The organism is Azospirillum sp., assembly GCF_035628975.1.
In the GTDB taxonomy this organism is placed as follows: Bacteria; Pseudomonadota; Alphaproteobacteria; order Azospirillales; family Azospirillaceae; genus Azospirillum.
The window spans coordinates 111539-167697 of record NZ_DASPIS010000122.1; the positions used below are offsets into that span (position 1 = coordinate 111539).

Genomic DNA, 56159 nt, shown 5'->3' on the forward strand with positions numbered 1-56159 from the left:
ACATCTTCATCACCGGTGGCGTCGTTTCTTCGCTGGGCAAAGGTCTGGCGTCGGCGGCGCTTGGGGCGCTTCTCCAGGCGCGCGGCTACAAGGTGCGTCTGCGCAAGCTGGACCCGTACCTGAACGTCGACCCCGGAACGATGAGCCCCTACCAGCACGGCGAGGTCTTCGTGACCGACGACGGGGCTGAGACGGACCTGGACCTCGGCCATTACGAGCGCTTCACCGGCGTGTCGGCCCGCAAGGGCGACAACATCACCACCGGCCGCATCTATTCCACCGTGATCGCGAAGGAACGTCGCGGCGATTACCTGGGCGGCACCGTCCAGGTCATTCCGCACATCACCGACGAGATCAAGGAATTCATCCGCGCCGACGCCACCGATGAGGACTTCGTCCTGATCGAGATCGGCGGCACGGTGGGCGACATCGAATCGCTGCCCTTCCTGGAGGCGATCCGCCAGTTCGGCAACGAGGTCGGCCAGGAGAATGTCCTCTACATCCACCTGACCCTGCTGCCCTACATCCCCACCGCCGGCGAGCTGAAGACCAAGCCGACCCAGCATTCGGTGAAGGAGCTGCTGAGCGTCGGCATCCAGGCCAACATCCTGCTGTGCCGCGCCGACCGTCCGATTCCGGAGAACGAGCGCAAGAAGATCGCGCTGTTCTGCAACATCCGTCCGGAGCGGGTGATCGCGGCGCTGGACGTCGATTCGATCTATCAGGTGCCGATCAGCTACCACGAGGAAGGCTTCGACACCCAGGTCCTGAGCTACTTCGGTCTGCCGACCGACAAGGAGCCGGACCTGTCGCGCTGGACCCGCATCATGGACCGGGTGCGCAAGCCGCAGGGCGAGGTCACCATCGCGGTGGTCGGCAAGTACATCAGCCTGCTCGACAGCTACAAGTCGCTGGCTGAGGCGCTGACCCACGGCGGCATCGCCAACAACGTCAAGGTCAACCTCGACTGGATCGATTCGGAGATCTTCGAGGATGACGACGCGGCGGTGAAGCGGCTGGAGAACGTCCACGGCATCCTGGTGCCGGGCGGCTTCGGCTCCCGCGGGACGGAAGGCAAGATCCGGGCGGCCCAATTCGCGCGTGAGCGCAAAGTGCCGTATTTCGGCATCTGCTTCGGCATGCAGATGGCGGTGATCGAAGCCGCCCGCAACATGGCGAAGATCGAGGATGCCGGCTCCACCGAGTTGGGCAAGCCGGGCAACCCGGTCGTCGGCCTGATGACGGAGTGGATGCGTGGCAACACGCTGGAGCGTCGTGCCGAGGTCGGCGACCTGGGCGGCACCATGCGGCTCGGCGCCTATCCCGCCAAGCTGCTGGAAGGCAGCAAGGTCGCCGAGGTCTACGGCACCACCGACATCTCCGAACGGCACCGTCACCGCTACGAGGTGAACGTGTACTACAAGGAGCGTCTGGAGCGCTGCGGCATGAAGTTCAGCGGCCTGTCGCCGGACGGGGAACTGCCGGAGATCGTCGAGATCCCCGACCATCCCTGGTTCATCGGCGTGCAGTTCCACCCCGAACTGAAGTCCAAGCCGTTCGAGCCGCACCCGCTGTTCACCGCCTTCATCAAGGCGGCGATCGATCAGAGCCGGTTGGTTTGAGGGCGCATCCGCCCCCTCCCTAACCCTCCCCCGCCCTCGGCCCGCAGAAGGCCGATCCGATCACGGGAGAGGGAACTCCGCCGCTTCCGCGCTTATCTCCCTCTCCCGCGAAGCGGGGGAGGGTCGGGGAGGGGGCAAGCCGCATTCGAGCTTCTGTACTGAAAACGCCCCGCCCTCAAAAGCGGGGCATTTCCATGTCCGCCACCTTCCCTATACGTCACCTTCCTTGCACCCCCGACTCCCCTGTGCGACGATCCTCTGAAAATTGCGCAAGCGAACAATCGGATCGGGGGAAGGACCATGAACCGCGCCAGGATCGCCGCACTCGCCACCTGCCTGACCGCACTCACCGCAGTCCCGACTTCGGCGGCGGACTACTCCTCCACCATCTTTTTCGGCGACAGCCTGACCGACAGCGGCGCGTTCCAGCCGCTGCTGCCGTTCGGCGGCAAGTTCACCACCAATCCCGGCCCGGTGTGGGCGGAGAGCCTCGCCGGTGCGCTCGGCACCTCAGCCGTCACGGCGGCGCGGGGCGGCACCGACTATGCGGTCGGCGGGGCGCGGGTGAACACGTCTGTCGGCGTGCCCGCGACCGGTCCGACGGCGCTGGCGCCCAGCGTGGCGACGCAGATCTCGGGATATCTCGCTTCCACCGGCGGGCGGGCCGATCCGAATGCGCTCTACACCGTCTGGGGCGGTGCCAACGACATCCTCGCCTCGCTGAGCAGCCCGGCAACCGCCCAGGCGACGGTGACGCAGGCGGCCACCGATCTGGTGACGCAGGTGGCCCGGCTGCGGGCCGCCGGTGCGCGCACCATCCTGGTGCCGACGGTGCCGGACATCGGCTCGACTCCGTTCGGACAGGCGCAGGGCTCGACCGCGGCGGCGCAGATTTCGCAGCTGGTCGGCGGCTATAACCAGCTGGTCACGCTGGGGCTGGCGAATGCCGGCGTCTCGGTCATCCCGATCGACACCTATTCGCTGCTGCGGGCGGCGGTGGCGAATCCGGCATCCTTCGGCTTCACCAACGTGACGGGGACCGCCTGCACCACCAGCAGTTCGCTGCTCTGCACCTCCGCCACCCTGGTTGCGCCGAACGCGGCGGAAAGCTATCTGTTCGCCGATGGCGTCCATCCGACGACCGCCGGACATCGCGCGGTGTCCGACTTCGTGCTGAACGCGCTGACGGCACCCGGCAACGTCGCGCAGCTTGCCGAATCGCCCTTGCGGACGCGCGACCGGGTGACCGCGACGATCCTCGCCCAGGCGGCGACCAGCCTGTGGAGCCGCAAGCCCGGCGAGACCGGCGCCTGGATCAGCGGCGGAGCAGGGCGTCTCACCAGCGACCGCACGGGCGATCCCGGCGCGGCTGGGCAGGCGGAAGTGCGCGGCACACCGCTGTCGGTCAGCGTCGGCATCGACAGGCGATTCAGTGAAAACCTGCTGCTGGGCGTGGCCGGCACGGTGTCCCACTACCGCGGCAGCTTCTCCACCGGCGGCGATTACAAGCAGCGCGACTATGTGCTGAGCGGGTACGGCGTCTACCGCATGGGAGGCGCCTTCGTGAATGGTGTCGGGTCCTTCGGCTTCACCGATTACGACCTGCGCCGCGGTGTCACCATCAACGGGACCGACCATTCGACCGGCGGCAACACCGATGGCATCAACGCCTCCTTCGGTGTCGAGGGCGGGTACGACTTCACCATGGGCGGCCTGACCCATGGTCCGGTGCTGGGGCTGCGCTATCAGCATGTGGAGGTGGAGGGCTTCAGCGAGGACAGCAGCCTGTTCGGCTTCACCTACCGCTCGCAGACCCGCAACTCGCTGGTCGGCAGCGTCGGCTATCAGGCGGCCTATGATTTCGGCGGAGTCCTGCCCTATGCCAAGGTGACGTTGAACCGCGAGTTCAAGGACGACCAGCGCAACATCACGGTGGAAAGCCGCAGCATCTCCACGCTCGCCTACGACGTGGCGGTGGCGAAGCCGGACCGCAGCTATGTCGACCTGATCGCCGGTGCGTCCTTCCGGCTGGCGGAGTCGGTGACCGGCACGCTCGGCCTGAATGCCCGGCTGGGCGACGAGGACCGCCGCGACTATGGTGGTTTCGTCGGCCTCAGCGTCGGTTTCTGACCAACGGCGGGGTGACCGGGGCCAAGTCCGCTCCATATCAGGGGCGGATTTGCCAACGGGAGGATAAGAACGCCATGTCCGAGGTGATGATCGATACCGCCGACGGCGGTCGCTTTTCGGCTTACGTCGCCGAACCCACGGTTACCTCGGCCGGAAGGCTGGCCGGCGGGCTGTTGGTGATCCAGGAGATCTTCGGCGTCAACGCTGTGATGCGCGAGCTGTGCGACTGGTACGCCTCTCAGGGCTTTCTGGCGGTGTGCCCCGACCTGTTCTGGCGCCAGCAGCCGGGCGTGCAACTGACCGACAAGACGCAGGAAGAGTGGAACCAAGCCTTCGCCCTGATGAACGGCATGGACCAGGACAAGGCGGTGGATGACCTGAAGGCGGCGCTCGCCTGGGTGCGGGGCCGGGAGGGCTGCACCGGCAAGGCCGGCAGCGTCGGCTACTGCCTGGGCGGCCGGCTGGCCTTCATGATGGCGACGCGGTCGGACGCCGACGCCAATGTCGGCTATTACGGCGTCGGGCTGGAAGGGCTGCTGGGCGAGGCCGGCAAGATCGGCAAGCCGCTGCTTCTGCATGTCGCGGAGAACGACAAGTTCTCCAGCCCCGACAAGCGCGACGCCCTGCTGGCCGGGGTGAAGGACAACAAGTGGGTGACCGCCAAGGTCTATCCCGGCATGGACCACGCCTTCGCCCGGCCGGGCGGCGAGCATTACGACCCGGACGCGGCCGACGAGGCGAACCGGCTGACGGTGGAGTTCTTCCGGACGCATCTGGGGTGAGCCTTCTTCCCCTCTCCCCCCTGGGGAGAGGGTCAGGGTGAGGGGGATGCGTGACGAGGATTCCCGTGAAGGCACGCGGTGCATCCCCCTCACCCTCCCCACGCCTTCGGCGCGGGTCCCCTCCCTCTCCCCGGGGGAGAGAGGGTGATCACTGCGATTGACCATCCCCCCATTTAATGGGATGCAAAGGCCCACGGGCGCCGTTTCGCCCGTTTTCGTTTTGGAGCACTCCGATGACCACGCCGCGTGCCGTCCAGGTCGGCGACCTGACCATTGCCAACGACCGCCCCTTCGTTCTGATCGCCGGCCCCTGCCAGATGGAAAGCCGCGACCATGCGCTGGAGACCGCGTCCGCGCTGGTGGAGATGACCAAGGCGTTGGGCATGGGGCTGATCTACAAGTCCAGCTTCGACAAGGCCAACCGCACCTCCATCACCACCGCGCGCGGTCTGGGCATGGACAAGGCGCTGCCGATCTTCGCGGAGATCCGCGAGCGCTTCGGCTGCCCGGTCATCACCGACGTGCACGAATCCACCCAGTGCGCGCCGGTCGCCGAGACGGTGGACGTGCTGCAGATCCCGGCCTTCCTCTGCCGGCAGACCGACCTGCTGATCGCCGCCGCGGAGACCGGCCGGGCGGTGAACGTCAAGAAGGGCCAGTTCCTGGCGCCGTGGGACATGAAGAACGTCGCCGCCAAGCTGGTCGCCTCGGGCAACGAGCGCGTGCTGCTGTGCGAGCGCGGCGCCAGCTTCGGCTACAACACGCTGGTGTCGGACATGCGCTCCCTGCCGATTATGGCGGAGACCGGATTTCCAGTGGTGTTCGACGCCACCCACTCCGTCCAGCAGCCCGGCGGGCAGGGCACCACCTCCGGCGGGCAGCGGGAATTCGTGCCGGTGCTGGCGCGTGCGGCCATCGCGGTCGGCGTCGCCGCCGTCTTCATGGAGACGCACGAGAACCCGGACTGCGCGCCCAGCGACGGCCCCAACATGGTCCCGCTGAAGGACATGCCGGCCCTGCTGGCGAAGCTGCAGGCCTTCGACCGTCTGGCGAAGTCCTGAAAACGCTTAATTTGGCAGGGATGAGGCGCTGTGGTTGACTGGCGCCTCTTCCGCTTCAGCCGTTCGGGGGCGAGCATGATGTTCGGTCGGGGGTTTCGGGGTGCCGTCATGGCGCTTCTGCTGCTGGTGGTCGCCTTTCCGGCGGTGGCGCTGGAGAGCTTCCAGAAGTCCAAGCTGACCGTGGAAACGGCGGGCGGCGGCAAGTTCCGCTTCAACGTCGAACTGGCCCTGACCCCGGGCCAGCAGGCGCAGGGACTGATGTACCGCCAGTCGATGCCGGCCGACGCCGGAATGCTGTTCGTCTACGACCGGGTGCAGCCGGCCAGCTTCTGGATGAAGAACACCCTGATCCCGCTGGATATGCTGTTCATCGCCGCCGATGGCCGCATCGTGAACATCCACGAGCGCGCGGTACCGGAATCGCTGGATTCCGTCAGTTCCGACGGCCCGGTGAAGGCGATCCTAGAATTGAACGGCGGCATGGCGGCGCGGCTGGGCATCCGCCCCGGCGACCGCGTGGTGTCGCCCGACATCACGAAGCCGTAAGCGGAAAGTCGATCCCCCGCCCATGACTTTCGCTTAAACTCCCCCAGATTGATCGCGCGGGGTACGGCGCGGAGGGCAGGCATGGCGAGGGGAGCAGGCAGGCGGGCGGCGATCATGATCGGGGTGGCGCTCAGCGCCGCGGCCGGCCTGTCCGCCTATGTCGTGCTGGCACGCGCCGAGCCTGGACCGTCCTACCGGCTGGCGAGAGTCGACCAGGGTCCCCTGGTCAGCGCGATCACCGCCACCGGAACCATGAGTGCCCTGGTGACGGTGGAGGTCAGCTCCCAACTCTCCGGCCAGATCGCGGAGCTCTACGCCGATTTCAACAGCCGCGTCACCAGCGGCCAGATCCTCGCCCGCCTGAATGGAGATCAGCTGGCCGCCCGGCTGGCCCAGGCCGGCGCCGACGTCGATTCCGCCAAGGCGGCACTGATCCAACAGCAGGCCTTGCACGACAAGGCGCGCGCCGACCTCGCCAGCGCCAAGGCCAGCGTCGCCAATGCCGACGCCCAGATCCTGCGTGCCGACCTTGCCCAGCGCGATGCGGAGCGGGACTTGCGGCGCCGACGCGACCTGCAGGGCCGCGGGGTGGTGGCCGCCGCAGACCTGGAGAAGGCGGAGACGGCGGCCCACAGCGCCCAGGCTCAGCTGGTCGCCGCCCGCGCCCAGAAACGGCAGGCGGAAGCGGCTGAGGCCTCGGCCCAGGCCTCGCTTGCCGTCGCCGCCGCGCAGGTGGAGGTCGCCCGCGCCCAGGTGGCGCAGCGCGAGGCCGCCCTGCAGTTGGTCCGCGTCGACCTGAACCGCTCCGTCATCCGCTCCCCCATCGACGGGGTGGTGGTGAACCGTGCGGTCAGCACCGGCCAGACGGTGGCGGCCAGCCTGTCCGCTCCCACCTTGTTCACCATCGCCCAGGATCTGCGGCAGATGGAGGTGCTGGCCAACATCGACGAGGCAGACATCGGCCGGGTGCGCGAAGGCATGCCGGTGCGTTTCACCGTGAATGCCTTCCCCGGTGACAGCTTCACCGGCCGGGTGGCCCAGGTGCGGCTGGCGCCGAAGGAGGACCTGACCGTCGTCACCTACATCGTCGTCATCACGGTCGAGAATCCCGACCTCCGCCTGCTGCCGGGCATGACCGCCAACCTGCGCATCACGGTGGACGAGCGTCCGTCGGCGGTGAAGCTGCCAAACGCCGCCCTGCGGTTCCGCCCACCGGGGGTCGAGTTGGCGGGCGATGCGCCGGCCCCCACCACCGGCGGTCCGAACGGAGGCCGCGGCGCCGCGGCGCTGGAGGCCGCAGCCAAGCGGGTGATGGATGGGCTGAAGCTGGACGAGGGCAAGCGCCGCGACATCGCCGCCCTGGTCGACGAGGCGCGCGAACGCTTCACCGCGCTGGACGCCGAAGGCGGTGATCCGGAGCGCCGCCGGATCGAGGCCAACACCATCCGCACAGCGACCCTGGAAAGGATGGCCGCTCTGCTGGAGCCTGCGCAGCGCGACCGTTTCGATGCGCTGGTGGAGCCCGGCCGGGCGGCTGAGGCCGCGCGCACCGTCTGGGTTCCCGGACCCGCCAACGGCAGCCCCGTCGGCGTGCCGGTCCGGCTCGGCATCGGCGACGGCAGCTTTACCGAAGTGGTGTCCGGCGATCTGCGCGCCGGGCAGGAGGTCATCACCGGCATCCTGTCCCCCGACCGCGACACCCGCCGGGGTCCGCGCCTTGGGTTTTGATCTGAATTCACTGAATTCCCCCTCTCCCCCCCGGGGAGAGGGACGGGGTGAGGGGGAAACACCACATGAATCCCTCAAAACTCCTGCCACGCCACCCCCTCACCCCAACCCTCTCCCCGGGGGGGAGAGGGAGCATCGGGGGCCCCTGATCGCCGTCGAGAACCTTTCCCGCCACTACCGGATGGGACCGCAGACCGTCCATGCGCTGGACGACGTCACCGTCGCCATCGACCGGGGAGAATTCGTGGCGGTCATGGGGCCGTCCGGATCCGGCAAATCCACCTTCATGAACCTGCTGGGCTGTCTGGACCGTCCCGATGCCGGCCATTACCGCCTGGACGGCCGGGAGGTCGCCGGGCTCTCCTCCGACGCGCTGGCGGCGGTGCGGAACCGCAGCATCGGCTTCGTCTTCCAGTCCTTCAACCTGCTGCCGCGGCAGACGGCGCTCGCCAACGTGATGCTGCCGATGGTCTATGCCGGAATCGGCCATGCCGAGCGGGTGGAACGGGCGCTGGCCGCACTCGACGCAGTGGGCTTGAGGGAGCGGGCAGGGCACCGGCCGACCCAGCTCTCCGGCGGTCAGCAGCAGCGGGTCGCCATCGCCCGCGCCCTGGTCAACGACCCGCTCCTGCTTCTGGCCGACGAGCCGACGGGGGCGCTCGACACCGCCACCAGCCTGGAGATCATCGCGCTGTTCCAGCGGCTGAACCGACGCGGCATCACCGTGGTGCTGGTCACCCACGAGCCGGAGGTGGCGCGCTTCGCCGCCCGCGTCCTGCAGTTCCGCGACGGTCGGCTGATCGACGACCTGCGCCAGGATGCGGAGGTGGCGGCATGACGGCGTGGGATGCCCTGCGCGCGGCGCTCGATTCGCTTCGGGCCAATCCGCTGCGCAGCGCGCTGACCATGCTGGGCATCGTCATCGGCGTTGCCGCGGTGATCGCCATGGTCGCGGTCGGGGCCGGTGCCCGTGATCAGGTTCTGCGCCAGATTGCCAGCCTTGGCACCAACCTGATCATGGTGGGGCAGGGCAGCATCGTCCGCAGCGGGGTGAAGCTGGGCGCCGGCACCGCATCGACCCTGACGGAGGACGACGCGCTGGCGGTGCTTACCGAGATCCCCGGCGTGGTGGTGACGGCGCCGTCGGTGCGCTGGGGGCTGCAGATCGTCGCCGGCAACCAGAATTGGGGCACGGTGCTGTTCGGCATCACGCCCGACTACATGGACGCCCGCGACTGGACAGTGGCGACCGGCCGGGGTTTGTCGGACGAGGATGTGGCCCAGGCCAACAAGGTGGTCGTGCTGGGCCAGACGGTCGTGCGCAACTTGTTCGGCGGCGGCGATCCTATCGGCGAGCCCGTCCGCGTGTTTTCCACGCCCTTGACCGTCGTCGGCGTGCTGGCGGAAAAGGGCCAGAACACCCAGGGGCAGGATCAGGACGACGTTATCTTCGTTCCGCTGTCGACCGCCAAGCGCAACATTCCGGGAATGGCAAAGAGCAACCCGCGCTTCATCCACACCATGGTGGTGAAGATGCGGGACGGCGCCGACATGGCGGAGGCGCAGGCCCAGATCCGCGATCTGCTGCGCCAGCGCCACCGGCTGATCCCCGGCCAGGACGATGATTTCTGGATGCGCGACCTGTCGGAGGTGTCGGCGACCCGCGATGCCTCGTCGCGCGCGCTGTCCTTTCTGCTGGCGGCGGTGGCGGCCGTGTCGCTGCTGGTCGGTGGCATCGGGATCATGAACATCATGCTGGTGTCGGTGACCGAGCGGACGCGGGAGATCGGGCTGCGGCTTGCCATCGGTGCACGGCGGCGCGACATCCTGGTGCAGTTCCTGATCGAATCGACCACCCTGTCCCTGATCGGCGCCGCGGTGGGGGTGGCTCTCGGCATCGCGACCGCCATGGGGGTGGCCACCCTTGCCGGCTGGCCGACGCTGATCCGGATCGACTCGGTGGTGCTGGCCGTGGTGGTCAGCGGGCTGATCGGCGTCTTCTTCGGCCTCTACCCGGCGCGGCGGGCGGCGCTGCTCAACCCCATCGAGGCGCTGCGGCACGAATAGCCGCGATGTCGGCCTCAGCATCGCCGGCCAGGGCCACCATCCGCGCATCGCTGCGCGCCAGCCACAGCGCCGCGCGGGCTATCCAGGCCGCCTCCTTTGGCGCGGCGAGCAGCCCGTGCTGCCGTTCCGCCACCACCCGTGCCAGCGCCAGGACCGAGGTCGCGGCATGCCGCTTGGCAAGGTCGATCTGGCCGATGGCGGGATCGAGGGCCGCGCGCAAGGGACCGCCGCCCATCGGCGCCACGACATCCACCGCCGCGCCGATGCACAGCAGGCGGTTGGCGAGGTCGACCGCCGCGCGCCGGTCCGGCCTGTCGCCCAGATCGGGCAGGAAGAGGGCGACGACGAGCGGGGCAGGGGTGAGCGACGGCAACGAACGGACCCAATAATCTGTTGAAGGGATGGAGTTTAGCGACCGAACGCCGCACCGGATGCCCTGTGTGGCAGGCGGAATGGAGAAAGACCGTGAAAGCGATGCGCCGTCCGCTTGCCGTGGGCGTGGCGTTCGTGTATCTCACATCGCGGCGACGGGGCGTAGCGCAGTCTGGTCAGCGCGCCAGTTTTGGGTACTGGAGGCCCCCGGTTCGAATCCGGGCGCCCCGACCATCGCCGAAGGACAAAACCGCGTCCAAGCCATGTGCGCCAGGACGCTACTGCAGCATTTGGGGAGACGAGCAAGCCATGAACGTCCGGATCTATCAGCCGAGCAAGACGGCCATGCAGTCCGGCCGGGCCAAGACTCACCGTTGGATGCTGGATTACGAGATCGAGACTCCGCGCCGTCCGGAGCCGCTGATGGGCTGGACCAGCTCCGGCGACACGCTGAACCAGGTGCGCCTGTCCTTCGAGACGAAGGAAGAGGCGATTGCGTTCGCGGAGCGCGAGGGCTGGAACTACACCGTTCAGGAAGCGCCGGTCCGCCGCGTCCGTCCGCGCAACTACGCCGACAATTTCCGCACCGACCGCCCGCGCTTCTGATCGCGGCAGAGACTCGTATCCGGGACAAGGCCCCATAGCTCAGTTGGATAGAGCAGCCGCCTTCTAAGCGGCAGGTCGCTGGTTCGAATCCAGCTGGGGTCGCCATCTCGGAAAGCAAAACCAGAACAGGAAAAAGCCCCGCTCCGGCGGGGCTTTTTCTTTGCATGCATCGGCAAGGGATGGGGGCGTCGCCACCCCCGGTCCTGTCAGGCAGCCTTGATGTCGCTCAGGAAGGTTTCGACGTCTTCGCGCATCAGTTCGGCTTGACGCGACAGCTCTCCGGCAGCGGTCAGAACCTGGCCGGCGGCGTTGCCGGCTTCGCCTGCGGCCTGGGTGACCTGGAAGATGTTGCCCGTGACTTCCTGCGTGCCGGCGGCGGCCTGCTGGACATTGCGGGAGATCTCGTTGGTCGCGGCACTCTGCTCTTCGATCGCGGCGGCGATGGCCGTCGTAATGTCGTTGATGCTGCCGATGGTGCCGCCGATGCCGGAGATTGCCGTCACCACGCCTTGCGTCGTCTGCTGAATGGCGCCGATCTGGCTGGCGATGTCCTCCGTCGCCTTGGCGGTCTGGCCGGCCAGGCTCTTCACCTCGCTGGCGACGACGGCGAAGCCCTTGCCGGCCTCCCCGGCGCGTGCCGCCTCGATGGTGGCGTTCAGAGCCAGCAGGTTGGTCTGGCTGGCGATGTCGGTGATCAGGCCGACCACCTCGCCGATCTTCTGCGCGGCATCGGCAAGGCTGCGGACCGCTTCGCTGGTCTGGGTCGCCTCATTCACCGCCTTGCCGGCGATGTCGGCGGAGCGGGAAATCTGCGACCCGATCTCGCGGATGGAGCTGGCCATCTCCTCGGTCGCCGTGGCGACGGTCTGGACGTTGGCGCTGGTCTGCTCGGCGGCCGACGCGACCACGGTCGCCTGGGCGCTGGTCTGCTGGGCCATCGCCGACATGCTGTGGGCGGTGGCATCCAACTCCGACGCGGCGGCGGCCACGGTGCGCAAGGCGGCGCTGGAGGACCCTTCGAAAGCCGTCAGCAGTCGTTCGACGGCGGCGGTGCGGCGGGCTTTGGCCTGCTGCTCGGCGGCTTCGACGGCGGCAAGGCGTTCAGCCTCGATCAGCCCATCCTTGAAGACCTGCACCGCACGCGCCATGGCGCCCAATTCGTCCTTGCGCTCCGTGCCCTCCACCGCGACGCTCAGTTCCCGATTGGCGAGCCGGCCCATGATCCCGGTCAGACCGTGGACCGGCCGAACCACGGCCCCCAGGATCAGCAGTGCGGCGCCGGCACCGACCATCGTCGCCACCAGGATGGAGGCAATGATCCAGTTTCGGGATACGATGTAGATCTCGGCGCCACGGTTGGCAGCCGTCACGCCCTCGGACCGGTTGTACTGTACCAGTTCTTCCAGGAGAGCTTTGGCAGTCTGGAATTCCTGGCGCGAATCGCCGACGAACAGGTCGGAGAGGGCCACCGTTTCGTTCTTGCGAGCCAGAGGACGCAGTTTGTCGCGGCTGAGGGCGATATAGCGGCTGTAGGAGTCGACGAACTTCCTATAGGTCTCCGTTTCCCATCCCGGCATCAGCATGGGCTCGTAGGTTGCACGCCGTTCGTCGATCGTGCGGATGGTTCGGTCGAGGCTCTCCTCTTCCTTGCGGATCCGCGCCTCGTCCTGTACGGCGATCAGCGCCCCTTCATAGGTCCGGTAGGAATAGAAGGCGGCATAGAGTTCCGAGGCGGCAACGACGGAAGGCAGCCAATTGTCGCGGATTTCCGCGGCCTCGTCATTGACCGACGAAATGCGATTGATCGCAAACAGGCCCAGCACCGTGGTGCCGACCATAAGCACGGCAAACGCCGCGATCACCTTCGTTCGAACAGACGCGTTCCTCAACCAATCCATAGCCATCCCCCAGTCTCAACTGGTTCAGACTCTTAATAGGATCGGTACGACATAAAATTGGGGGTGACCCCTATCGGCTGAGGCTTAGCGACCATTGTGATCGATATGCCGCGACGAACTCTAAAAGGGGATGTTTGAAAAGATGGTGATCCGGGTGGGATTCGAACCCACGGCCACATGATTAAAAGTCACGTGCTCTACCGACTGAGCTACCGGATCATCCAGCGCGGCGGTGGGAAACTGGCCCCCGCCGGAAGTGGGCGCACCATAGAAAGACGCGCCCGAAAGGTCAACCATGGGCTTGATGGCGAATGCAGGATTTTGCCATCAAGCCCGCCTATTAAGCCCATAGTTTCGGGATCAGGTCTGGTTGGCCGTCGGGGTGGTGCCGTTGCCGGCTTCCAGCGCGAAGCGTTCGGCCAGCCGTTCGGCGACGCGCGGCGAGACGAAGTGGCGGATGTCGCCGCCCAGGCGTCCGATCTCCTTCACGAAGCGGGAGGAGATGAACTGGTGCTTCTCCGACGACATCAGGAAGATCGTTTCGACCTTCGGGTTCAGCCGCGCGTTCATGCCCGCCATCTGGAACTCGTATTCGAAGTCCGAGACGGCGCGCAGACCGCGGATGATGACCCTGGCGTTCATCTCGATGGCGAAATGCATCAGCAGATTGTCGAACGCCCGCACCTCGATGCTGGCCCCGCCGGCATTCAGCGCGGCCACGTCCTCGCGAACCATGGCGACCCGCTCGTCCGTGGAGTAGAGCGGCCCCTTGCCGGCATTCCGGGCGACGCCGATGATCAGGTGGTCGACCTGACGGGCGGCGCGCTGGATGATGTCCATGTGACCGTTGGTGATCGGATCGAAGGTGCCGGGATAGACACCGATTCGACGACCCTGGCTGGTCTCGGTCTGGCTGGTCGCCATGGAAGTTCCCCTTTACGCCCTTCCGTTATTCGTTCGGCGCGGCGGTGTCGCCGGCATCGCCGACCGACCCGACCGAACCGTTGGCGTCACCGCCAGTCTCAACGCCCGTGTCGACGCCAGTCTCCCCGGCGCCGTTCTCGCCCACACCATTCTCGCCGTCTTCCTCGGCGATGGTGGCGACGGAGACCACGCGCTCTTCCGCCCCCACGCGGAACAGCGTGACACCCAGCGTCTTCCGGCCGGCCACCCGCACGTCGTGCAGGGGCATGCGGATCACCTGGCCGCCGTTGGTCACCATCATCACCTGATGGTTCGATTCGACCGGGAAGGCGGCGACGATGGACCCGTTGCGCTCGCCCATCTCCATGTTCCAGATGCCCTGGCCCCCGCGGCCGGCGATGCGGTACTCGTAGGACGAGCTGCGCTTGCCGTAACCGCGGTCGGAGACGGTCAGAATATACTGTTCCTTCTGTTTCAGTTCTTCGTACCGCTCCTGCGTCAGGGTGACGCTGTCCGCCGGCACGTCGTCGGCTTCCGGCGCGGCCTCACCCTCCATCTCCAGCCCTTCGTCGCGCTTCATCTTGAAGAAGGCGGCGCGTTCCTCGGGCGTGGCGTCGACATGGGTCAGGATCGACAGCGACACCACCTCGTCCCCGTCGGCCAGCTTGATGCCGCGAACGCCGGTGGAGGTGCGGCCGGCGAAGACGCGCACGTCGTCCACGGGGAAGCGGATGCACTTGCCGCCGCGAGTCGCCAGCAGGACGTCGTCCAGGGCCTCCGTGCAGGTATGGACGCCGATCAGCCGCTCGCCTTCCTCCTCCAGCTTCATGGCGATCAGGCCGTTGGAGCGGATGTTGGCGAAGTCGGACATGCGGTTGCGGCGCACGTTGCCCTTCGACGTGGCGAAGACGACGTGCAGATCGGCCCAGGCGGCCTCGTCCTCCGGCAACGGCAGGACGGTGGTGATGGTCTCCCCGTCGATCAGCGGCAGCAGGTTGACGAAGGCCTTGCCGCGCGCCTGCGGGTTGCCCAGCGGCAGGCGGTAGACCTTCAGCTTGTAGACCATGCCGCGGTTCGAGAAGAGCAGCAGCGGCGTGTGGGTGTTGGCGACGAACAGGTCGCTGACCGCGTCCTCCGCCTTCATCGACATGCCGGCGCGGCCCTTGCCGCCACGCTTCTGCGCGCGGTAGGTCGACAGCGGCACCCGCTTCACATAGCCGGACTGGCTGACGGTGACGACCATGTCCTCGCGCTGGATCAGGTCCTCGATGTCGGCCTCGAACTCCAGATCCTGGATTTCGGTGCGGCGCGGGTTGCCGAACCGCTCCTTCATCTCCACCAGCTCGTCGCGCAGGATCCCCATCAGCTTCGGCCGGTTGGCGAGCGTGGCGAGGAAGTCGGCGATCTGGTCGGTGACGTCGGTCAGTTCGGCGCCGATCTTGTCGCGCTCCAGCCCGGTCAGGCGGTGCAGACGCAGGTCGAGGATGGCGCGGGCCTGGACTTCCGACAAGCGATAGGTGTTCTGCGGGCTGACGCCGCGGCCCGGTTCGTCGATCAGCTCGATCAGCGGGCCGACGTCATGGACCGGCCATTCGCGGTTCATGATCTCCTCGCGCGCCCAGACAGGATCCGGAGCGCTGCGGATCAACTCGATCATCGCATCCAGGTTGGCGACGGCGACCGCCAGACCGACCAAGGTGTGCGCCCGCTCGCGGGCCTTGCCCAGCAGGAACTCGGTCCGGCGGGTGATGACCTGCTCGCGGAAGCGGATGAAGGCGGCGATGATCTGCTGGAGATGCATCAGCTCCGGACGACCGCCGTTCAGCGCCAGCATGTTGACGCCGAAGGAGGTCTGGAGCTGGGTGTGGCGGAACAGCTGGGCCAGCACGACGTCGGGAACCGCGTCGCGCTTCAGCTCGATCACCACGCGCACGCCGTCCCGGTCCGATTCGTCGCGCAGGTCGGAGATGCCCTCGATGATCTTGTCGTTCACGACCTCGCCGATGCGTTCCATCAGCTTGGCCTTGTTGACCTGATAGGGGATCTCGGTCGCGACGATGGCGGTGCGGTCCTTGCGCACCTCCTCGAAATGGGTCTTGGCGCGCAGGATGATCGAGCCGCGCCCGGTCTGCAGCGCCGCCCGGCTGCCCGACCGGCCGAGGATCAGGCCGCCCGTCGGGAAATCGGGACCGGGCACATGCTCCATCAGCTCTTCGAGCGTGATGTCGGGGTTGTCGATGTAGGCGCAGCAGGCGTCGATCACCTCGCCCAGATTGTGGGTCGGGATGTTGGTCGCCATGCCGACGGCGATGCCGCCGGCGCCGTTCACCAGCAGGTTGGGGAAGCGCGCCGGGACGACGGTGGGCTCGCGGCCCGAATCGTCGTAGCTGGCCTGGAAGTCGATCGTGTCCTTGTCGATGTCGTCCAGCAGCGCTTCCGCCGCCTTGGCCAGACGCGCTTCGGTGTAGCGCATGGCCGCGGGCGGATCGCCGTCCATCGAACCGAAATTGCCCTGGCCGTCGATCAGCGGCAGGCGCATGGAGAAGTCCTGCGCCATGCGGACCATGGCGTCGTAGATCGCACTGTCGCCGTGCGGGTGGTATTTACCCATCACGTCGCCGACGATGCGCGCCGACTTCTTATAGGGCTTGGTCGAGTCGTACCCGCCCTCCTTCATCGCGTAGAGGATGCGCCGGTGCACCGGCTTCAGCCCGTCGCGGACGTCGGGCAGGGCACGGCTCACGATCACGCTCATCGCGTAGTCGAGATACGATTTCCGCATCTCGTCTTCGATGTTGATCGGCGCGATGTCGGAGGCGGGAGGAAGGGGCGTATTGCTCAAGCAGGACACTCATTCTTCGAATGCGCCGCCGCTTTAGGAATCCGCGGCAGTCACTGGCCTTGCGGGCCGAAGGTTTTGCCCAGGAAATATAGCAACTCTCGCAATTGCACACAACGATTCGGGGCCGAAAAGCCCCGTCAATGTCGGTTCAGCGCCGGCTCAAACGCGCGAATCGCAGCGACAGGATCGTCACCGATACCAGGCTGGCGATCAGGATTCCCTCGAACAGCCCATGGGCGCCGTGGCCGAGACCGAAAACGAGGAAGGCCGACACCGGAATCATCACCACCGCGTAGGAGAAGAAATGCAGCGCGGTCGGGACCCAGGCGTCGTGACGGCCGCGCAGCGCGTTCGCCATCACCGTCTGGCCGCCGTCGGCGATCAGGATCCAGGCGGCGAAGGCGATCAGCGGCACCACCGCCTCCAGCAGTTCGGGGTCGTTGGTGTAGATGGCGCCCAGCGCCTCGGGCAGGCTGCGGTAGAGAATGCCGACGCAGGCCAGGATGGCGCTGGTGACGCCGAGCCCGGTCCAGCCCGCCAGCACCATGTCGCTGCGGTCGCCGCGGCCATAGGCCACGCCCACCCGCACCGCCGTCGCCGACGCCAGCCCGACAGCCGCCATGAAGGGCAGGGCGGTCAGGTTCAGACCCACCGTGTAGGCGGCCAGCGCGAGCGGGGAGATCATGCCGGCGAACAGGCCGAGTGCGGCAAAGGCGCCGCTCTCCACCCCGATGCTGAGCCCGGCGGCATAGCCGAGATGGCGCTGGCGCGCCGCGCCGCTCCACCAGTCGGACACCGGCAGCCGGACCTGCCAGCGGTCATGGTCGCGCATCCACCAGACATAGGCGACCAGCCCCAGCCCCATGCCCCAGCGCACGATGGTGGTCGCCCAGGCGGAGCCGACGGCGCCCAAAGGCTCCAACCCGACATGCCCCCAGACCAGCGCCCAGGCGAGGGCGCCGTTGACGATGTTGCCGATCACCATCGCGACCATGCCAGGCAGCGGCCGCTTGACGCCCTCCAGGAAGAAGCCGGTGGTGATGTACAGCATCATGCCGGGCGCCCCGAGGCCAAGCACGGCCAGCACATGGGCGCCGCCCGCCGCCATGTCCGGCGTCTGGCCGCCCGCCTGGAACAGCGGATCGCCCAGCAGTGAGACCAGCGCGAACAGCACGCCCAGCAGCAGCGCGTAGGGAACGGACCGGCGCCATGCCCGTCCGCATTCCGCATCGTTGCCCGCGCCGAAGGCGTGGGCGGTGATCATCACCGTGCCCATCAGCAGGCCGACGCCGGTGCCGACCATGATGTTGCCCGGCAGATGGGCCAGCCCGTAATAGGCCAGCTCCTGCGCCGAATAGCGGCCGACGATGGCCGTGTCGACCGCCATCATCACCATCAGCCCGGCACGGGAGACGATGACCGGCGCCGCCAGCCGCAGCAGCTCGCCGATGTGGGCGGCGAGGCGCGCGCGCAACGGTTCGGGCGTGGGCAGGGTGGCGGTGCTCATGACGGGACCTGTGTCGGCATCGGGGAAGCGGGCTCGGCCGCGCCGCCGGACCGTAAAGGCTGGCCGGAAAGCGGGCAGGCTGCGCAAAAGCCGGTCATCTTGCCCGGTGGGCGTACCGCGTCAAGGCTTTCGGGCGCCTCGAAAGGACCGTTGCATTCCCTGCATGGCCGGATGGGCTCCCGCGGAACCAAGCCGCCGCCGTCCCGTTGTCAGAAACAGAGACGAACGACGCCCGGACAGCCACCCATCCCCCCTTCACACCGGAGAGACGCCATGCACCACGCCAAGAACCGCCGGCAGCGCGCCACCGCCCGCGCCATCCCGTTCCCCGCGCGTGAATTGGTGATCCTGACCTTCCTGATGGCGCTGGCGGCAATGCTGACCGGCTGCAACACGGTGGAAGGCGCCGGACAGGACGTGCAGGCCGGCGGCCGGGCGATTGAACGGACGGTCGATTGAGGCGTTATCCCAGGGACATCCCCCCAGGGACATCCCCCAGGGCCATCCCCGACCCAGGAGTTTTCCGAATGAGCGACCAGCAGAAGCCGTCGACACCCGGCGAGATTCCGCCCCCCTCCAACCCGAATCCGCCGCAGCCCGACCGGCCGACCACGCCCGATCCCTATCCGGTGCCCGACAACCCCGACGTGCTGCCGGAAATCCCGCCGCCCGCCGACGAGCCGATGCCGGGCATGCCGAACCCGACGACGGCGTGAAGGACGTGAGGGGGCGCACTCGCCCCCTCAACCCACCTCCGCCGTCACCGTCGCCGAGACCCATTGCTCGACACGCTCGGCGACCGATTGCCAGTCCTGTTCCAGCATCATCGCGTGCCCCATTCCCGGCATGAAGACCGGTTGGGTGCATAGCGCCATGGCGGTGGCGATCACCTCCGCGCGCGGGAACAGCAGATCCTCCTCAGCACCCATCACCATCACCGGCGTGTCGCGCGGCGGCAGCACGGGGAAGGGGATCCAGCCGCCGATGTCCAGCAGGACCCGGCGCGACTCCTCCTGCAGATAGGCTTCGTACTTGGCGGCCTCGGCGCGCGGCATCTTGTCGGAGAACATGGCCCGGCGGATTGCGTCCGGGTCGATGGCCTTTTCGCCGAAGGTGGTCAGCATCGCCATCTGCTGGAACACATAAGGCGACCGCCAGGCCAGCCCCATGGTGGAGGACCACAGGCCGTAGGGCGGGGCCGACGCCATCAGCACGCCGCCGGCGAAACGGCGCTTGGCCAGCGCGCGCTGGACCACCATGCCGCCCATGGAATGGCCGATCAGCACCGGCTGCGCCGACAGCCCGTCCGCGGCCTGCAGAACGTCCTCCACATAATCGGCGATGCCGAACTCATGCAGACGGTCGCGCCCCTCGCTGTTGCCATGGCCGCGCAGGGAGACGGCATGCGCCTCCCACCCGCGCGCAGCGAACCAGGGCAGGAAATTGGCATCCCAGATCCAGGCACCGCTGAAGGCGCCGTGGACGAACAGAAGCGGCGGCGCCTTCGGCGTGCCGGCGGGGCGGCGGCTGATGATTTCCAGATTGGGCATCGGATCGCAGGTTGTGATTTCGCGTTGCGGTAAGCATGGTGGTCGTGGAGGCGGCTGTCCAGCCGTGACCCCTTCAACCCTGGCCCGCAACCCTGTTCCACAACCCTGTTCCGGAAGGGGACTTGCGCCGTTTGACGCAGCCCACCCGGTTTGCGACAGTCCGGACCCGCAAAGCTAAACCGGAGACCGCCCGTGCCGAAACCGCCGGTCATCGATCCAGCCGCCCTGACCGCCGACACCGGCGCCACCGACTATCCGCAGCCCTTCCGGGCGCAGGTGGCCGGGCGGCATCGGGTTGCGCTTGGCGATCCGCTGGGGCTCACCAATTTCGGCGTCAATCTGACCCGGCTGGCCCCCGGAGCGTCGTCGGCGCTGCGCCATTGGCACAGCCGGCAGGACGAGTTCGTCTATGTGGTGGAGGGCGAGCTGACCCTGGTCACCGACGCGGGCGAGACGCTGCTGACCGCCGGCATGTGCGCCGGCTTCCCGCATGGCGTCGCCGATGGTCACCGCCTGATCAACCGCAGCAGCCGGCCGGCCAGCTACCTGGAGGTCGGCGACCGCAGTGGCGGCGATGAGATCGATTATTCCGACGAGGACATGGTCTGGCGCGACGGCGCCTATCACCACCGCGACGGGACGCCCTGGAAATGAAGGCTGGGGACATGACGGCTGACCTGACGCTGGTGCTGGGCGGCGCCCGCTCCGGCAAGAGCCGCTATGCCGAGGGGCTGGTGACGGCGCTGGGCGGGCCCCGCGTCTACATCGCCACCTCGCAAATCTGGGACGCGGAGATGGCGGAGCGGGTGGCGAAGCACCGCGACGACCGCGGCCCCGATTGGACGACGGTGGAGGAGCCGCGGGACCTGACAGGCGCGCTGCGCCGTCACGCCGCTGCCGGCACCGGCGTGTTGGTCGATTGCCTGACCCTGTGGCTGACCAATCTGATGATGGCGGAGGCCGACATCGCGGCAGAGACCGGCGCGCTGGTGGAGCTGCTGCCGACGCTGCCGGGCCGGGTGGTCCTGGTTTCCAACGAGGTCGGGCTCGGCATCGTGCCCGACAATGCGCTGGCGCGCCGCTTCCGCGACCATGCCGGCCGCCTGCACCAATCCATTGCGGCCGTTGCGCCGCGCGTCGTGCTGACCGTCGCCGGTCTGCCGATGTTCGTGAAGGGAAGTCCCGCATGACCGACAGCACGGCTGATGCCGAGGAACTCAACCGCCGCCATGCGGAGAAGATGAAGCGGCGCAAGGCGCTGCAGGAGAGGGCGCTCGCGTCCAAGACGGTGGAGAAGGGCCTGCTGATGGTCCACACCGGCAAGGGCAAGGGCAAGTCTACCGCCGCCTTCGGCCTGATGATGCGGGCCGTCGGCCACGGCATGCGCGTGGGCATGGTGCAGTTCGTCAAGGGCGCCTGGTCCACCGGCGAGACCGTGGCGCTGGAGTGTTTCGAGGATCTGGTCGATTTCCACACGATGGGCGAGGGGTTCACCTGGGACACCCAGGACCGCGCCCGCGACATCGCCGCCGCCGAAGCCGCCTGGGCCAAGGCGAAGGAATTGATGGCCGACCCGCGCTATCGCCTGATCGTGCTGGACGAACTGAACATCGTGCTGCGCATGGACTACTTGGCCCTGGACGAGGTACTGGCGACGCTGGCCGCCCGCCGGCCGGACCTGCATGTCTGCATCACCGGCCGCAACGCCAAGCCGGAACTGATCGCCGCCGCCGACCTCGTCACCGAGATGACGCTGGTGAAACACCCGTTCGAGGCCGGGGTCAAGGCCCAGGCCGGCATCGAGTTCTGAACCATGCCGTCACGCGCGATCATGCTGCAGGGCACCGGCTCCGACGTCGGCAAGTCGCTGCTGGTGGCTGGGCTGTGCCGGGCGCTGGTGCGGCGCGGGCTGACCGTCCGGCCGTTCAAGCCGCAGAACATGTCCAACAACGCCGCGGTGACGGCGGACGGCGGCGAGATCGGCCGCGCCCAGGCGCTGCAGGCGCGGGCCTGCGGCGTGGCGCCCAGCGTCCACATGAATCCGGTTCTGCTGAAGCCGCAGTCGGACATCGGCGCCCAAGTGGTGGTGCGCGGCGTGGTGGTCGGCACCGCACGCGCCGCCGACTATCAGGCGCGCAAGCGCGAACTGCTGGGCACCGTGCTGGACAGCTTCGAGCGGCTCAAGGCCGAGGCCGACATCGTGGTGGTGGAGGGCGCCGGCAGCCCGGCCGAGGTCAATCTGCGGGCCGGCGACATCGCCAACATGGGCTTCGCCACCGCCGCCGACGTGCCGGTCCTGCTGGTCGGCGACATCGACCGCGGCGGCGTGATCGCCAGTCTGGTGGGCACCCACGCACTTCTACCAAAATCTGAACAGGAGCGGATCAAGGGCTTTCTCATCAACAAGTTCCGCGGCGATGTTCGCTTGTTCGATGAAGGTCTGCGGATCATCGAGAGCCACACCGGATGGCGCGGGTTCGGCGTGGTGCCCTGGCTGCCGGAGGCGGCGACCCTGCCGGCGGAGGATGCGGTTGCGCTCGACCGGCCGCGTGCCGCGGGCGACGGGGCATTGCGCGTGGCCGTGCCGATGCTGTCTCGCATCGCCAATTTCGACGACTTCGACCCGCTGGCGCAGGAGCCGGGTGTCGCGCTGACGATGGTGCGTCCGGGGCAACCGCTGCCGGGCGATGCCGATCTGGTGATCCTGCCCGGCACCAAGGCGACCATCGCCGACCTCGCTTTCCTGCGGGCGCAGGGCTGGGACATCGACCTGATGGCCCACTGGCGGCGTGGCGGCCGCGTATTGGGGATATGCGGCGGCTATCAGATGCTGGGGCGGCGGATCGCCGATCCCGACGGCATCGAAGGCCCGCCGGGGGAGGCAGTGGGGCTTGGACTGCTGGATGTCGAGACGGTGCTGAAAGGCCCGAAGGTGCTGGAGGAAGCGCAGGGGCGTGAGCGTCGCACCGGCGCGGCGGTGGCGGGTTACGAGATGCACATGGGCAGGACCGATGGACCGGACCGGGCACGGCCGATGCTGGAGCTTGCGGATGGCATGACGGACGGCGCTGAGTCGGCGGATGGGCGGGTCGCCGGCTGCTACCTGCACGGGCTGTTCGCTGCGGACGGCTTCCGGGCGGCCTATCTGCGCGGGATGGGAGGCGGGTCGGAGTTGGGCTACGGGGTGGCCGTGGAGCGGGCGCTGGATGCGGTCGCAGACCGGCTGGAGAGCGTAGTGGATGTGGACGGACTTTTGGCGGTGGCGGAGGGGGCTTGAGGGGATAGTTACGGGCGCCCCCTCCCTAACCCTCCCCCGCCTGCGGCGGGAGAGGGAACTCCGCCGTTCTCGCGCTTAACTCCCTCTCCCGCGAAGCGGGGGAGGGATGGGGAGGGGGCAACGGCCAAAATGGCACCTCCCTCTCAAACCGTCTCCCGCTCCACCGATAACGCGCGCGGCAGTTTGAAGACGATGTTCTCGGTCGCCGTGCGCAGCTCTTCCACCGTCACGTCGAATCGTGCGCGGGCGGCCTCGATGACCTCCTCCACCAGCACTTCCGGGGCTGACGCGCCGGCGGTGATGCCGAGCCGGGCGACGCCGGCCAGTGCGCTCCAATCGATCTCGGCGGCGCGCTGGACCAGCTGGGCGGCCGGGCAGCCGTGGATCTTCGCCACCTCCACCAGACGCTTGGAGTTCGACGAGTTCGGCGCACCGAGAACCAGCAGCGCGTCAACCTTCGGCGCGATGGCCTTCACCGCTGCCTGACGGTTGGTGGTGGCATAGCAGATGTCCTCCTTCTTCGGTCCGGCGATGGCGGGGAAACGGGCCTGGAGCGCGGTCAGAATCTCCGTCGTCTCGTCGACCGACAGGGTGGTCTGGGTGGCATAGGCGAGGTTCCCCGGATCCTGGACCTCCAGCGTGGCGACATCGGCCACACTCTCCACCAGCACGACGGCTCCCTCCGGCAGTTGGCCCATGGTGCCGATCACCTCCGGATGCCCGGCATGGCCGATCAGGACGATCTGACGGCCGTCCTCGAAATGGCGTTCGGCCTCGCGGTGGACCTTGCTGACCAGCGGGCAGGTGGCGTCGAGATAGAACAGGCCGCGCGCCTCCGCCGCCTGCGGCACCGATTTCGGCACGCCATGGGCGGAGAACACCACCGGGCGGCCATCCGGCACCTCGGTCAGTTCGTCGACGAAGACGGCGCCCTTGGCTTCCAGGCTCTCGACCACGAATCGGTTGTGGACGATCTCGTGCCGGACATAAACCGGCGCCCCGAAGCGGTCCAATGCCGTCTCGACGATCTGGATCGCCCGGTCGACGCCGGCGCAAAAGCCGCGGGGAGCCGCCAGCAGGATCGTCAAGGGCTGGAGGGCCGGGGAATTGGTGGTGGTCATATGTGCTGTTCCGCCCTTGCGTAGAAGACGTGCCCTAAGGTGGTCCTGTGCCGAACCGTCGCAAGGGATAGAACCGCCGCGCGGTCTTGTGCCGGTCAAGCTGGGACACTAAAGTCGCGGTCCAACAGCCCGTTAACCGATCAGGCCGAACCGATGGACCGCCGCGACCGTAAACTAGGAACCCCCGCCCGGAAAAGCCCGCTGGCGTCCCTGATGCGTAAGAGCCGCCCTGCGCTCCTCGCCGCCGGGACCATCGCGGTGCTGTCCGGCTGTTCCGGCCTGGGACCGAACGACCCCGCGGACGCGGCGCTGGCCTGCCCCAAGGTCAACATCGTCCGCGACCTGCAGGAGGTAACGGTCTTCCGCCCCGGCGGCAAGGACCTGACCGATCTGGAGTCGCGCGCCGCCCTGGTCGATTACACCGGCAACTGCGAATACACCAGTGCCGGCGTCACGGTGAACGTGAACGTCTTCCTGGTGGCCGAACGCGGCCCGGCGCTGCCGGGCAACACCGCCAAATACCAGTATTTCGTGGCGCTGGCCCAGCCGGACGACACGCTGGTGTCCAAGGCCTATTTCGATACCGACGTGACCTTCGTCACCGGCCAGCCGCGCGCCGGCACGCGGGAGGAATTGGCTCCGCGGATCCCGCTGCCCAAGGATGCCAACGCCAAGGACTGGAAGATCTATCTCGGCTTCCAGCTGACGCCGGAGCAGCTGGAGTTCAACCGGACGCAGATGAAGAAGTAAGGCGCCGGTCTGCCTGAGTTCGGCTGACACGCTCTCTGCCGTCATTCCCGCGAAGGCGGGAATCCAGCCGCATCAAATGCTTGGTCCGAAAGTCTGGATCCCCGCCTTCGCGGGGATGGCGGTCCGCAAATGTCCGGCAATCTCGCCGGATCCGTCGATTGACAAACCTGTCTATTCGCGACAGTGTGCCGCCATCACGCCGATGATCCCTCGCGGGAGAGATCGCCCGTCGAACCGCCGGAAACGGACAGGTTTGCGGGCGGCGCCGAAGGAGCAACCGCCCCCGGAAACTCTCAGGCAAAAGGACCGCAAGGGGATAAGGCAACTCTGGAAAGCAGCCTCGGCGCTCACCCGCCGCGACTCACCGAAGGAGTAAACCGGGTGTCCGGCTCGACCGGACGGCGGTGAATCTCTCAGGTCCAAGACAGAGGGGGCAGCTTCCTGCATCGATCCCGGTGCGGGCGCTGAAACCTTGTCGGAGGACCCGCGTGACCGAGGCCGCAACCGCTCTCAAGACCACCCCGCTGCACGCGCTCCATGTCGAGCTTGGCGCCCGCATGGTGCCTTTCGCCGGCTATGACATGCCGGTGCAGTATCCGCTGGGCATCCTGAAGGAGCACCAGCACACCCGCGAGAAGGCTGGGCTGTTCGACGTGTCCCACATGGGGCAGGTCCGCCTGAGCGGTGACGATCCCGCCGCCGCCCTGGAAACGCTGGTTCCCGGCGACATCAAGGGGCTGGCACAGGGCCGCATGCGCTACACGCTGTTCCTGAACGAGCAGGGCGGCATCCTCGACGACCTGATGGTGACCAATGCCGGCGACCACCTGTTCCTGGTGGTGAACGCCGCCTGCAAGGAACAGGACGTCGCCCATCTGCGCGAGAAGCTGGCCGGCAAGGCCGAGGTCGAGCTGCTGGACGATCTGGCGCTGATGGCGCTCCAGGGTCCGATGGCGGCCGAAGTGATGGCCCGCTTCGTGCCCGAAGCCGCCACCATGAAGTTCATGAGCTACCTGTCCGCCACCTTCAAGGGCGTGCCGGTGATCCTGACCCGCTCCGGCTACACCGGCGAGGACGGCTACGAGATCTCCTGCGACAAGGCCGATGCGGAGATGATCGCCCGTTCGCTGCTGGGCGAGGCTGAGGTCGAGGCGATCGGGCTCGGCGCCCGCGATTCGCTGCGGCTGGAAGCCGGGCTTTGCCTGTATGGCCACGACATCGACACCACCACGACGCCGGTCGAAGGTGCGCTGGAATGGACTCTGCCGAAGCGCCGCCGGGCCGAGGGCGGTTTCCCCGGCTACGACATCATCCATCGGCAACTGACCGAGGGCGCCACGCGCCGCCGTGTCGGCATCCAGCCGGAAGGCCGCCAGCCGGCCCGCGAGCACACGGAAATCCAGGACGCCAACGGCACCCTTATCGGCGAGATCACCAGCGGCGGCTTCGGTCCGACCGCAGGGGCGCCGGTCGCAATGGGCTATGTCGATATCGCGAACTCCGCTGTTAGCACGCCGCTGACGCTGGTCGTGCGCGGCAAGCCGCTGCCGGCCCGCGTCGCCGCAACGCCCTTCGTGCCGCAACGCTATTACCGGGGCTGATGCCTCGGCATTACCAACCACAAGCAACCGTATTGGACAGGGGCTCCTTCAGATGACCAAGAAATTCACCAAGGACCACGAGTGGGTTCTCGTTGAGGGCGACGTCGCCACCGTCGGCGTCTCCGACTTCGCGCAGAGCCAGCTGGGTGACGTGGTGTTCGTCGAACTGCCCGAGGCCGGCCGCGAACTGGCGCAGGGCAAGGAAGCCGCCGTCGTCGAATCGGTGAAGGCCGCCAGCGACGTGTACGCCCCGGTGTCGGGCACCGTCATCGAGGCCAACCAGGCCCTGGTGGACGACCCGTCGATGGTCAACAGCGCCGCCGAGACCGACGGCTGGTTCTTCAAGATCCGGTTGAAGAACGCCTCCGAACTGGACGCCCTGATGGACGAAGCGGCCTACAAGGCCTTCCTGGAGGAATCCCACTAACATGCGCTATCTGCCCCTGACCGAGGCCGACCGGCAGTCGATGCTGGAGGCCATCCGCGCAACATCGGTCGAAGACCTGTTCCGCGACGTTCCAAAGGCGGCCCGTCTGGCCGGCCCGATCGGGGGCTTGCCCAACCACATGGGCGAGCTTGAGGTCGAACGGCTGCTGGGCTCCATGGCGGCGAAGAACGTGCCGGCGGGGAGCGTACCGAGCTTCCTGGGCGCCGGCGCCTATCGCCACCATGTTCCCGCCACCGTCGATCATCTGGTCCAGCGCGGCGAGTTCCTGACTGCCTACACGCCGTACCAGCCGGAGGTGAGCCAGGGCACGCTGCAGGTTCTGTTCGAATTCCAGACCCAGGTCGCCCTGCTGACCGGCATGGATGTGGCCAACGCCTCGATGTATGACGGCGCCACCTCCTGCGCCGAGGCGGTGATGATGGCCAACCGCGTCACCCGGCGGAAGAAGGCGATCCTGTCCGGCGGCCTGCACCCGCATTACCGCGACGTGACCACCACCGACGCCCGCTTCATCGGGTTCGAGGCAATGGCCCTGCCGGCCGCCCCGACCGGCGGCGAGGATCTGCTGGCGCTGGTCGACGACAAGACGTCTTGCGTCGTGGTGCAGAACCCCGACGTGTTCGGCCATGTCCGCGACTACACCGATCTGGCCGCCGCCTGTCAGGCCAAGGGTGCGCTGCTGATCGTCGTGGTGACGGAAGCGCTGTCGCTCGGCCTGCTGACCCCGCCGGGCGACATGGGCGCCGACATCGTCGCGGCGGAAGGCCAGTCCTTCGGCAACGCGCTGAACTTCGGCGGCCCCTATGTCGGGCTGTTCGCGGTGAAGGACAAATATGTCCGCCAGATGCCGGGCCGCCTGTGCGGCGAAACGGTCGATGCCGACGGCCGCCGCGGCTTCGTGCTGACGCTCTCCACCCGCGAGCAGCATATCCGCCGCGAGAAGGCGACGTCGAACATCTGCACCAACTCCGGCCTGTGCGCGCTGGCCTTCTCGATCCATGTCAGCCTGCTGGGCGAGGCGGGAATCACGCAGTTGGCCCAGCTGAACCACGCCAAGGCGGTCCAGATGGCCGACAAGCTGGCCGCGGTTCCGGGTGTCCAGGTGCTGAACGACGGCTTCTTCAACGAATTCACCGTGAAGCTGCCGAAGCCGGCCGCCGCGGTGGTCGAGGAGCTTGCCAAGCGCCATATCCTGGGCGGCGTGCCGCTGTCTCGCCTCTATCCGGGCGAAATGGAGGACCTGCTGCTGGTCGCCGTCACCGAGACCAACACCGACGCCGACATGGACGCCTTCGCGGCTGCGCTGACCGAGGTACTGGCATGAGCATGAACAACCAGGGCCGCCCGTCGGCCATCCCGGCCGGTGCCGCCTCCTTCGACGGCGTGACCGGCACCGTCACCGGCAACCGTGGTCTCCAGATCGAAGAGCCGCTGATCTTCGAACAGGACAGCGCCGGCCGCACCGGCGTCGACCTGCCGGACGTGCCGAAGGTGGCCTCGCGCCTGGGTGCGGTGAAGCCGCGCGCCAAGGTCGGGCTGCCCGGACTTGCCGAGCCGCAGGTGGTCCGGCACTACACGCGCCTGTCGCAGAAGAACTACGCGATCGACAGCGGATTCTATCCGCTCGGCTCCTGCACGATGAAGCACAACCCGCGCCTGAACGAGAAGATGGCGCGGCTTCCGGGCTTCTCCGACGTGCATCCGATGCAGCCGGTCAGCACGGTGCAGGGCGCGCTGGAGCTGATGGACCAGCTGGCCTATTGGCTGAAGACGCTGACCGGCATGGCCGCCGTGACGCTGGCGCCCGCCGCCGGTGCTCATGGCGAGATGTGCGGCATCATGGCGATCCGCGCCGCGCATGAGGCCAACGGCGACAGCGGCCGCACCAAGATCCTTGTGCCGGAAAGCGCCCACGGCACCAACCCGGCGACCGCCGCCGCCTGCGGCTACAGCGTCGACGCCATTCCGGCGACCGCCGATGGGCGCGTCGATCTGGAGGCGCTGAAGGCCAAGCTCGGTCCCGACGTGGCCGGCCTGATGCTGACCAACCCCAACACCTGCGGCCTGTTCGAACGCGACATCATCGCGATCGCCGACGCGGTGCATGAGGCGGGCGGCTATTTCTACTGCGACGGTGCCAACTTCAACGCCATCGTCGGGCGGGTGCGTCCGGCCGACCTCGGCATCGACGTCATGCACATCAACCTGCACAAGACCTTCTCCACCCCGCATGGCGGCGGCGGTCCGGGGTCGGGGCCGGTGGTGTTCGCGGAGTCGCTGGCTCGCTACATCCCGGTGCCTTACGTGACGCACGGAGCGGATGGTTTCGCGCTGGTGGAGAATGCCGGCGACGGCCCGGCCTTCGGCCGCATGAAGGCCTTCCACGGCCAGATGGGCATGTTCGTCCGCGCCCTGTCCTACATGCTCAGCCACGGTGCCGACGGGCTGTGGCAGGCGTCGGGCGACGCGGTGCTGAACGCCAACTACGTCATGGCGCGGCTGGAGGACGTGATGACGGCCTCCTTCGACGGGCCGTGCATGCACGAGTGCCTGTTCGACGACCGCTTCCTGAAGGGGACGGGTGTCACCACGCTCGACATGGCGAAGGCGCTGATCGACGAGGGTTTCCACCCGATGACCATGTATTTCCCGCTGGTCGTCCACGGCGCCCTGCTGATCGAGCCGACCGAGACGGAAAGCAAGGCCAGCCTGGACCAGTTCGTCGACGCGCTCCGTGCGCTGGCCGAGCGGGCGAAGTCGGGCGACGTGGCTTATTTCCAGGCTGCTCCGCGCCTGACGCCGCGCCGTCGCCTGGACGAGACCGCGGCTGCCCGCAAGCCGGTGCTGCGCTGGACCCCGCCGGTCGTGGCGGAGGCTCTGGCGGCGGAGTAAGCGGTTGCGGCGGTTGCCCCCTCCCTAACCCTCCCCCACCTGCGGTGGGAGAGGGGACTGCCGCCGCTTCGGCATTTTAGTCACGCAGGCAAAGCTCCTACCCCCTCTCCCGCCGAAGGCGGGGGAGGGATGGGGAGGGGGCCTCGTTCACTTGTCGGTCTTGTCGACGTACTTGTCGGCCTTCTTCTGATCCTCGGCGGCCTCGCGGGCCATTTCCTCGCCGATCTTGGGGTCGATGCTCTTGGCCTCCTCGATCAGGTCGCGCGCCTTGCGGGCATCGCCGTCGGCGGCCTTGTCCAGGGCCTGCTCGGCAAGATCATGGGCCTTCTTGTGTTCGGGGCTGTCTTCGTGGCGGGTTGCCATGGGGATTTCTCCTGAACTGGGCTGTGTCTATACGGGACGTTGTCCAACAGGTCCCGTCCGGCCAAGTTCCGGTCGCCGCAGCGCACAAAATTTTTTCGAAGAGCATGGAATAGGGAAGTCGGTCTGCCCGTTTGTGCGGATGTCCGGTGGCGAACGGCCACCCTGCAACAGGGCATCGCGAACTCCCCATGAGCAACCCGAAGAACCCGATCCGGCGCGCAGCCATCGCCGCCGCTCTGCTGGCCGTGACCGCCGGCCACGCGTCCTTCTGGTCCTGGCGCAATGCGCCGACGCCGGTGGAGGCGGAGCCCGGCCGTATCGAATCCGTGTCCTACTCGCCTTCGGGCCGCAGCTACGATCCCAACGACCAGCCGGTGGTGCCGCGCAAGGAGATCGAGAAGGACATGGCCGCCATCGTCGGATTCGCCGATGGCGTCCGTACCTACTCCACGCTGGGCTCGCAGGGCGAAGTCCCGGAGATCGCGGTGTCCAAGGGCCTGGACGTGACGCTCGGCATCTGGCTGAGCAAGGACAAGTCCCGGAACGAGCGCGAGATCCTGCACGGCATCGCTCTCGCCAAGGAATTCCGCGGCATCAAGCGCATCGTCGTCGGCAACGAGACGCTGCTGCGGGCCGAACTGACCGATGCCGAACTGGCCGCCTACATCAAGCGCGTCCGCGCCGCCGTCCCCGCCACCATCAAGGTCGGCACCGCCGACGTGTGGTCGGAGATGGTCAAGGCCAACGCCACGGTGAAGGCTTCCGATTTCATGGGCGTCCACGTGCTGCCCTATTGGGAAGGCGTGCCGGTTTCCGATGCGCTGACCTGGATCCGCGACCGGCTCGACACCGTGCGCAAGACGCACCCGGGCAAGCCGCTGTTCGTGGGTGAGGTCGGCTGGCCGTCGGGCGGCGAGAACTTCCACGACGCCTATCCGACGCCGGAGGCCCAGGCCGCCGTCGTCCGCGGATTCGCTGCGGAAGCCAACGCGCTGGGCCTGCACTACAACGTCGTCGAGGCCTTCGACGGCATCTGGAAGTCGACCATCGAAGGCTCGCCCGGCCCGACCTGGGGCGTGCTGGATGCCGACCGTCAGCCGAAATGGTCGATGACCGGTGCGGTCGCCGCCCCCTATGGCGAGCGGATCGGCGCGGGCGTAGCCCTGGCCGTCGGTCTCGCCCTGTCGGCCTTCGCCGTGTTCCGCCGCCGGACCAACGCCGGCTTCGCGCTGGCCGCCTCGATGGGTGCCAACATCATCGGCTTCGCCATCGGTTCGGCGGTCGCCGGTGCCTTCGCCGAGTATCTGACCTTCGGTGCGGTCACCACCTGGGGCTCCGCCTTCGCGCTGGGCACCCTGATGATGAGCGTCGCCTTCGCCGATCTGGTGGACGTCGCCCGCCGGCTGCTGACCGGCCGCGCCCCGGCCCTGCTGCCGCATGCCGTGCCGTCCGTCGATCACAAGCCGATGGTCTCCATCCACGTCGCTGCCTGCCGCGAACAGCCGGACGTGCTGAACGCCACGCTGGCTTCGCTGTCACGGCTGGATTACCCGAACTACGAGGTCGTCGTCCTGATCAACAACACCGAGGAGGAGCATCTGGTCCGCCCGGTGGAGGAGATGTGCCAGGCGTTGGGACGCAAGTTCAAGTTCCACTGGTACAAGAAGATCTCCGGCTTCAAGGCCGGCGCCCTGAACGCCGCGCTGCGGCACACCGATCCGGCCGCCGAGATCGTCGCCGTGCTGGACGCCGACTACACCGTGTCGCCCGACTGGCTGTCGAAGCTGGCCCCGACCTTCGCCGATCCGTCGGTCGGCATCGTCCAGGCCCCGCAGGAACACCGCGACGGCCACGAGACGGCGCTGAAGGCCGCCATGACCGCCGAGTATCGTCCCTTCTTCGACGTCGGCATGCAGGAGGGCGTGTCGTCCCAGGCCTTCATCTGCCACGGCACGATGATCATGCTGCGCCGGTCGGCGATGGATCAGGTCGGCGGCTGGTCGGAAGCCGGTATCTGCGAAGACACCGAACTGGGCCTGCGCATCCTGTCGGCCGGCTACCGCGCTGCCTACACCGACGAGCGGCTGGGCGCCGGTCTGGCTCCGGACAACTTCATGCAGTTCCGCAAGCAGCGTGACCGCTGGGTGTTCGGCTCGACCCAGATCGTCCGCGCCCATTGGAAGAAGTTCCTGCCGGGTGCGGCCGAGCTGAGCGCGCGGCAGAAGCTGGGCTACGTCACCAACTGGATCCGCTGGTGGTCCGACGCCGTCGGCCTGTTCGCCGCCGCCGCCGCCGTGGTCTGGACCTTCGCCTCGCTGGTTCTGCCGCTGCACCTGCCGCCGGTTGCCGCCACTGCCGCCGTGCTGGGAGCCCTGGTCCTGCGTGCCGGTTCCAGCCTGCTGGCCTCGCGCTACGCCTCCAGCAACAGCTGGAAGGAGAGCCTGGGTGCCTGCGCCGTCGGCATGGCGCTGTCCACCACCGTCGCATTGGCCGTCGTCCGTGGCCTGGTCCGCAAGCAGGACGCGTTCCGGGTGACCGCCAAGGGCGGCAAGCGCACCGCCGGCCGCTTCTGCGCCAAGCCCGAGGCGTGGCTGTCCGCCGCCCTGGTCGCGGCTTCCGCCACCGCAGCGCTGGCCAACCCGCTGGGCACCCTGTCGCTGGAACTGTGGTCGATGCTGCTCGCCGCCATGGCCGTGCCGAACCTGATGGCGGTCGCCTTCGGCATCGGCGACATGCTGCCGGTCCGCGAAACCAAGCCGGCGCCGGTCCCCGCCACTCAGCAAGCCGTTCCGGCCGGCCAGGAGCAAGGGACGAACCAGCCGATCGCGGCGTAAGCCCTCTCCACCTTATGCAACAACGGCCCCTTTCCCGCTCGCCCGGCGGGGGAGGGGCCGACTTTTTTGGGGGTGGAACCGCTTTTCTCACCAAGGTGAAACTTGTCGGCAACACCGCTTCGTGCCTACCATCGGCCGCTGAAATCGACAAAGAGGCGCGAGCCAGCGCGCCCGGCAATCCTCGGAGGGAGAACGCCATGCATGTCGTTACCGCGTCCGACCAATCCCCGTCTTCGCTTCTGTCCGATGACAACCGTGTCCGTCTGGAACGCTGGCTGGCTACGCAGGCCGGCGCATCCCGCGTCAGGGTGACGGAAGATGGACGGCTCGGCGGTGGTGCGATCTCGCTGAACCTCGCGGTGACTCTGGACTTCGACGGTGGGCCGCTGGCCGGGCGCCATGCCTGCGTGCTGCGGGCCGAAGGCGGTGGGCGCATCTCCGCCAGCATCGGCAAGCTGCGGGAGTTCGTGGTGATGCGCGCCGCCTTTGCGGCTGGAGTGCTGGCGCCGGAACCGCTCTTTGCCTGCGATGACCCCGCTATAGTGGGCCACGACTTCTACATCATGCGCCGGGCCGAAGGGCTGGGCGCCGGCCATGCGGTGACGCGGTCGGAGGCGGCGCAGCCGGAACTGGCGCACGAGCTTGGCCGGCAGCTTGGACTTCTGCACCGGATCACGCCGGAAACCGAAGGGCTGGAGCGGCTGGCCGAGGCGCCGGACTGCCCGGCGCAGGAAACGCTGGCGCAATTCCGCCGCTGGTTCGGCGACCTGGGGCGCCGCGATCCGGTGATCGCCTGGGGGCTGCGCTGGATGGAGGTCAACGCGCCGCTGCCGGGTGCGGTGGTGCTGTGCCATCGCGATTTCCGCACCGGCAACTATCTGGTCAAGGACGGCGCACTGACCGCGATTCTGGATTGGGAATTCGCCGGATTCAGCGACCCGATGGAGGATCTCGGCTGGTTCTGCGCCCGGTCCTGGCGCTTCCGTCGGCCCGACCGCGAAGCCGGAGGCATCGCCGACCGGGCGGATTTCTACGCCGGATACGAAGAGACTTCCGGCCGCCGCGTCGATACGACGCGCGTCGCCTACTGGGAGATGGCTGCCTATCTCCGCTGGGCCGCCATTGCGGTGGAGCAGGGGCTTCGCCACAGTTCCGGCGCCGAGCCTTCGCTGGAGTTGGCGTTGACCGGGCGGATGTTGCCGGAGATCGAGATGGACATGCTGCGCCATCTCCGCTCCATCGGCGGAACCGCGTCGGGCTTCGTGGAGAGGGTGGCCTGATGCGCGCCAATCCCGACGCCCGCGGCTTGCTGCAGATCGCCGCCTCCACCTTCCGGGCCGACGTGCTTCCCCATGTCGCCCCCGAAGCGCGTTACGCAGCGCTGATGGTCGCAAATGCGCTGGAGATTGCCGAGCGCGAGTTGAAAGGGCTGGATACCGCCGGCCATTCGATGCTGGGAGCACTCGCCCTGCTTTATGGAGAGGATGCCGACGACGCGTTGTCCGGCGAGGACCTGCGCAAGCGGGTGGAAGCGCTACAGCATCGCCTGTGCATCGAGATCGCCGCCGGCGACTTCGATCATGACGGCCAGGAGGTGCTGATGGACTCGCTGGAAGCCATCGTCCAGGCGCGGCTGGGAATTTCCAACCCGAAGGCGCTGGGGTAGGGGGTAGGTTCAGCGCTCAACCACCGTCACGTGGGCAGGTCGACCGGGCGGCTTCGGGCGCACGCTGATCTCCACGTCGCGGTCTAGCGCCAACAGGCCGCGAACCAGCCGCTCTATCGAGAAGCCTGAGAGTTTGCCGCGGGTGAGTGCGGATATCTTAGGCTGATCGAGGCCCATCCTCTCCGCTGCCTGCTTCTGCGTTAGGCCAAGCTCCTGAATGGCGAGAGCGATTTGACCAGCAAGCCTTGCCTTGGCCATTTCCTGTTCTGCGTCGGGCAGACCAAGGTCGGCGAAGACATTTCCGCTGCTCTCGGTAAGTGTCAGTTCGGTGTTGTCCCGGCGGCTTTCCATCGCGCATACAACTCCTCGGCCAGCTTGAGACGTTTGCGAATCAAGTCGATTTCGTGGGCTGGGGTAGCAATCCCCCGTTTGGACTTTTTCTGAAATGCATGCAGAACAATGACAGGAACAGTATTGGATACTTTTGCAAAACATGTGCTGAGGAGTTTATATGCTATATTTGGCATTAGATCAATCGCTTCGCGTAACTCCTCTGGAACAGATGCCATTTCGCGCCATATAATCGGTTCCCGTTCCGTACCCCCCTCCCTGATCCGGATCGCCGCCCCATGGCAAGTCCCGTCCTGTCCGCCATTCCCGCCAAGCCGCTCGCGAAGCTGGAAGCCGGAAAGCAGTTCGTCATCGTGTCGGACTATACGCCTGCGGGCGACCAGCCGAACGCCATCGAGGAGCTGACCGGCGGCCTGCGGCAGGGCGAGAAGGATCAGGTGCTGCTGGGCGTCACCGGGTCGGGCAAGACCTTCACCATCGCGCATGTCATCCAGACGGTGCAGCGCCCGACGCTGATCCTGGCGCCGAACAAGACGCTGGCGGCTCAGCTGTATGGCGAGATGAAGTCCTTCTTCCCGAACAACGCGGTGGAATACTTCGTCTCCTACTACGACTATTACCAGCCGGAAGCCTACGTTCCCCGCACCGACACCTATATCGAGAAGGAATCCTCGATCAACGAGCAGATCGACCGCATGCGCCACTCGGCGACGCGGGCTCTGCTGGAACGGGACGACGTCATCATCGTTGCGTCGGTGTCCTGCATCTATGGTATCGGATCGGTCGAAACCTATTCGGAAATGACGGTCGACCTGCGCAAGGGCGAGGTGATCGCCCAGCCCGAGTTGCTGCGCAAACTGACCGAGCTTCAGTACAAGCGCAACGATGCCGCCTTCGGCCGCGGCCTGTTCCGCGTGCGCGGCGATACGGTAGAGCTGTTCCCGGCCCACATGGAAGACCGCGCGTGGCGCATCTCGCTGTTCGGCGACGAGATCGAGGGCATCCACGAGATCGACCCGCTGACCGGCGAGAAGCTGGCGGCGCTGGAGGCCGTCCGCGTCTATCCGAACAGCCACTATGTGACGCCGAAGCCGACGCTGAACCAGGCGATCAACCAGATCAAGAAGGACCTGAAGGACCGGCTGGAGGAGTTCGCCGCCGAGGGCAAGCTGCTGGAGGCGCAGCGGCTGGAGCAGCGCACCACCTTCGATATCGAGATGATGGCGGCCACCGGCTCCTGCGCCGGCATCGAGAACTATTCCCGCTACCTGACCGGTCGTGCGCCCGGCGAGCCGCCGCCGACACTGTTCGAATATCTGCCCGGCGACGCCCTGCTGATCGTCGACGAAAGCCACGTCATGGTGCCGCAGATCGGCGGCATGTACCGCGGCGATTTGGTGCGTAAATCGACGCTGTCCGATTACGGTTTCCGCCTGCCCAGCGCCAAGGACAACCGCCCGCTGAAGTTCGAGGAATGGGAGGGCATGCGGCCGCAGACCGTCTTCGTCTCGGCCACCCCCGGCCCGTGGGAACTGGAACGCACCGGCGGTGTCTTCACCGAACAGCTGGTCCGCCCGACCGGTCTGATCGATCCGCCGGTGATCGTGCGCCCGACCGAGACCCAGGTCGACGACCTGATCGGCGAGTGCAAGGAAGTCGTCGCCAAGGGATACCGCGTGCTCGTCACCACCCTGACCAAGAAGATGGCGGAGGCGTTGACCGAGTACATGCACGAGGCGGGCCTGCACGTGCGCTACATCCACTCCGACGTGGAAACGCTGGAGCGCATCGAGATCATCCGCGACCTGCGGCTGGGCGCGTATGACGTGCTTGTCGGCATCAACCTGCTGCGCGAGGGTTTGGACATCCCGGAATGCGCATTGGTGGCGATCCTGGACGCCGACAAGGAAGGCTACCTGCGCAGCAAGACCTCGCTGATCCAGACCATCGGCCGCGCGGCGCGCAACGTCGATGGGCGGGCGATCCTCTACGCCGACAAGATCACCGACAGCATGAAGTACGCCATCGACGAGACGGCACGCCGCCGCGAAAAGCAGATGGCCTACAACCTCGAACACGGCATCACGCCGGAATCCGTCAAGAAGGCGATCGGTGACATCCTGGAAAGCGTGTTCGAACGCGGCGACCACGTGACGGTGAAGACCGGCCTGAACTCCAACGAGTTGGTCGGGCACAATCTCAAGAGCGTCATCGCCGATCTGGAAAAGCGCATGCGCGCCGCCGCCGCCGACCTGGAGTTCGAGGAGGCGGCCCGCCTGCGCGACGAACTGCGCCGGCTGGAAGCGATGGACCTTGGCCTGGAAACTCCCGGCAGCATCGGCATCAGCAGTGCCCGCCAGGGCCGCGGCATTCCCGAAGGCGCACCGAAGAAGCAGGGTCGTCGCCGTCGCGGGCCCTGATTTGACCAATCGCGACCCGGACATGGAGTTTTGGGCTGCCCTTGTCCCAAACAGGTTGCATCACCATACTCCCGCTTCCCGTATGATGACGCGGGTTCGCAGGAGGGTCTGGGTTTGCCGTTTCGTCGTGTCGTGATGGTGCCGCTGATGGCACTGGCGCTGTCGGGCGCCGGATTGGCATCGGTACCCATGGCCGCTGCGGCGGATGCCAAATCATCGAGTAAGCCGGCGTCGGTCGCCGAACTGCCTCCGCCATCGCCCAAGACGAAATCCGGCGATTGCGAACTGGCTGAGCAGGGCGACGCAGATGCCGCGTTCCGGCTTGCCCGCCGCTACCTGTTCGGCAAGGGCGTGCGCAAGGACCGGCGGCTCGGCACCGCCTGGCTGCGCGCGGCGGCCTCACGCGGACATTCGGAAGCGCGCCGTCTGGTCAACTATGTTCCCGGCCGGATGGGGCGCATCCGCCCCTGGTGCCGCCCAGGTGCCGGCCCCGTGCGCGAAGTCGGACCACCCCCGGCGGAGGTCGTGGCGCTGGTGAACTCCATCGCACCGAAATACGGCGTCGACCCGGCGCTGGTGCTCGCGGTCATCCAGGCCGAGAGCGCCTTCCGGACCGACGCGGTATCGCCGAAGGACGCTGCCGGGCTGATGCAGTTGATCCCGGACACCGCAGACCGGTTCGGCGTCGGCAACGTCTTCGATCCCAAGGAGAACATCACCGGCGGCGTGAAGTACCTGCGCTGGCTGCTGGCCTATTTCCAGGGTGACGTGACGCTGGCGCTGGCCGGCTACAATGCCGGCGAAGGTGCGGTGGACCGCTACAAGGGCGTTCCGCCCTATGAGGAAACGCGCAATTACGTTCGCATCATCCGGCGAAGTTACGACGCCACTCGCCACCCATTCGACGCTTCGGTGGCGTCGTCGTCGTCCGCACTCCCCGCCATCCGCGATGCAGCCGTGCGCGAGGTCGAGGCGGAGTTGCCACGCAGCGTCAAATCGCCGAAAAAGGGATAAGCCCCCTCACCGCTGAACAGGAGTGCCCGCCCGTGCCGATGTCCGAACGCAATGTCCTCGGCCTCAGCGCCGCCGGCTTCCACAAGGTCGCCTATACGCAGTGGGGGCGTGACGATGCCGCGCGGACTGCGATCTGCGTCCATGGGCTGACGCGCAATGGCCGCGATTTCGACCGGCTGGCGCTGGCATTGGCGGACAGGTGGCGGGTCGCCTGTCCGGATGTGGTCGGACGCGGGCGCAGCGACTGGCTGCCGGTGCCGGCGCTCTACGGCTATCCGCAATATTGCTCCGACATGGTGGCGCTGATCGCCCGCATGGGGGTGGAGACGGTCGACTGGGTCGGCACCTCGATGGGCGGGCTGATCGGCATGACGCTGGCGGCCCAAGCCAACAGCCCGATCCGCCGCATGGTCATCAACGATGTCGGCCCCTTCATCGCCCAAGCCGGCCTTCAGCGGATCGCCGACTATGTCGGCAAGGACCCTGTGTTCGAGGATCTGCAGGCGCTCGAATCCTACCTGCGCTTCGTCCTTATGGGGTTCGGCACCATCGGCGACGAATGCTGGCGCCATATGGCGGAGCACAGCGCTCGCCCGCTGCCCGACGGCCGCTTCCGCCTCGCCTACGATCCTGGTATCGGCGAAGCCTTCAAGACCGCGCCGGTCGGCGATGTCGATCTGTGGGCGCTGTGGGAGCGTGTGCGCTGTCAGGTGCTGGTCCTGCGCGGTGCGGACTCCGACCTGTTGAGCGCCGAGACGGCGGAACGGATGGCGGAGCGTGGTCCGGGGGAGACCGGTCTGGTGAGGGTGGTGGAAATCCCGAACACCGGTCATGCCCCGTCCCTGATGACGGACGACCAGATCGCGATCGTCCGCAATTTCCTGGCCCAGGACTGAGCGTTCAGGACGGCAAGGGAGACGGCGTCAGTTCACCCGGCGAAGCACGGTGTCCAGCCGGCCGCGGCCGTCCTTGTCCAGCCAGGTGGCGGAGACCCGGCCGTCCGGCCGCAGGCGATAGCGCAGCATGTTGCGGCCCTTCTCGTCGAAGACCAGTTCGCCATTCTCGATCCGGCCCTTGCGGCGCACCCGCTCGAAAGGCTGGTCGGCCTCCATGCCCGCACCCAGCAGATAGTCGGCATAGACAGCGTCGCCTTCGGCCTTCTCGACCGACAGCGCGACCTCGCGGCCATTGATGTAGCTGCCGTACCACATGCCCATGAAGGGGCGCAGGGCGGCGGTGGTATCGACATCGCTCTTGGCAGAGCCGGAGGCGTTGGCGGGCAGGGCGGCCTGCAGGAGCTCGGCGCTCGGGCTGCGGCCCCAGGATTCGTCGCAGGGTGGATCGTTCGGGGCCGGCGGCGCCTCGGCGAAGCGGACGATACAGGCGCCGAAGCGGCGGACGAACAAACCGGTGTTGGCGGCGCCATGGCCGGGCAGCAGCGACGGCTGGTCGACGATCAGGCTGCTCAGACCACGCTGTGCCAGGATGTTGCGCGCCGGCTCCGCGCGTCCGCCCGGATCGAAATCGTCGCCGTGGAAGAAGAACATCATCACCCGAGCCCGGCGGACCTCTCGCAGGATCGGCCAGAGTTGGGCGGCGTTCTCGCGGTAACTGTCATAGGCTTCGGTGAAGTTGCCGAAGGCAGCCGGCGCGGTGGCGATGACGGAGTCGATCGCGTTGGTCTGGCCCGCCGCGATCAGCGAGATGAAGGCGCCGAAAGATTGCCCAGTCAGCGCGACGCGGCGATAGCCCTTGGTCTTCAGCATGTCCGAATAGCCGGCCAGCGCACGGGCGCTGTTGGGCAGAGTATCGCTGACGCGCATGCGGTCGAGCCGGAAGACGTCCCACCCGGCGTCGCGCAGCGTCTTCATATAGAGCGGGGTAGGGGCCTCGGAGTCCTCCGAATCGACAGAACGGCCATGGCTCCACACCACCGCACCGCGTGCCCTGGCCGGCCCGGACAGCGACTCCTCGCCATAGGCGGGCTTCAGAACGATCTGGGCCGCCGCCGGGCGGACCTCCGTCAGGCCCCCCACGATGCCCAATCCGACCATCGCGATCAGTCCGAGAACAGCCCCCCGAATCGTCCGCATCATCCCCACCGATCCCTCTTACTGCGAGTCGGTCTAGGATTGGCCCCGGTGGTTAACGCGTCCTTTCCGGCATTCCGTACGCCCACCGGAAGCCACATTTTGTCACAGCCCAATTCTGCAACTAAGAATGACTCGCAGTTTTCTGCGTGTGGCGCTAGGATGCGCACGCAACCGAACGAAGGAGCATCGGCATGTGCGGGACGGTGGAAGAGGGGCGGCCGTCGCCCTGGACGGTGACGGACCTGACGACGGCCGAACGGGCGCTGTTGACCGGCGTGCGGCAGTGGTTCCGTGCCGGAACCGCAGGTGCGATGGCGTCGATGCGCATCGGTCTGAATGTCGCCGGCGTGCCGAACACCGCTCTGCTGCCGCTGTTCGCGCTGCTCGGCACCTTCGCGGTGTCGGGCGCCCGCAAGCCCGAGATCCGTTGCCCAGCCTGCAGCCGCATCAGTGCGGACGAGGCTGCATTGCTCGACTCCCTGGCCGCGGTGCAGAACGGCGACGCAGAGGTCGCTGCGCAGTATCTCGACCGCTGGCTTCCGCTAGTCGCGCTGTGCATGGCAACCGACGCCATGCGCGAGTTGGGCGCCATCCTGGACGGCGCCCGCATCTATCTGCCGCGACGGCGGTCGGCCCGGCTGGTGCCCCTTCCGTCCGGCGCGGCGCTGGCCGCGGAATAACGGCGGATTTCCTAATCGGTGGCCAGCCGCAGGCCGCGGCCACCCTCCGGCTTCGCGGCTTCCGCCATGCGCTTCTGCAAAAGCCATTGGTCGATGGCAACGCGGACCAACCGGCCTTCCGGCGTGTGGTAGAGGAACTGTCCGCGTTCCCGGCCGCAATGTTCATATCCCAGCCGCTCGTAGAAGGGCAGAACACCCGCATTGTCGCGGTCAACGCCCAGCTCTGCGAAAGGCACGCCACGCTGGACCACCAGCCGTTCCGCCGCCCGCACCAGCCGGACACCGAGCCCTAGCCTCCGGAATGGCTGGAACACACGCAATGCCCACAGCGTGGCCCGGCCGCTCGGCCGCTTGCGCAGGAAATCGATGCAGATCTGACCGACGGGAAAACCGTTGACGTCCGCCAGCAGCATCGCGCCGTCGCCCCGCTCCTGAAGCCGGAAGGCTCCGGCGATGATCTCGCGGTGGGGCGAGTGCAGGCCATACCATTCCAGGGTCGGCAGATCGTCCTGCTTTGCCGGCCGGATGGTCACCGGTAGGGCGAGCGTCGCATGGCCGTCCTCCTCCCGCGCTTCCGTCCCGAACCGCCCGTTGGCGCCCGTGCCGCTCGTTCCGGTGCGGCGGTGTGCTGTTGCCATGTGCCGATGCCTCGCAGGTGCTTTCCCACCTTCGGTCGCCGCTTGGATCGCGGCCCTCGGTGACAACCTACACGGCGTGCCGTCGTTCCGACGCTGTGCGGTCGGGATAAGGCTTTCGGCCATGCCGGTGGAGAAGCTGACGAATGGCCAAAATTAAATAAACATAAAATTTGACACAAAACCTGTTCCTGTAGTTTCTGCGAGGCTTGTGGTTGGTAACGGTACTTTCAGGCGAAGCAGGGACTATGAAGCCAGCAAGGGGTTGAATGACTGAAGTCTTATTGACGCGGAGCGATACGCTTTGATAACTGTTGAAGACCACAAGGATCTCCGTTCAAAAAATGAACTGGGTGGATTTTCTCTAAAATACCGGCGACTGAGCGGGGGATAAGACGATGATGAGAATTGTGAATCTGGGACGGACGGGCATTTTCGTCGCGATGCGCGGCGGCGTTCTCACCAGCCTCGGCGGGCGCAGCCATTGGCGTAGCGCCGAAGAGGTTCGGCACGCCGCCCAGGCGGAAAACATCGCGGTCAGCGATTTCGTGGTCCGCACGCTGCCCTGATCGGCAGTTCACCGCACTCTGTCGCCTTGCGTGATAAAGTGCAGATACGGAAAAGGGCGCGTTCGGCGGAACGCGCCCTTCTTCTTTTGGGCAGTCAGGCGGATTTGGTGTCGATCAGCCCGCGCGGACACGGGCTAGAAAGCGGTCGACCTCCGTCCGCAGGGTGGTGGACTGACGCGACAATTCGTTGGTCGCCTCCAGAACCTGCCTGGCCTCCTCGCCGGCATTGTTGGCGGAGGCGTTGACGGCGACGATCGTCTCGCTGACCTCGCGGGTGCCGATGGAGGCCTGCTGAACGTTGCGGGCGATTTCCGTCGTGGCCGCGCCCTGTTCCTCCATCGCGGTGGCGATGGAGGTGGAGATCTCGTTGATGCGCGCGATGGTGCCGGATATGGACCGGATGGCGCCAACCGCCTCCTGCGTGGCGCCCTGGACGGCGCCGATCTGGGAGTTGATCTCCTCGGTTGCCTTGGCGGTTTGGTTGGCGAGGCTCTTGACTTCGCTCGCCACCACGGCGAAGCCCTTGCCGGCCTCGCCGGCGCGCGCCGCCTCGATCGTGGCGTTCAGGGCAAGCAGGTTCGTCTGGCTGGCGATGTCGTGAATCAGCTTCACCACCTGACCGATGCGGCTGGCCGCGTCGGCAAGCCCCTGCACCGTGGCGTTGGTCCGCTCGGCCTCCGTCATCGCGGCGTTGGCGATGGCGGCGGACTGGGTCACCTGATGACTGATCTCGCCGATGGAGGCGGTCAGTTCCTCGGCCGCGGCCGCAACGGTCTGGATATTGACGGACGCCTCTTCCGCGGCGGCAGCCACCTGGGTCGATTGCTCGCTGGTGGTTTCCGCGGTGCGGCTCATCGTCTGGGCGGTGCCCTGAAGCTGCTGTGCCGCACTCGCCACCGCCTGGACGACGCCCTTCACCTCCCGTTCGAAGCTGTCGGCGGTGCTGCCCAGCTCCCGCGCGATGATGGCCGCGGTGTTCAGGTCGATATAGACCGAGGTGGCGAGATCCATGTCCAGGAACACCGCCTTGTTGATGGCCTGGAGCAGCTGCGACAGCTTTTCCGGCTTCTTGCGGTGGATCTGGGCAGCCAGTTCGATCAGCTTGTTCAGGGTGAAGCAATAGGCACCGGTGTACCAGCGCGGCTCCAGCCCGATGCGCTGGTGCGTCTGGCCGATCTTCAGGACCTGATTGACGTAGGCCTCGTCGAAGGTGCCGGTGAAGACGTTGCGCAGCCAATGCTGCTTCTGAAGGTCCCGCGCACGACCGGTCACCGCCGGGTTCACCAGCATGGGGGCGACCTGCGGGACCGTGCGGAGATAGCCGTAGAACTCCTCCAGAATCTGATCGATCCGTTGCGCCAGATAGGGCTGGAATTCGCGAAGCGTTGCCTTCGTCGCCTCGTCGATGCGCAGGAAGGTGATGCGGTCAATGATCGACTGAGTCTGGGCAGCGTTCGACATGGAGCCCCTCTCCCATTTGAGATATGACGAGCGTACTAAGAATTGCCAAAATTGCAAACTTTCCCGCGAGCGGCACATCATGCGCAGGCACTCGCATCTTTGAACCAGTCACTTTGTCGCAGAACCTCTTGCGCGGGTAATCAAGCGTCGTGACGGTCCCCATGGATGGCGGCTTATTGCCCGGCATGGGAAAGAAAAAGCCGGCGGAGCCCAAGGGCGCCGCCGGCTTGCAGGTTGACAGGTCTGGAGGCAACAGGCGGGCCACAGCCCGCGGTAACGATGCGGCGGAATCCGTCCGGATGGCCGGTGCCGCATGAGCCCCGTCCGGAGCGGAGCTCGCGCCGGACGGGAAACGGGTTGGGTTCAGGCCAGGATCAGGCCACCATCGGGGTGGCCGGCCGGCGCAGAGCCTGGGCGGCGCTGAGCACGGCCTTCTGAAGCTTCTCGAAGGCCCGCACCTCGATCTGACGAACGCGTTCGCGCGACACCGAGAATTGCTGGCTCAGCGCTTCGAGGGTCGACGGATCGTCCTTCAGGCGGCGCTCGAACAGGATGCGGCGTTCACGCGCGTCCAACCGGTCCAGGGCCTGGCCGACAAGCCGGCGGCGCAGCGCCAACTCGTCCGCTTCCGCCAGCATGGTGTCCTGCGTGGGGCGGTCGTCCGCCAGCAGTTCAAGCCAGTTGGTCTCGCCGTCGGTCGACAGGGTGGCGTCGAGCGAGCTGTCGTTGGCGGCGAGGCGGCGGTTCATCTCCACCACTTCCGTTTCCGGCACGTCCAGTTCGGCGGCGATGGTGGCCACCGTCTCCGGCGACAGGTCGCCCTGTTCCAGCTCTGCCATCTGGCTCTTCAGCCGGCGGAGGTTGAAGAACAGCTTCTTCTGTGCGGCGGTGGTGCCCATCTTCACCAGCGACCAGCTGTGCAGGATGTATTCCTGGATAGCGGCGCGGATCCACCAGGTGGCATAAGTGGCGAAGCGGAAGCCGCGCTGCGGATCGAATTTCTGGGCGGCCTGCATCAGGCCGACATTCCCCTCGGCCACCAGATCGACCAGCGGCAGGCCGTAGCCACCGAAGCCGCGGGCGATCTTGATCACCAGGCGGAGATGGCTGCCCACGAGCTGCTCCAACGCCTGGGGGCTGCCGCGCTCCCGCCAGGCGATGGCGAGGTCGCGCTCCACGTCCGGCGCCAGGATGGGAAAGCGCTTGGATTCCTCGATGTAGCGGGTCAGGCTGGCGTTTTCACCGGTCAGCAGTTTCTTCAGCACGCGAATGCCTCCTCTCCAACGCTTCACGGGGCAGCCCGCAATCGGGGCCGGCCCCTGTCGGGACCCATGGCAGGGATCGCCTTTGAGGCGATGAACCAACGGCGGACTGTGGCGCGAACGTAGGAATAACGTCCGTCGATCCGACCTTAGCTGTTGTGGGGTTTGTATTTTGCCCGGTGTCGCAAGGAACTGCGTCCTTTTGACAATGTTAATGTGGCCGCGGATTTGCGGCGGATCAAGCCAGGAAAGGGCATGTTCCGGGTGTTTTTCGGCGTATACCCAGGCTCTTCTTCCACCCGCACCGGCAGTCTGGGAGAGGAGGCAATCCTATGACCCCTGACGTTCAGCCGGGTGACGTTCGGGCGGTCGCTCCTCTTCCGATCGGCCGGCACATGTCCGGGCGGACTGCCGTCGATATGCCGCACCCGCGAAATAGATCGGCTGCAGGTCAGCCGGCGGTGCGGAAGGCAACTATGCCTCTGCGGTGAGGATGGTGATAGGACCGCCCGTGGTCTCTCAACCATACCGGAACCCTAGATGGGAAGGCCGATCCGCTTCGCCACCCGAACATTCGTCATAGGCCGTCGGGGCCGATCGGAGGTAAGCCGGGGGAGGGCGTGCCGACGGTTCGAAGCTTGTGTTTCGCGTGCACCCCCGACATCGGCCCTGACGGGCGCATACGAATAAGGCGCGCCCGATTGGGCGCGCCTTATTCAAAGCTCATGCGGATGAAGACCGGTTATTCGGCCGCCGCACGCTTGCGGCCGAGGCCGAGCTTGGTCGCCATTTCCGAACGGGCCTTGGCATAGTTCGGCGCGACCATGGGATATTCGGCCGGCAGGCCCCACTTGGCGCGGTACTCGTCCGGCGTCATGTCGTAGACGGTCTTCAGATGCCGCTTCAGCATCTTCAGCTTCTTCCCGTCTTCCAGGCAGACGATGTATTCCGGCGTGACCGATTTCTTGATCGCGACCGCCGGAACCAACTCGGCCTTCGCCTGGGTCGGCTTGTCCTCGCCCAGATTGCGGAAAGCCACTTGGACGCTGTTGATCAGCGTGGGCAGGTCGTGGACCGGCACCGAGTTGTTGCCGACATAGGCGGCAACGACCTTGGCGGTCAGCGATTGCAGTTCGGTTTGATCGATGGTCATGGCTGCGCTCCCCCAGGGACGTGGTTGCGTGCGTATCAGCCGTTCACCAGATCGCGCAGCTGCTTGGCCGGCTTGAACTTCGGAGCCTTGGAGGCGGCGATCGCCACGACTTCGCCGGTGCGGGGGTTGCGGCCTTCACGGGCGGCGCGCTCGGCCACCTCGAAAATGCCGAAACCGGCCAGGCGCACATCCTCGCCGCGGCCCAGCGCGCCGGAGATGCCCTCGAACACCGCCTGAACGACCTTGGCCGCGTCGGCCTTCTTGATGCCGGCGTTGGTGGCGACGGTTTCGATCAGCTCGGCCTGGTTCATGCAAAACTCCATTTGGTCGGTTTGGTTTCGGTTTTTCGGAGTTATTGGCAGAACGGCACCATCCGCACAAGAGCGAACACAGATTGGGCAACCGTTGGTGTTTTTCTTGCACGATATTCGTTCCCGATCTGTGGCGGCATTGCATCAAGCGCCGAGTCCCGGAGCCGCCAAAGCCACTGCAGCCGCCGTTTTCCGCATCCGCGCCCCTGTGCAGCGCCCGTAGGCGCGTCATGGTCGCCGCGACTCGCCGAAGGTTGGCATCCGTTGAATTTCAATGACGTCAAAGAGCGCCCGGTCCGGCTTTGCTTAAAATGCAAAAACCCAGTCTTCCACCATCTTGACCGCGGCAACGACGACACCATCTGCCAGAAAGTTCGGGTCCGGGTCCCTCTGGCGACCGAGGCGTCGGTCGTGATGTCGGAACCGCTTGATTTCACCGCTGACGCAGCGTCATCAAGTGGGTCTTGCTATGGATGGTATGCTTGCGATGGTTTTCCTCGAATTTTTGGGAAAACCAATCTGGATTTGGCTTATTTTCATCGGCGTCGTGCTGACGCTTCTGGTTCTTGATCTGGGTGTTCTCAACCGCCGCGACCATGTCATCGGCGTAGGCGAAAGCCTGAAGCTGTCGGCTTTCTACATCGCGGTCGCAATGCTGTTCGGCGGCTGGGTTTGGTACTCGATGGGCTCGGAGGCAGGCCTTCAGTACTACACGGGCTTCTTCGTCGAGAAGAGCCTGTCATTGGACAACGTCTTCGTCATATCGCTGATCTTCAGCTACTTCGCCGTACCGCGCGAACTGCAGCATCGCGTGCTGTTCTGGGGTATCCTGGGCGTCATCGTGTTGCGCGGCCTGATGATCGGCGCCGGTGCCGCCCTGGTTTCGGAATTCCACTGGGTCCTCTATGTCTTCGGCGCCTTCCTGGTACTGACCGGCATCAAGATGCTGTTCGCGAAGGACGAGGAGACCAACCTCGGCGAGAATGCCGCCCTCCGCTTTCTGAAGAGCCACATCCGGGTGACCGACCGCTTCCATGGCCATCACTTCATCGTGAAGGAGCCGAGCGGTCCGGGCGGTGCGATGCGCTGGGCTGCGACCCCGCTTCTGCTGGCGCTGATCATGGTGGAACTGGCCGACCTCGTCTTCGCGGTCGACAGCGTGCCGGCGATCTTCGCCATCACCACCGATCCGTATCTGGTCTATACCAGCAACATCTTCGCCATCCTCGGCCTACGTGCTTTGTATTTCGCTCTGGCGGCGATGGTCCATCGCTTCCGTTACCTGAAATACGCGCTGGCTCTGGTGCTGGTGTTCATCGGTGGCAAGATTTTCTACACGCAGTTCTTCGGCAAGCCCGACCCGCTGATCGCGCTGAGCGTCACTTTCGCCCTGATCGGCGGCGGCGTGCTGGTGTCGCTGTGGAAGACCAGCCGCGAGACCAGGACCGCGGCGGCCGAGTGAACTCACGGGATGACGGGGCGGCACGCAGGTGCCGCCCCATTTCCTTTTCAGAACCCCAGCTTGATCAGGTCCGCGATGCTGTCTGCCGCATTGCGGTGGAGGATGAAACGGCCTCCGGCCGCTTCCCAAGGATCGCGGGCCTTCTCGCGGTCATCGACGAGGACGGCGCCAGGGTTGGCATAGCGGGCCTTGTCGCGGGCCATGCAGGTGATGACGGGCACGTCGGCTCCGAGCATGCGTGCGACCCAGCGCTTCTTCTGTTCGGGCGCCCAACTGCCCAACGGCAGGCCTGTGAGGATGGTCGGCCGGTGCGGAGCGCAGAACTGCCAGAGCTCCTGCGCGTCATGCATGAACTCCAGCGTTCCGAAGAAGTCGGAGTGGCGGGATAAGACCCGCCACATCTCCTTCATCGGCAGCTGTTCCGGGCGCTTGCCGGTGACCGCGACAACGCCGCGGTCGAAATCGGCAAGCACGCCGTCGAGGTCGAGGAACAGCTTCGCCGCCACGTCACGCCCCGCTCAGTTCCGAGCGCTCGCGGAATTCGTCGAGAGCCTGCGGATTGGACAGCGCTTCCGTGTTCTTGATCGGGCGGCCATGGACGGCGTCGCGCACCGCCAGTTCAGTGATCTTGCCGGACCGGGTGCGGGGAATGTCGGTAACCTGCACTATCTTCGCCGGCACATGGCGGGGGGAGCAATTGTCCTTGATCCGCTTGCGGATGGTGGCCGCCAGCGTCTCGTCCAGCGTCATGCCTTCGCGCAGGACGACGAACAGAACGACGCGCACATCGCCGTCCCATTCCTGGCCGATGCAGACCGCCTCCATGATCTCCGGCAGCTGTTCGACCTGGCGGTAGATCTCCGCCGTGCCGATGCGCACGCCGCCGGGGTTCAGCACGGCATCCGACCGGCCGTAGATCACCCAACCGCCATGTTCGGTCTGCTCGATGAAGTCGCCATGGACCCAGATGTTGGGGAAGCGGTCGAAATAGGCCGAGCGATACTTAGACCCGTCGGGATCGGCCCAGAAGCCGATTGGCATGCTGGGGAAGGGGCGGGTGCAGACCAGTTCGCCCTTCTCGCCGCGAACGGCGACGCCATTGTCGTCGAACGCCTCCACCGCCATGCCGAGGCCGCGCGTCTGGATCTCGCCCTTCCAGACCGGGGCGATCGGGTTGCCCAGCACGAAGCAGGACATGATGTCGGTGCCGCCGCTGATCGAGGCGAGATGGATGTCCTGCTTGATGGAGCGATAGACGAACTCGAAATTCTCCGGCATCAGCGGCGAACCGGTGGAGGCCAGAGTGCGGACGCTGGCCAGCGAGTGGGTCTTCGCCGGCTCCAGCCCGGACTTCTCCAGCGACTGGATGAATTTGGCCGAGGTGCCGAACAGCGTCACCTGCTCCGCATCCGCATAGTCGAACAGGATGTTGCCGCTGGGTGCGAAGGGCGAACCGTCATAGAGGACCAGCGTCGTGCCGCTGGCCAGACCGGTCACCAGCCAGTTCCACATCATCCAGCCGCAGGTGGTGAAATAGAACAGCCGGTCGCCGCGCTTCAGGTCGCAGTGCAGCCGGTGTTCCTTCACATGCTGCAGGATGGTGCCGCCGGTCCCATGGACGATGCATTTCGGCTTTCCGGTGGTGCCGGAGGAATAGAGGATGAACAGCGGATGGTCGAAGGCGACCCGTTCGAAGGTCAGCTCGGCCGCCGGATAGGGCGCCATGAAATCCTGAAGGCCGAGGGCACCGGGGATACCCGAGACGTCCGGCGTCTTGTCGACATAGGGCACGATCACCGTGGCGACGACGGTCGGCAGGTCCTTCAGGACTTCGGCCAGCTTGGCGCGGACGTCGTGGCTCTTGCCGTTGTACCAATAGGCGTCGGGGGCGAAGACCACCTTCGGCTCGATCTGGCCGAAGCGGTCGGTGATGCCCTGGATGCCGAAATCTGGCGAGCAGGAGGACCAGACCGCCCCCAAACTGGTCGTCGCGATCATCGCTGCCAGCGTTTCGGGCATGTTGGGCATGATGGCGGCGACCCGGTCGCCCTTGCCGACACCCTTGGCCTTCAGCGCCTGCTGCAGGCGGGAAACGGTGGCCTTCAGCTCCGCCCCGCTCCAGCGGTACTTCACCTTGTCCTCGCCCCAGAAGACGACGGCGTTCTCGTCGAGCGCACCAGCCAGCAGATTCTCGGCATAGCTGAGGCTTGCTTCCGGGAACCAGCGGGCGCCGGGCATCTTGTCGCCGTCCAGCAGATCGACACTGCCGAGATCACCGGTCAGCCCGGCCCACTCCCACAGGAAGCGCCAGAACCGCTCCTTCTCCGCGATCGACCAGTTGTAGAGCGCGTCGTAATCGTCCAGCCGCAGTCCGAAGCGCGCATTCGCCGCCTCGCGGAAGGCGGTCAGGTTGGCCTGCGCGATGCGCTCCTCACTCGGGCTCCACAGCGGAGTGTCCATTCTCGGTTCCCTCAGCGTCTCGTTATCCACCGGCGTCAGCGGCCGGCTCGCTTGCCGGGTTGTTGGTTCGTGTCCCGGATTGCCGTGCAGCATAACGCATGGCCGCACCGGTTGTCTTTCCCCCGGTGGGCGAAATGGGGCAGGGGCCGGCAGACGGCAAGCGGAACAAAATCAAGGAGCTACAAACGGAAACGGCGGGGAGTTTCCTCCCCGCCGTCTGCGTCGCCCGATGTCGTAACCCGGTGCGCGATCACGCCGCGCGGATCGTGGCCACGAAGGTCTGGACTTCCCGGCGCAGCTTTTCCGCGTCACGGGCAAGATCGCCTGCCGCATGCAGAACCTGTCCGGCCGCCGTGCCGGTTTCCGACGCCGCCTGATTTACCCCCAGGATGTTGGAAGACACGTCACCGGTGCCGCGGGCGGCCTGCGCCACATTGTTGGCGATGTCGCCGGTCGCGGCATTCTGTTCCTCGATTGCGGCGGCAATGCCGGTGGAGATGTCGCTGATCTGGTCGATCGTGCTTGCGATTCCTGTGATGGCGGTCTGCGCGCCGGCGGTGGCGGACTGGATTTCCTTCACCTTGGCCTGGATGTCCTCGGTGGCGCGGGCAGTCTGGTTGGCGAGTTGCTTCACCTCGCTGGCGACGACGGCGAAGCCCTTTCCGGCCTCACCGGCCCTGGCCGCCTCGATGGTGGCGTTCAGTGCCAATAGGTTGGTCTGGCCGGCGATGGAGTTGATGAGGACCACCACCTGCTCGATCTGCTGGGCAGCCTGCACCAGACCTTCGATGGCCTGACCGGTGCGCCGAGCATCCTCTACCGCCTGGGCGGCGACGCGGGTGGACGCGGTCACCTGCCGGCCGATCTCGGCAATGGAGGCGGAAAGCTCCTCCGTCGCCGCAGCGACGGTCTGCACGTTGGCGGACGCCTGTTCGGCCGCCGCGGCGACGTTGGTGGCCTGGGCGCTGGTCTGGTCGGCGGTGGCGGACATGGCGCCGGCCGTGCCCTGCATCTCCGTCGCGGCGGAAGCCACTGTCTCGACGATGCCCTGCACATTGCCTTCGAAGCTGTCGGCCAGCTGGAGCATCGCGGCGCGACGGTCGGCCGCTGCACGGGTTTCCGTTTTCTTCGCTTCCTCTTCCATACGCCGGGTCTGGCTCATGGTGTCGCGGAAGACCTGCACGGCTGACGCCATGGCGCCGATCTCGTCACGGCGGCCAGCGGCTGGAATATCGACCGTCAGATCGCCCTTCGCCAGCCGGCCCATCGCCGCGGTCATTGCCACCACCGGGTTGGCGACGCTGCGGCCGATCAGCCAAGCCAGCAGGATGGCAAGCACCGCCGCCGCCGGCGTCAGGATCATGCTCAGATTTTCAGCATCGTCCGCGGTCTCGATCGCCCCCTTGCGCAACGCTGCCTGACCCGCGGACACCGGTTCGCGGATCTCCTGGAGCTGCTTGGCGATGGCAGTACCGATCGGGCTGAGCCGGGTGTTGATGATTTCATCCATCCCCGCCAAATGACCTTCGATCGACTTCAGACCGGTGGCGAGCTTTTCAAGCAAGCTGCGTGCGGAAGCGATTCGTGGCTGCTGCCCCTCGGCAAGCGGCATGCCCTCCAACTCCTTCAAGGCGCTGGATGCCTCGCCGAGCCGCATGGCGACCCTGTCGAAATCATATTCCTTGTCGCCGGCCAACAGGCGGAAGGCCAGGATGCGGGTGGTCCATACGCCTTCGCTCAATTTGTTCAGGGTGGCGACCGTCGCGAAGTGATTTGCGTTCTCTTCGGCCGTGCGCATCTCCACCAGTTGCGCACGCAGGGCGGAGCCGGCGTCGTAGACCACCTCCTTGGTGAGCCGCTCGAGTTCGCTGCGACGAGCCTGATAATCGCGGACTGCCGCGATGTAGGCCTGCAGCTTGGCAGCCTCCTCGTCGAGCGGGCGGCGGGACGCATCGTCGGGCATCATCGGCTTCGTCGCCGCCAACTCCCGTTCAGCATTCGCCATCTCTGCGTAGATCGCCTGGGTATTCTCCACTTTGCCCGTCGCCATATAGCGCAGGAAAGCCATTCGGGCGCGCAGAACGGCCAAATCGACCCGCTGGAGTTGCTCGACGATCAGGCCCTGGTCGGCGAAGCTGTTCAGGCTGTCGTTCGAATGCTGGGCGGAGCGCCAGGAAACCACCCCGAGCAATACCAGCAGAAGAACAACCATGCCGAAGCCGGCGTTCACCCGCGTCCGAATTTTCAACGCACCCAACATCGATAAGCCCCCGCATGATTTCCACGCGCTCAGTCATCTCCAGAACGAGCGTCGGGAGCGCAAAGCCTCATACGCAGGTATGCGCCGGGAAAATTAAACGAGAGCTAAACGACAAAAAGGCCGCAACCCCAATTGACTTGTCGGTAATCGTCAGAAATTGATTGAATTTTGCCACAAAACTCTTCAGGAAAACCCCGATCTGTTACAGCGCTTGAAGATACTGCTTAATGAAAATGGTCTTTTCAAATAACGGTAAAAATTTTTAATGAAAAACAAAGCAATTCCGAACCTCTCCCTTAGGAATTTTAGAGTCTAAACATGAGATGGAAAGCGGATTCTCCACTCCGACGACGGAAAGAGAAGCCGTCCGTTCATGCCGCCTTCTTTTTGCCCGAGCCGATCTTCGGTTCCTCGCCCTTCAGCAGGCGACGGATGTTCGCTTCGTGGCGGATGAAGACCAGGATCGCGATGAACAGGCAGAGGCCGGCGACCAGCGGCCCGCCGAAATACCAGCCGGTCAGCGGGCTGATGCCCAGCGCCGTCAGCGCTGACAGCGAAGAAATGCGGAACAGCGCCGCCATGACCAGCCAGGTCAGGCAGGCGAGCAGACCGACCGGCCAGGACACCGCCAGCAGAACGCCAAGCGCCGTCGCCACGCCCTTGCCGCCCTTGAAACCCAGCCAAACCGGAAAGCTGTGGCCCAGCATGGCGCCGCCGGCGGCCAGCACCGCGGCTTCGGGACCGGCCCACCACAGGGCCAACAGTGCCGCGATGGCGCCCTTGCCGCTGTCAAGCAACAGGGTCGCCAGGGCCAGCGGCTTGTTGCCGGTGCGCAGCACATTGGTGGCACCGATGTTGCCGGAGCCGATCTGACGAATGTCGCCCAGCCCGGCCAGACGGGTCAGCACCAGACCGAAGGGGATCGAGCCCAGCAGGTAGCCCAGCAGGGCGGCAAGCACGAGAGTGAGCACCGGATCAGTCCTCCGCCTGCCAGACGGTGCGGCCATCCACGATGGTGCGCAGCGGCCGGCCCTGGACCGGGCGGTTCTCGAAGGGCGAGTTCTTCGACTTCGACTTGAAGCGGCCGACGTCGATCTGCCAGGGAACATCCAGGTCGAAGGCGACCAGATCTGCCGGCCCGCCCTTCACGATGCGGCCGACGGCCAGATCGAGAATCGCGGCCGGATTCGACGTGACGCAGGCCAGCGCCTTCAGCAGCGGCATCTTGCCCTTGTGCACCAGTTCGAGCGTCAGCGGGAACAGCGTCTCCAGCCCGATCACGCCGGGCGCAGCCTGGGCGAAGGGGAGGCGCTTCTGGTCCTGGTCCTGCGGCACATGGTCGGACGCGATGGCGTCGATGGTGCCGTCGGCCAGACCCTCGACGATGGCGCGGCGGTCCATTTCGCCACGCAGCGGCGGCGACACCTTGGCATAGGTGCGGTAGTCGCCGACGTCGGTCTCGGTCAGGGCGAAGTAATGCGGGGCGGTGTCGCAGGTCACCTTCAGCCCGCGCGCCTTGGCGCGGCGGATCAGGTCGACCGACTCAGACGTGGTGATGTGGGCGAAATGCAGGCGCCCACCGGTCAGCTCGGCCAGCCGCAGGTCGCGCTCGATCATGATGATCTCGGCTTCGCGCGGAATGCCGACGAGGCCGAGGCGCGTGGCGATCTCGCCGGAGTTCATCATTCCGCCGGACGCCAGCGACGGCTCTTCCGGGTGCTGGACGATCAGCTTGCCGAAGGTCTTGGCGTAACTCAGCGCCCGGCGCATCGTCTTGGCGCTGACGATGGCCTTGGTGCCGTCGGTGAAGGCTACCGCGCCGGCATGGCTCAGCAGCCCCATCTCCGTGATCTCTTTGCCTTCGGTGCCGCGCGTGGCGGAGCCGTAGGCGAAGACCTTGACCAGCTTCACCTCGCGGGCGCGCCGCGCGATGAACTCCAGCCCGGCGACCTCGTCCAGCACCGGGTCGGTGTTGGGCAGCAGCGCCATGGCGGTGATGCCACCGGCCGCCGCGGCGCGGGACGCGCTTTTGATCGTGTCCTTCTCTTCCTCGCCCGGTTCGCCGATCAGCACGCGCATATCGACGAGACCGGGGGCGAGGCACTGGCCGGCGAGATCGACGACCTCCGCCCCATCGGGCGTGGAATCGTTGAACAGGCCGGGACCGAAATCGGCGATGGTCTCACCATCGATCAGCAGGTCGGCGCGCTGGTCCAGCCCCGTCGCCGGGTCCAGCAGGCGGGCGTTGCGGTAGACGACACGGGCATTCATCGGCGCACTCATCGGGCGACTCCCGCAAGGTCGGACTGGCGGCGTTCGCGGGTCAGCAGGTCGAGCACGGCCATGCGCACGGCCACGCCCAGTTCCACCTGATCGAGGATCATGGAGCGCTTGAGGTCGTCGGCGACCTCCGAATCGATCTCCACGCCGCGGTTCATCGGGCCCGGATGCATGATGACCGCGTCGGGCTTCGCCACCTCCAGCTTCTCGTAATCGAGGCCGTAGAAGTAGAAATACTCGCGGGTGGACGGGACATACTGGCCGCTCATCCGCTCGGTCTGCAGGCGCAGCATCATCACAACGTCGGCATCGCGGAGGCCGGTCTTCATCGAGTGATGGACCTCGACGCCCAGCCGTTCGATCTGCGAGGGCAGCAGGGTCGGCGGCGCCACGCAGCGCACGCGCGCGCCCATGGCGTTCAACAGGTGGATGTTGGAGCGCGCGACGCGGCTGTGCAGGATGTCGCCACAGATCGCCACGATCAGCCCGTCCAACCGGCCCAGGCGGCGGCGGATCGCCAGCGCGTCCAGCAGGGCTTGGGTCGGGTGTTCGTGATGACCGTCGCCGGCATTGATCACGGAGCAGTTGACCTTGTCGGCCAGCAGCTTCACCGCGCCCGAATCGGCGTGGCGAACCACCAGTGCATCAAGGTGCATGGCGTTCAGCGTCATCGCCGTGTCGATCAGGGTCTCGCCCTTCTTAACCGAACTGCTGTCGGTCGACATGTTGATCACGTCGGCGCCCAGCCGCTTGCCGGCCAGCTCGAAGCTTGTGCGGGTGCGGGTGGAGTTCTCGAAGAACAGGTTCACCTGCGTGCGGCCGTCCAACAGGTTGGACTTCTTCACGGGGCGGCGGTTCTGCTCGACATAGCCGTCGGCGAGGTCGAGAATCTGGGTGATCTCGCCGGCCCGCAGCCCCTCGATACCGAGGAGATGGCGGTGCGGGAAGACCGTGTCGGGGGACGGGTTCGCGCTCATGGGCGCGGACTATAGGAGCGGTCCGGCACGCCCGCAAGCCGTTCAAGACGACGGATCGGCACAGGACTTTCGCCGCGACTTTCAGCCCGTCCCCGCCTCTTCGAACAACCAGTCGCGGAATGCCTTCACCTTGGGCCGGGAAAAGTAATGCGGCGGCGCCACCACGTAATAGGCAAGGCTTCCC

General features: G+C 66.5%; 51 protein-coding genes, 3 tRNA genes and 1 riboswitch (2 of these 55 running past the window's edge). Of the genes, 31 read left to right on the forward strand and 23 right to left on the reverse strand.

From position 1 onward, the window contains the following. From VD964_RS26215 to VD964_RS26250, 8 genes are all read left to right on the forward strand, one after another. Positions 1 to 1622: the 3' portion of a CTP synthase gene (locus VD964_RS26215; RefSeq protein WP_310113871.1), read on the forward strand. 10 nt of this gene lie to the left of the window's left edge; the window shows 1622 of its 1632 coding nt (coding positions 11-1632); its start codon lies beyond the left edge, outside the window; its stop codon occupies positions 1620 to 1622. A gap of 300 nt (positions 1623 to 1922) precedes the next feature. Next, positions 1923 to 3752, forward strand: a complete 1830-nt coding sequence (locus VD964_RS26220; protein ID WP_324871408.1) for an autotransporter domain-containing protein — start codon at positions 1923 to 1925, stop codon at positions 3750 to 3752. A gap of 74 nt (positions 3753 to 3826) precedes the next feature. Next, a complete protein-coding gene (locus VD964_RS26225; RefSeq protein ID WP_324871409.1) occupies positions 3827 to 4534 on the forward strand; it encodes a dienelactone hydrolase family protein in 708 nt (235 codons plus the stop codon). A gap of 233 nt (positions 4535 to 4767) precedes the next feature. Beyond that, on the forward strand, positions 4768 to 5595 hold the full coding sequence (kdsA, locus tag VD964_RS26230) for a 3-deoxy-8-phosphooctulonate synthase (RefSeq protein ID WP_324871410.1): 828 nt from the start codon (positions 4768 to 4770) through the stop codon (positions 5593 to 5595). Between the two features lie 108 nt (positions 5596 to 5703). After that, complete coding sequence (locus VD964_RS26235; RefSeq protein WP_324871411.1) at positions 5704 to 6141, forward strand: DUF192 domain-containing protein; 438 nt, start codon at positions 5704 to 5706, stop codon at positions 6139 to 6141. An 81-nt stretch (positions 6142 to 6222) separates the two neighbouring features. Beyond that, positions 6223 to 7869 (forward strand): efflux RND transporter periplasmic adaptor subunit, encoded by a 1647-nt coding sequence (locus VD964_RS26240; RefSeq protein ID WP_324871412.1) that lies wholly within the window; start codon positions 6223 to 6225, stop codon positions 7867 to 7869. Positions 7870 to 8050: 181 nt separating this feature from the next. Beyond that, positions 8051 to 8707, forward strand: a complete 657-nt coding sequence (locus VD964_RS26245) for an ABC transporter ATP-binding protein (protein ID WP_324871413.1) — start codon at positions 8051 to 8053, stop codon at positions 8705 to 8707. Then, positions 8704 to 9936, forward strand: coding sequence for an ABC transporter permease (locus tag VD964_RS26250; RefSeq protein ID WP_324871414.1), 1233 nt, complete (start codon positions 8704 to 8706; stop codon positions 9934 to 9936). The genes VD964_RS26245 and VD964_RS26250 overlap by 4 nt, the downstream gene beginning before the upstream one ends. On the opposite strand, the gene VD964_RS26255 is transcribed toward VD964_RS26250, so the two are convergent. Continuing rightward, complete coding sequence (locus tag VD964_RS26255) at positions 9905 to 10309, reverse strand: hypothetical protein (protein ID WP_324871415.1); 405 nt, start codon at positions 10307 to 10309, stop codon at positions 9905 to 9907. The genes VD964_RS26250 and VD964_RS26255 overlap by 32 nt on opposite strands. Before the next feature lie 155 nt (positions 10310 to 10464). Between VD964_RS26255 and VD964_RS26260 the strand changes: the two genes are divergently transcribed. From VD964_RS26260 to VD964_RS26270, 3 genes are all read left to right on the forward strand, one after another. Next, a tRNA-Pro gene (locus VD964_RS26260) sits at positions 10465 to 10542 on the forward strand. A 75-nt stretch (positions 10543 to 10617) separates the two neighbouring features. Next, entirely contained in the window at positions 10618 to 10914 is a 297-nt protein-coding gene (locus VD964_RS26265) for an ETC complex I subunit (RefSeq protein WP_014247573.1), read from the forward strand. 28 nt (positions 10915 to 10942) lie between these two features. Beyond that, a tRNA-Arg gene (locus VD964_RS26270) sits at positions 10943 to 11019 on the forward strand. A gap of 101 nt (positions 11020 to 11120) precedes the next feature. Here VD964_RS26270 and VD964_RS26275 read toward each other — a convergent pair. The 5 genes from VD964_RS26275 to VD964_RS26295 form a co-directional block, all read right to left on the reverse strand. Further along, on the reverse strand, positions 11121 to 12818 hold the full coding sequence (locus VD964_RS26275) for a methyl-accepting chemotaxis protein (protein ID WP_324871416.1): 1698 nt from the start codon (positions 12816 to 12818) through the stop codon (positions 11121 to 11123). 137 nt (positions 12819 to 12955) lie between these two features. After that, a tRNA-Lys gene (locus VD964_RS26280) sits at positions 12956 to 13031 on the reverse strand. A 141-nt stretch (positions 13032 to 13172) separates the two neighbouring features. Next, positions 13173 to 13736, reverse strand: coding sequence for a pantetheine-phosphate adenylyltransferase (gene coaD / locus VD964_RS26285; protein ID WP_324871417.1), 564 nt, complete (start codon positions 13734 to 13736; stop codon positions 13173 to 13175). Positions 13737 to 13761: 25 nt separating this feature from the next. Beyond that, positions 13762 to 16578, reverse strand: a complete 2817-nt coding sequence (gene gyrA / locus VD964_RS26290) for a DNA gyrase subunit A (RefSeq protein ID WP_324871418.1) — start codon at positions 16576 to 16578, stop codon at positions 13762 to 13764. A gap of 148 nt (positions 16579 to 16726) precedes the next feature. Next, complete coding sequence (locus VD964_RS26295; protein ID WP_324871419.1) at positions 16727 to 18085, reverse strand: MATE family efflux transporter; 1359 nt, start codon at positions 18083 to 18085, stop codon at positions 16727 to 16729. 273 nt (positions 18086 to 18358) lie between these two features. Here VD964_RS26295 and VD964_RS26300 point away from each other — a divergent pair, with 273 nt between their 5' ends. Both VD964_RS26300 and VD964_RS26305 read left to right on the forward strand, forming a co-directional pair. Continuing rightward, a complete protein-coding gene (locus tag VD964_RS26300) occupies positions 18359 to 18544 on the forward strand; it encodes an entericidin A/B family lipoprotein (protein ID WP_324871420.1) in 186 nt (61 codons plus the stop codon). 68 nt (positions 18545 to 18612) lie between these two features. Further along, positions 18613 to 18801 (forward strand): hypothetical protein, encoded by a 189-nt coding sequence (locus VD964_RS26305; RefSeq protein WP_149223526.1) that lies wholly within the window; start codon positions 18613 to 18615, stop codon positions 18799 to 18801. A gap of 27 nt (positions 18802 to 18828) precedes the next feature. Here VD964_RS26305 and VD964_RS26310 read toward each other — a convergent pair whose 3' ends face one another. Beyond that, the gene (locus tag VD964_RS26310) at positions 18829 to 19635 is read right to left on the reverse strand and encodes an alpha/beta hydrolase (RefSeq protein WP_324871421.1); all 807 of its coding nucleotides are present in this window, start codon (positions 19633 to 19635) and stop codon (positions 18829 to 18831) included. A 192-nt stretch (positions 19636 to 19827) separates the two neighbouring features. On the opposite strand from VD964_RS26310, the gene VD964_RS26315 reads away from it, so the two are divergent. Genes VD964_RS26315 through VD964_RS26330 form a run of 4 tightly spaced genes read left to right on the forward strand, consistent with a single transcriptional unit; the run spans position 19828 to position 22912 of the window. Beyond that, positions 19828 to 20289, forward strand: coding sequence for a cupin domain-containing protein (locus VD964_RS26315; protein WP_324871422.1), 462 nt, complete (start codon positions 19828 to 19830; stop codon positions 20287 to 20289). 11 nt (positions 20290 to 20300) lie between these two features. Continuing rightward, the gene (gene cobU / locus VD964_RS26320) at positions 20301 to 20825 is read left to right on the forward strand and encodes a bifunctional adenosylcobinamide kinase/adenosylcobinamide-phosphate guanylyltransferase (protein ID WP_324871423.1); all 525 of its coding nucleotides are present in this window, start codon (positions 20301 to 20303) and stop codon (positions 20823 to 20825) included. Further along, positions 20822 to 21445, forward strand: a complete 624-nt coding sequence (cobO, locus tag VD964_RS26325) for a cob(I)yrinic acid a,c-diamide adenosyltransferase (protein WP_324871424.1) — start codon at positions 20822 to 20824, stop codon at positions 21443 to 21445. The genes cobU and cobO overlap by 4 nt, the downstream gene beginning before the upstream one ends. A gap of 3 nt (positions 21446 to 21448) precedes the next feature. Next, positions 21449 to 22912, forward strand: coding sequence for a cobyric acid synthase (locus VD964_RS26330; protein WP_324871425.1), 1464 nt, complete (start codon positions 21449 to 21451; stop codon positions 22910 to 22912). A 143-nt stretch (positions 22913 to 23055) separates the two neighbouring features. On the opposite strand, the gene ispH is transcribed toward VD964_RS26330, so the two are convergent. Further along, a complete protein-coding gene (gene ispH, locus VD964_RS26335; protein ID WP_324871426.1) occupies positions 23056 to 24033 on the reverse strand; it encodes a 4-hydroxy-3-methylbut-2-enyl diphosphate reductase in 978 nt (325 codons plus the stop codon). Positions 24034 to 24246: 213 nt separating this feature from the next. Between ispH and VD964_RS26340 the strand changes: the two genes are divergently transcribed. The 5 genes from VD964_RS26340 to gcvPB all read left to right on the forward strand — a co-directional run bounded on the left by VD964_RS26340 (position 24247) and on the right by gcvPB (position 29724). Continuing rightward, complete coding sequence (locus VD964_RS26340; RefSeq protein WP_324871427.1) at positions 24247 to 24783, forward strand: hypothetical protein; 537 nt, start codon at positions 24247 to 24249, stop codon at positions 24781 to 24783. Between the two features lie 203 nt (positions 24784 to 24986). Beyond that, positions 24987 to 25102: riboswitch (glycine riboswitch) on the forward strand. 169 nt (positions 25103 to 25271) lie between these two features. Then, positions 25272 to 26384, forward strand: coding sequence for a glycine cleavage system aminomethyltransferase GcvT (gcvT, locus tag VD964_RS26345; RefSeq protein WP_324871428.1), 1113 nt, complete (start codon positions 25272 to 25274; stop codon positions 26382 to 26384). 52 nt (positions 26385 to 26436) lie between these two features. Further along, positions 26437 to 26811, forward strand: a complete 375-nt coding sequence (gcvH, locus tag VD964_RS26350) for a glycine cleavage system protein GcvH (RefSeq protein WP_324871429.1) — start codon at positions 26437 to 26439, stop codon at positions 26809 to 26811. 1 nt (position 26812) lies between these two features. Further along, positions 26813 to 28156, forward strand: a complete 1344-nt coding sequence (gcvPA, locus tag VD964_RS26355; RefSeq protein WP_324871430.1) for an aminomethyl-transferring glycine dehydrogenase subunit GcvPA — start codon at positions 26813 to 26815, stop codon at positions 28154 to 28156. Then, positions 28153 to 29724 (forward strand): aminomethyl-transferring glycine dehydrogenase subunit GcvPB, encoded by a 1572-nt coding sequence (gene gcvPB / locus VD964_RS26360; RefSeq protein WP_324871431.1) that lies wholly within the window; start codon positions 28153 to 28155, stop codon positions 29722 to 29724. The genes gcvPA and gcvPB overlap by 4 nt, the downstream gene beginning before the upstream one ends. Positions 29725 to 29871: 147 nt before the next feature. On the opposite strand, the gene VD964_RS26365 is transcribed toward gcvPB, so the two are convergent. Beyond that, positions 29872 to 30087 (reverse strand): hypothetical protein, encoded by a 216-nt coding sequence (locus VD964_RS26365; protein ID WP_324871432.1) that lies wholly within the window; start codon positions 30085 to 30087, stop codon positions 29872 to 29874. A 188-nt stretch (positions 30088 to 30275) separates the two neighbouring features. Here VD964_RS26365 and VD964_RS26370 point away from each other — a divergent pair, with 188 nt between their 5' ends. The 3 genes from VD964_RS26370 (at position 30276) to VD964_RS26380 (ending at position 34587) form a co-directional block, all read left to right on the forward strand. After that, a complete protein-coding gene (locus VD964_RS26370; protein WP_324871433.1) occupies positions 30276 to 32921 on the forward strand; it encodes a glycosyltransferase in 2646 nt (881 codons plus the stop codon). A gap of 197 nt (positions 32922 to 33118) precedes the next feature. Then, on the forward strand, positions 33119 to 34201 hold the full coding sequence (locus VD964_RS26375) for a phosphotransferase family protein (RefSeq protein ID WP_324871434.1): 1083 nt from the start codon (positions 33119 to 33121) through the stop codon (positions 34199 to 34201). Next, a complete protein-coding gene (locus VD964_RS26380) occupies positions 34201 to 34587 on the forward strand; it encodes a DUF6285 domain-containing protein (protein WP_324871435.1) in 387 nt (128 codons plus the stop codon). Before VD964_RS26375 ends, VD964_RS26380 begins: the two co-directional genes overlap by 1 nt. A 9-nt stretch (positions 34588 to 34596) precedes the next feature. Here the strand turns inward: VD964_RS26380 and VD964_RS26385 are convergent, their stop codons facing one another. Next, a complete protein-coding gene (locus VD964_RS26385; protein WP_324871436.1) occupies positions 34597 to 34938 on the reverse strand; it encodes a helix-turn-helix transcriptional regulator in 342 nt (113 codons plus the stop codon). A 278-nt stretch (positions 34939 to 35216) separates the two neighbouring features. Between VD964_RS26385 and uvrB the strand changes: the two genes are divergently transcribed. From uvrB to VD964_RS26400, 3 genes are all read left to right on the forward strand, one after another. Beyond that, positions 35217 to 37358, forward strand: coding sequence for an excinuclease ABC subunit UvrB (gene uvrB / locus VD964_RS26390; protein ID WP_324871437.1), 2142 nt, complete (start codon positions 35217 to 35219; stop codon positions 37356 to 37358). Positions 37359 to 37472: 114 nt separating this feature from the next. Next, complete coding sequence (locus VD964_RS26395) at positions 37473 to 38372, forward strand: lytic transglycosylase domain-containing protein (RefSeq protein WP_324871438.1); 900 nt, start codon at positions 37473 to 37475, stop codon at positions 38370 to 38372. A gap of 32 nt (positions 38373 to 38404) precedes the next feature. Further along, complete coding sequence (locus VD964_RS26400; RefSeq protein ID WP_324871439.1) at positions 38405 to 39268, forward strand: alpha/beta hydrolase; 864 nt, start codon at positions 38405 to 38407, stop codon at positions 39266 to 39268. A 27-nt stretch (positions 39269 to 39295) separates the two neighbouring features. On the opposite strand, the gene VD964_RS26405 is transcribed toward VD964_RS26400, so the two are convergent. Beyond that, complete coding sequence (locus VD964_RS26405; RefSeq protein WP_324871440.1) at positions 39296 to 40468, reverse strand: alpha/beta hydrolase; 1173 nt, start codon at positions 40466 to 40468, stop codon at positions 39296 to 39298. A 188-nt stretch (positions 40469 to 40656) separates the two neighbouring features. Between VD964_RS26405 and VD964_RS26410 the strand changes: the two genes are divergently transcribed. Beyond that, the gene (locus VD964_RS26410) at positions 40657 to 41145 is read left to right on the forward strand and encodes a hypothetical protein (RefSeq protein ID WP_324871441.1); all 489 of its coding nucleotides are present in this window, start codon (positions 40657 to 40659) and stop codon (positions 41143 to 41145) included. 11 nt (positions 41146 to 41156) lie between these two features. On the opposite strand, the gene VD964_RS26415 is transcribed toward VD964_RS26410, so the two are convergent. Then, on the reverse strand, positions 41157 to 41783 hold the full coding sequence (locus VD964_RS26415; protein WP_324871442.1) for a GNAT family N-acetyltransferase: 627 nt from the start codon (positions 41781 to 41783) through the stop codon (positions 41157 to 41159). 395 nt (positions 41784 to 42178) lie between these two features. Between VD964_RS26415 and VD964_RS26420 the strand changes: the two genes are divergently transcribed. Further along, complete coding sequence (locus tag VD964_RS26420; RefSeq protein WP_188092216.1) at positions 42179 to 42349, forward strand: hypothetical protein; 171 nt, start codon at positions 42179 to 42181, stop codon at positions 42347 to 42349. A gap of 114 nt (positions 42350 to 42463) precedes the next feature. Here the strand turns inward: VD964_RS26420 and VD964_RS26425 are convergent, their stop codons facing one another. The 4 genes from VD964_RS26425 to VD964_RS26440 form a co-directional block, all read right to left on the reverse strand. Further along, positions 42464 to 43810, reverse strand: coding sequence for a globin-coupled sensor protein (locus tag VD964_RS26425; protein WP_324871443.1), 1347 nt, complete (start codon positions 43808 to 43810; stop codon positions 42464 to 42466). A 374-nt stretch (positions 43811 to 44184) separates the two neighbouring features. Continuing rightward, positions 44185 to 45075 carry an RNA polymerase sigma factor RpoH gene (rpoH, locus tag VD964_RS26430; protein ID WP_324871444.1) on the reverse strand — a complete coding sequence of 297 codons (891 nt, stop codon included), beginning with the start codon at positions 45073 to 45075 and terminating at the stop codon, positions 44185 to 44187. A gap of 739 nt (positions 45076 to 45814) precedes the next feature. After that, positions 45815 to 46225 carry a MucR family transcriptional regulator gene (locus VD964_RS26435; protein ID WP_149221700.1) on the reverse strand — a complete coding sequence of 137 codons (411 nt, stop codon included), beginning with the start codon at positions 46223 to 46225 and terminating at the stop codon, positions 45815 to 45817. Between the two features lie 35 nt (positions 46226 to 46260). Continuing rightward, positions 46261 to 46536: an HU family DNA-binding protein gene (locus tag VD964_RS26440; protein WP_012974184.1), complete on the reverse strand. Its 276-nt coding sequence runs from the start codon at positions 46534 to 46536 to the stop codon at positions 46261 to 46263. A 469-nt stretch (positions 46537 to 47005) separates the two neighbouring features. Between VD964_RS26440 and VD964_RS26445 the strand changes: the two genes are divergently transcribed. Next, positions 47006 to 47998 carry a TerC family protein gene (locus VD964_RS26445; RefSeq protein ID WP_324871445.1) on the forward strand — a complete coding sequence of 331 codons (993 nt, stop codon included), beginning with the start codon at positions 47006 to 47008 and terminating at the stop codon, positions 47996 to 47998. A gap of 47 nt (positions 47999 to 48045) precedes the next feature. Here the strand turns inward: VD964_RS26445 and VD964_RS26450 are convergent, their stop codons facing one another. The 7 genes from VD964_RS26450 to VD964_RS26480 all read right to left on the reverse strand — a co-directional run. Next, the gene (locus VD964_RS26450; RefSeq protein ID WP_324871446.1) at positions 48046 to 48504 is read right to left on the reverse strand and encodes a hypothetical protein; all 459 of its coding nucleotides are present in this window, start codon (positions 48502 to 48504) and stop codon (positions 48046 to 48048) included. A 1-nt stretch (position 48505) separates the two neighbouring features. Next, the gene (locus VD964_RS26455; RefSeq protein ID WP_324871447.1) at positions 48506 to 50458 is read right to left on the reverse strand and encodes an acetoacetate--CoA ligase; all 1953 of its coding nucleotides are present in this window, start codon (positions 50456 to 50458) and stop codon (positions 48506 to 48508) included. A gap of 250 nt (positions 50459 to 50708) precedes the next feature. Next, positions 50709 to 52718 (reverse strand): HAMP domain-containing methyl-accepting chemotaxis protein, encoded by a 2010-nt coding sequence (locus VD964_RS26460; protein WP_324871448.1) that lies wholly within the window; start codon positions 52716 to 52718, stop codon positions 50709 to 50711. 371 nt (positions 52719 to 53089) lie between these two features. Then, complete coding sequence (plsY, locus tag VD964_RS26465; RefSeq protein WP_324871449.1) at positions 53090 to 53725, reverse strand: glycerol-3-phosphate 1-O-acyltransferase PlsY; 636 nt, start codon at positions 53723 to 53725, stop codon at positions 53090 to 53092. Further along, positions 53694 to 55001 (reverse strand): dihydroorotase, encoded by a 1308-nt coding sequence (locus VD964_RS26470; RefSeq protein WP_324871450.1) that lies wholly within the window; start codon positions 54999 to 55001, stop codon positions 53694 to 53696. The genes plsY and VD964_RS26470 overlap by 32 nt, the downstream gene beginning before the upstream one ends. Continuing rightward, positions 54998 to 55975 (reverse strand): aspartate carbamoyltransferase catalytic subunit, encoded by a 978-nt coding sequence (locus VD964_RS26475; RefSeq protein ID WP_310113552.1) that lies wholly within the window; start codon positions 55973 to 55975, stop codon positions 54998 to 55000. Before VD964_RS26475 ends, VD964_RS26470 begins: the two co-directional genes overlap by 4 nt. 81 nt (positions 55976 to 56056) lie before the next feature. Then, a protein-coding gene (locus VD964_RS26480) for a transcriptional regulator GcvA (RefSeq protein ID WP_324871451.1) crosses the window boundary here: on the reverse strand, positions 56057 to 56159 show its 3' portion. Its footprint extends 785 nt past the window's final position; only the last 103 of its 888 coding nucleotides appear in the window; the start codon falls outside the window, past its right edge; it ends in the stop codon at positions 56057 to 56059.

What these genes read in the sequence shown, in the direction of transcription:
- VD964_RS26340 (WP_324871427.1), top strand. Translation starts at nt 24,247, where the DNA reads ATGCGTAAGAGCCGCCCTGCGCTCCTCGCCGCCGGGACCATCGCGGTG.
- VD964_RS26295 (WP_324871419.1), bottom strand. Translation starts at nt 18,085, where the DNA reads ATGAGCACCGCCACCCTGCCCACGCCCGAACCGTTGCGCGCGCGCCTC.
- cobU (WP_324871423.1), top strand. Translation starts at nt 20,301, where the DNA reads ATGACGGCTGACCTGACGCTGGTGCTGGGCGGCGCCCGCTCCGGCAAG.
- VD964_RS26225 (WP_324871409.1), top strand. Translation starts at nt 3,827, where the DNA reads ATGTCCGAGGTGATGATCGATACCGCCGACGGCGGTCGCTTTTCGGCT.
- VD964_RS26405 (WP_324871440.1), bottom strand. Translation starts at nt 40,468, where the DNA reads ATGATGCGGACGATTCGGGGGGCTGTTCTCGGACTGATCGCGATGGTC.
- VD964_RS26420 (WP_188092216.1), top strand. Translation starts at nt 42,179, where the DNA reads ATGATGAGAATTGTGAATCTGGGACGGACGGGCATTTTCGTCGCGATG.
- VD964_RS26300 (WP_324871420.1), top strand. Translation starts at nt 18,359, where the DNA reads ATGCACCACGCCAAGAACCGCCGGCAGCGCGCCACCGCCCGCGCCATC.
- ispH (WP_324871426.1), bottom strand. Translation starts at nt 24,033, where the DNA reads ATGACCACCACCAATTCCCCGGCCCTCCAGCCCTTGACGATCCTGCTG.
- gcvPB (WP_324871431.1), top strand. Translation starts at nt 28,153, where the DNA reads ATGAGCATGAACAACCAGGGCCGCCCGTCGGCCATCCCGGCCGGTGCC.
- VD964_RS26370 (WP_324871433.1), top strand. Translation starts at nt 30,276, where the DNA reads ATGAGCAACCCGAAGAACCCGATCCGGCGCGCAGCCATCGCCGCCGCT.
- uvrB (WP_324871437.1), top strand. Translation starts at nt 35,217, where the DNA reads ATGGCAAGTCCCGTCCTGTCCGCCATTCCCGCCAAGCCGCTCGCGAAG.
- VD964_RS26455 (WP_324871447.1), bottom strand. Translation starts at nt 50,458, where the DNA reads ATGGACACTCCGCTGTGGAGCCCGAGTGAGGAGCGCATCGCGCAGGCC.
- VD964_RS26410 (WP_324871441.1), top strand. Translation starts at nt 40,657, where the DNA reads ATGTGCGGGACGGTGGAAGAGGGGCGGCCGTCGCCCTGGACGGTGACG.
- VD964_RS26310 (WP_324871421.1), bottom strand. Translation starts at nt 19,635, where the DNA reads ATGCCCAATCTGGAAATCATCAGCCGCCGCCCCGCCGGCACGCCGAAG.
- plsY (WP_324871449.1), bottom strand. Translation starts at nt 53,725, where the DNA reads ATGGCCGCACCGTCTGGCAGGCGGAGGACTGATCCGGTGCTCACTCTC.
- VD964_RS26475 (WP_310113552.1), bottom strand. Translation starts at nt 55,975, where the DNA reads ATGAGCGCGAACCCGTCCCCCGACACGGTCTTCCCGCACCGCCATCTC.
- VD964_RS26250 (WP_324871414.1), top strand. Translation starts at nt 8,704, where the DNA reads ATGACGGCGTGGGATGCCCTGCGCGCGGCGCTCGATTCGCTTCGGGCC.
- VD964_RS26470 (WP_324871450.1), bottom strand. Translation starts at nt 55,001, where the DNA reads ATGAGTGCGCCGATGAATGCCCGTGTCGTCTACCGCAACGCCCGCCTG.
- VD964_RS26445 (WP_324871445.1), top strand. Translation starts at nt 47,006, where the DNA reads ATGGATGGTATGCTTGCGATGGTTTTCCTCGAATTTTTGGGAAAACCA.
- VD964_RS26275 (WP_324871416.1), bottom strand. Translation starts at nt 12,818, where the DNA reads ATGGCTATGGATTGGTTGAGGAACGCGTCTGTTCGAACGAAGGTGATC.
- VD964_RS26415 (WP_324871442.1), bottom strand. Translation starts at nt 41,783, where the DNA reads ATGGCAACAGCACACCGCCGCACCGGAACGAGCGGCACGGGCGCCAAC.
- VD964_RS26220 (WP_324871408.1), top strand. Translation starts at nt 1,923, where the DNA reads ATGAACCGCGCCAGGATCGCCGCACTCGCCACCTGCCTGACCGCACTC.
- VD964_RS26365 (WP_324871432.1), bottom strand. Translation starts at nt 30,087, where the DNA reads ATGGCAACCCGCCACGAAGACAGCCCCGAACACAAGAAGGCCCATGAT.
- VD964_RS26330 (WP_324871425.1), top strand. Translation starts at nt 21,449, where the DNA reads ATGCCGTCACGCGCGATCATGCTGCAGGGCACCGGCTCCGACGTCGGC.
- VD964_RS26265 (WP_014247573.1), top strand. Translation starts at nt 10,618, where the DNA reads ATGAACGTCCGGATCTATCAGCCGAGCAAGACGGCCATGCAGTCCGGC.
- VD964_RS26435 (WP_149221700.1), bottom strand. Translation starts at nt 46,225, where the DNA reads ATGACCATCGATCAAACCGAACTGCAATCGCTGACCGCCAAGGTCGTT.
- gcvPA (WP_324871430.1), top strand. Translation starts at nt 26,813, where the DNA reads ATGCGCTATCTGCCCCTGACCGAGGCCGACCGGCAGTCGATGCTGGAG.
- kdsA (WP_324871410.1), top strand. Translation starts at nt 4,768, where the DNA reads ATGACCACGCCGCGTGCCGTCCAGGTCGGCGACCTGACCATTGCCAAC.
- VD964_RS26240 (WP_324871412.1), top strand. Translation starts at nt 6,223, where the DNA reads ATGGCGAGGGGAGCAGGCAGGCGGGCGGCGATCATGATCGGGGTGGCG.
- VD964_RS26375 (WP_324871434.1), top strand. Translation starts at nt 33,119, where the DNA reads ATGCATGTCGTTACCGCGTCCGACCAATCCCCGTCTTCGCTTCTGTCC.
- VD964_RS26440 (WP_012974184.1), bottom strand. Translation starts at nt 46,536, where the DNA reads ATGAACCAGGCCGAGCTGATCGAAACCGTCGCCACCAACGCCGGCATC.
- coaD (WP_324871417.1), bottom strand. Translation starts at nt 13,736, where the DNA reads ATGGCGACCAGCCAGACCGAGACCAGCCAGGGTCGTCGAATCGGTGTC.
- VD964_RS26425 (WP_324871443.1), bottom strand. Translation starts at nt 43,810, where the DNA reads ATGTCGAACGCTGCCCAGACTCAGTCGATCATTGACCGCATCACCTTC.
- VD964_RS26305 (WP_149223526.1), top strand. Translation starts at nt 18,613, where the DNA reads ATGAGCGACCAGCAGAAGCCGTCGACACCCGGCGAGATTCCGCCCCCC.
- VD964_RS26385 (WP_324871436.1), bottom strand. Translation starts at nt 34,938, where the DNA reads ATGGAAAGCCGCCGGGACAACACCGAACTGACACTTACCGAGAGCAGC.
- VD964_RS26460 (WP_324871448.1), bottom strand. Translation starts at nt 52,718, where the DNA reads ATGTTGGGTGCGTTGAAAATTCGGACGCGGGTGAACGCCGGCTTCGGC.
- VD964_RS26245 (WP_324871413.1), top strand. Translation starts at nt 8,051, where the DNA reads ATGGGACCGCAGACCGTCCATGCGCTGGACGACGTCACCGTCGCCATC.
- cobO (WP_324871424.1), top strand. Translation starts at nt 20,822, where the DNA reads ATGACCGACAGCACGGCTGATGCCGAGGAACTCAACCGCCGCCATGCG.
- VD964_RS26235 (WP_324871411.1), top strand. Translation starts at nt 5,704, where the DNA reads ATGGCGCTTCTGCTGCTGGTGGTCGCCTTTCCGGCGGTGGCGCTGGAG.
- gcvH (WP_324871429.1), top strand. Translation starts at nt 26,437, where the DNA reads ATGACCAAGAAATTCACCAAGGACCACGAGTGGGTTCTCGTTGAGGGC.
- VD964_RS26380 (WP_324871435.1), top strand. Translation starts at nt 34,201, where the DNA reads ATGCGCGCCAATCCCGACGCCCGCGGCTTGCTGCAGATCGCCGCCTCC.